Origin of the sequence: Blastococcus atacamensis, from assembly GCF_002938425.1 — a bacterium.
Lineage (GTDB): Bacteria > Actinomycetota > Actinomycetes > Mycobacteriales > Geodermatophilaceae > Blastococcus > Blastococcus atacamensis.
Window position 1 is genome coordinate 1 of record NZ_POQU01000017.1, and the last position, 53,626, is coordinate 53,626.

51 protein-coding genes are annotated in these 53,626 nt (G+C 72.9%); 30 read left to right on the forward strand and 21 right to left on the reverse strand.

Annotated elements, in window-relative coordinates:
• Positions 1–99: 99 nt before the first annotated feature.
• Together C5508_RS06525 and C5508_RS06530 are read left to right on the forward strand one after the other, a co-directional pair.
• A complete protein-coding gene (locus tag C5508_RS06525) occupies positions 100–1,548 on the forward strand; it encodes a CCA tRNA nucleotidyltransferase (RefSeq protein WP_104524143.1) in 1,449 nt (482 codons plus the stop codon).
• Positions 1,527–2,573, forward strand: a complete 1,047-nt coding sequence (locus C5508_RS06530) for a matrixin family metalloprotease (protein WP_232796963.1) — start codon at positions 1,527–1,529, stop codon at positions 2,571–2,573. The genes C5508_RS06525 and C5508_RS06530 overlap by 22 nt, the downstream gene beginning before the upstream one ends.
• A 30-nt stretch (positions 2,574–2,603) precedes the next feature.
• Here C5508_RS06530 and C5508_RS06535 read toward each other — a convergent pair whose 3' ends face one another.
• On the reverse strand, positions 2,604–3,875 hold the full coding sequence (locus C5508_RS06535) for an MFS transporter (protein ID WP_104524144.1): 1,272 nt from the start codon (positions 3,873–3,875) through the stop codon (positions 2,604–2,606).
• Between the two features lie 90 nt (positions 3,876–3,965).
• Between C5508_RS06535 and C5508_RS06540 the strand changes: the two genes are divergently transcribed.
• A complete protein-coding gene (locus C5508_RS06540; protein ID WP_104524145.1) occupies positions 3,966–4,628 on the forward strand; it encodes a YqgE/AlgH family protein in 663 nt (220 codons plus the stop codon).
• 155 nt (positions 4,629–4,783) lie between these two features.
• On the opposite strand, the gene C5508_RS06545 is transcribed toward C5508_RS06540, so the two are convergent.
• The 3 genes from C5508_RS06545 to C5508_RS06555 all read right to left on the reverse strand — a co-directional run bounded on the left by C5508_RS06545 (position 4,784) and on the right by C5508_RS06555 (position 7,488).
• Entirely contained in the window at positions 4,784–5,545 is a 762-nt protein-coding gene (locus C5508_RS06545) for a hypothetical protein (protein ID WP_104524146.1), read from the reverse strand.
• A 108-nt stretch (positions 5,546–5,653) separates the two neighbouring features.
• A complete protein-coding gene (locus tag C5508_RS06550) occupies positions 5,654–6,730 on the reverse strand; it encodes an inositol-3-phosphate synthase (RefSeq protein WP_104524147.1) in 1,077 nt (358 codons plus the stop codon).
• Positions 6,731–6,828: 98 nt separating this feature from the next.
• The gene (locus tag C5508_RS06555; protein ID WP_104524148.1) at positions 6,829–7,488 is read right to left on the reverse strand and encodes a PadR family transcriptional regulator; all 660 of its coding nucleotides are present in this window, start codon (positions 7,486–7,488) and stop codon (positions 6,829–6,831) included.
• A gap of 157 nt (positions 7,489–7,645) precedes the next feature.
• On the opposite strand from C5508_RS06555, the gene C5508_RS06560 reads away from it, so the two are divergent.
• From C5508_RS06560 to C5508_RS06575, 3 genes are all read left to right on the forward strand, one after another.
• Positions 7,646–8,062 carry a DUF5318 family protein gene (locus tag C5508_RS06560; protein ID WP_198597928.1) on the forward strand — a complete coding sequence of 139 codons (417 nt, stop codon included), beginning with the start codon at positions 7,646–7,648 and terminating at the stop codon, positions 8,060–8,062.
• Between the two features lie 139 nt (positions 8,063–8,201).
• Positions 8,202–10,721, forward strand: coding sequence for a transglycosylase domain-containing protein (locus C5508_RS06565; protein ID WP_232796964.1), 2,520 nt, complete (start codon positions 8,202–8,204; stop codon positions 10,719–10,721).
• A 31-nt stretch (positions 10,722–10,752) separates the two neighbouring features.
• Positions 10,753–12,255, forward strand: coding sequence for a glycosyltransferase family 87 protein (locus C5508_RS06575; RefSeq protein ID WP_198597929.1), 1,503 nt, complete (start codon positions 10,753–10,755; stop codon positions 12,253–12,255).
• On the opposite strand, the gene C5508_RS06580 is transcribed toward C5508_RS06575, so the two are convergent.
• A complete protein-coding gene (locus C5508_RS06580) occupies positions 12,235–13,047 on the reverse strand; it encodes a deoxyribonuclease IV (protein WP_104524151.1) in 813 nt (270 codons plus the stop codon). The genes C5508_RS06575 and C5508_RS06580 overlap by 21 nt on opposite strands.
• Positions 13,048–13,217: 170 nt before the next feature.
• On the opposite strand from C5508_RS06580, the gene C5508_RS06585 reads away from it, so the two are divergent.
• The 8 genes from C5508_RS06585 to C5508_RS06615 all read left to right on the forward strand — a co-directional run bounded on the left by C5508_RS06585 (position 13,218) and on the right by C5508_RS06615 (position 19,956).
• Positions 13,218–14,195 carry a hypothetical protein gene (locus tag C5508_RS06585; RefSeq protein WP_104524152.1) on the forward strand — a complete coding sequence of 326 codons (978 nt, stop codon included), beginning with the start codon at positions 13,218–13,220 and terminating at the stop codon, positions 14,193–14,195.
• 252 nt (positions 14,196–14,447) lie between these two features.
• Positions 14,448–14,735 carry a 30S ribosomal protein S6 gene (gene rpsF, locus C5508_RS06590; protein WP_104524186.1) on the forward strand — a complete coding sequence of 96 codons (288 nt, stop codon included), beginning with the start codon at positions 14,448–14,450 and terminating at the stop codon, positions 14,733–14,735.
• 2 nt (positions 14,736–14,737) lie between these two features.
• On the forward strand, positions 14,738–15,229 hold the full coding sequence (locus tag C5508_RS06595) for a single-stranded DNA-binding protein (RefSeq protein ID WP_104524153.1): 492 nt from the start codon (positions 14,738–14,740) through the stop codon (positions 15,227–15,229).
• A 101-nt stretch (positions 15,230–15,330) separates the two neighbouring features.
• Positions 15,331–15,567 (forward strand): 30S ribosomal protein S18, encoded by a 237-nt coding sequence (gene rpsR, locus C5508_RS06600; RefSeq protein WP_014378671.1) that lies wholly within the window; start codon positions 15,331–15,333, stop codon positions 15,565–15,567.
• A gap of 2 nt (positions 15,568–15,569) precedes the next feature.
• A complete protein-coding gene (gene rplI, locus C5508_RS06605) occupies positions 15,570–16,025 on the forward strand; it encodes a 50S ribosomal protein L9 (protein WP_269801767.1) in 456 nt (151 codons plus the stop codon).
• 558 nt (positions 16,026–16,583) lie between these two features.
• Positions 16,584–17,954, forward strand: a complete 1,371-nt coding sequence (gene dnaB / locus C5508_RS06610; RefSeq protein ID WP_104524154.1) for a replicative DNA helicase — start codon at positions 16,584–16,586, stop codon at positions 17,952–17,954.
• An 80-nt stretch (positions 17,955–18,034) separates the two neighbouring features.
• Positions 18,035–18,514 carry a hypothetical protein gene (locus tag C5508_RS19465; protein WP_157944012.1) on the forward strand — a complete coding sequence of 160 codons (480 nt, stop codon included), beginning with the start codon at positions 18,035–18,037 and terminating at the stop codon, positions 18,512–18,514.
• On the forward strand, positions 18,511–19,956 hold the full coding sequence (locus tag C5508_RS06615) for an SGNH/GDSL hydrolase family protein (protein WP_157944013.1): 1,446 nt from the start codon (positions 18,511–18,513) through the stop codon (positions 19,954–19,956). The genes C5508_RS19465 and C5508_RS06615 overlap by 4 nt, the downstream gene beginning before the upstream one ends.
• 520 nt (positions 19,957–20,476) lie before the next feature.
• On the opposite strand, the gene C5508_RS06625 is transcribed toward C5508_RS06615, so the two are convergent.
• Both C5508_RS06625 and C5508_RS06630 read right to left on the reverse strand, forming a co-directional pair.
• The gene (locus tag C5508_RS06625; protein WP_104524157.1) at positions 20,477–21,676 is read right to left on the reverse strand and encodes a fatty acid desaturase family protein; all 1,200 of its coding nucleotides are present in this window, start codon (positions 21,674–21,676) and stop codon (positions 20,477–20,479) included.
• A 26-nt stretch (positions 21,677–21,702) separates the two neighbouring features.
• On the reverse strand, positions 21,703–22,815 hold the full coding sequence (locus C5508_RS06630; RefSeq protein WP_104524158.1) for a ferredoxin reductase: 1,113 nt from the start codon (positions 22,813–22,815) through the stop codon (positions 21,703–21,705).
• 94 nt (positions 22,816–22,909) lie between these two features.
• Between C5508_RS06630 and C5508_RS06635 the strand changes: the two genes are divergently transcribed.
• Both C5508_RS06635 and C5508_RS06640 read left to right on the forward strand, forming a co-directional pair.
• Positions 22,910–24,154 carry a PucR family transcriptional regulator gene (locus tag C5508_RS06635; protein WP_104524159.1) on the forward strand — a complete coding sequence of 415 codons (1,245 nt, stop codon included), beginning with the start codon at positions 22,910–22,912 and terminating at the stop codon, positions 24,152–24,154.
• The gene (locus C5508_RS06640; RefSeq protein WP_104524160.1) at positions 24,151–25,041 is read left to right on the forward strand and encodes a hypothetical protein; all 891 of its coding nucleotides are present in this window, start codon (positions 24,151–24,153) and stop codon (positions 25,039–25,041) included. The genes C5508_RS06635 and C5508_RS06640 overlap by 4 nt, the downstream gene beginning before the upstream one ends.
• 4 nt (positions 25,042–25,045) lie before the next feature.
• Here C5508_RS06640 and C5508_RS06645 read toward each other — a convergent pair whose 3' ends face one another.
• Both C5508_RS06645 and C5508_RS06650 read right to left on the reverse strand, forming a co-directional pair.
• Complete coding sequence (locus tag C5508_RS06645) at positions 25,046–25,639, reverse strand: class I SAM-dependent methyltransferase (RefSeq protein WP_104524161.1); 594 nt, start codon at positions 25,637–25,639, stop codon at positions 25,046–25,048.
• An 84-nt stretch (positions 25,640–25,723) separates the two neighbouring features.
• Positions 25,724–27,076: a DNA polymerase IV gene (locus C5508_RS06650; protein ID WP_104524162.1), complete on the reverse strand. Its 1,353-nt coding sequence runs from the start codon at positions 27,074–27,076 to the stop codon at positions 25,724–25,726.
• A gap of 187 nt (positions 27,077–27,263) precedes the next feature.
• Here C5508_RS06650 and C5508_RS06655 point away from each other — a divergent pair, with 187 nt between their 5' ends.
• Positions 27,264–27,758: a hypothetical protein gene (locus C5508_RS06655; protein ID WP_157944014.1), complete on the forward strand. Its 495-nt coding sequence runs from the start codon at positions 27,264–27,266 to the stop codon at positions 27,756–27,758.
• Positions 27,759–27,771: 13 nt separating this feature from the next.
• Here C5508_RS06655 and glpK read toward each other — a convergent pair whose 3' ends face one another.
• Positions 27,772–29,292, reverse strand: coding sequence for a glycerol kinase GlpK (gene glpK, locus C5508_RS06660; protein WP_104524164.1), 1,521 nt, complete (start codon positions 29,290–29,292; stop codon positions 27,772–27,774).
• 25 nt (positions 29,293–29,317) lie between these two features.
• Positions 29,318–30,058, reverse strand: coding sequence for an MIP/aquaporin family protein (locus C5508_RS06665; protein WP_232796965.1), 741 nt, complete (start codon positions 30,056–30,058; stop codon positions 29,318–29,320).
• Between the two features lie 197 nt (positions 30,059–30,255).
• Here C5508_RS06665 and C5508_RS06670 point away from each other — a divergent pair, with 197 nt between their 5' ends.
• Positions 30,256–31,986 (forward strand): glycerol-3-phosphate dehydrogenase/oxidase, encoded by a 1,731-nt coding sequence (locus tag C5508_RS06670; RefSeq protein WP_104524165.1) that lies wholly within the window; start codon positions 30,256–30,258, stop codon positions 31,984–31,986.
• Between the two features lie 18 nt (positions 31,987–32,004).
• Here C5508_RS06670 and C5508_RS06675 read toward each other — a convergent pair whose 3' ends face one another.
• Entirely contained in the window at positions 32,005–33,723 is a 1,719-nt protein-coding gene (locus C5508_RS06675) for a DEAD/DEAH box helicase (protein ID WP_104524166.1), read from the reverse strand.
• A 71-nt stretch (positions 33,724–33,794) separates the two neighbouring features.
• Here C5508_RS06675 and C5508_RS06680 point away from each other — a divergent pair, with 71 nt between their 5' ends.
• On the forward strand, positions 33,795–34,643 hold the full coding sequence (locus C5508_RS06680; RefSeq protein WP_104524167.1) for an alpha/beta fold hydrolase: 849 nt from the start codon (positions 33,795–33,797) through the stop codon (positions 34,641–34,643).
• Complete coding sequence (locus tag C5508_RS06685) at positions 34,640–34,975, forward strand: YnfA family protein (RefSeq protein WP_104524168.1); 336 nt, start codon at positions 34,640–34,642, stop codon at positions 34,973–34,975. Before C5508_RS06680 ends, C5508_RS06685 begins: the two co-directional genes overlap by 4 nt.
• Positions 34,976–35,408: 433 nt before the next feature.
• Here the strand turns inward: C5508_RS06685 and C5508_RS06695 are convergent, their stop codons facing one another.
• Positions 35,409–36,623, reverse strand: a complete 1,215-nt coding sequence (locus tag C5508_RS06695; RefSeq protein WP_157944015.1) for an HNH endonuclease signature motif containing protein — start codon at positions 36,621–36,623, stop codon at positions 35,409–35,411.
• 546 nt (positions 36,624–37,169) lie between these two features.
• Between C5508_RS06695 and C5508_RS06705 the strand changes: the two genes are divergently transcribed.
• The 3 genes from C5508_RS06705 (at position 37,170) to C5508_RS06715 (ending at position 38,956) form a co-directional block, all read left to right on the forward strand.
• On the forward strand, positions 37,170–37,610 hold the full coding sequence (locus C5508_RS06705) for a DUF4190 domain-containing protein (protein WP_104524170.1): 441 nt from the start codon (positions 37,170–37,172) through the stop codon (positions 37,608–37,610).
• A gap of 93 nt (positions 37,611–37,703) precedes the next feature.
• Positions 37,704–38,486, forward strand: a complete 783-nt coding sequence (locus C5508_RS06710; RefSeq protein ID WP_104524171.1) for an AraC family transcriptional regulator — start codon at positions 37,704–37,706, stop codon at positions 38,484–38,486.
• Between the two features lie 62 nt (positions 38,487–38,548).
• Positions 38,549–38,956: a VOC family protein gene (locus C5508_RS06715; RefSeq protein WP_104524172.1), complete on the forward strand. Its 408-nt coding sequence runs from the start codon at positions 38,549–38,551 to the stop codon at positions 38,954–38,956.
• 15 nt (positions 38,957–38,971) lie between these two features.
• Here the strand turns inward: C5508_RS06715 and C5508_RS06720 are convergent, their stop codons facing one another.
• Positions 38,972–39,691: a glutamine amidotransferase-related protein gene (locus tag C5508_RS06720; RefSeq protein WP_157944016.1), complete on the reverse strand. Its 720-nt coding sequence runs from the start codon at positions 39,689–39,691 to the stop codon at positions 38,972–38,974.
• A 196-nt stretch (positions 39,692–39,887) separates the two neighbouring features.
• Here C5508_RS06720 and asnB point away from each other — a divergent pair, with 196 nt between their 5' ends.
• Complete coding sequence (gene asnB / locus C5508_RS06725) at positions 39,888–41,366, forward strand: asparagine synthase (glutamine-hydrolyzing) (protein WP_198597930.1); 1,479 nt, start codon at positions 39,888–39,890, stop codon at positions 41,364–41,366.
• A 78-nt stretch (positions 41,367–41,444) separates the two neighbouring features.
• Here the strand turns inward: asnB and C5508_RS06730 are convergent, their stop codons facing one another.
• From C5508_RS06730 to C5508_RS06745, 4 genes are read right to left on the reverse strand one after another with little or no spacing between them, the layout of a single operon-like run.
• On the reverse strand, positions 41,445–42,422 hold the full coding sequence (locus C5508_RS06730) for a glycine betaine ABC transporter substrate-binding protein (protein WP_104524175.1): 978 nt from the start codon (positions 42,420–42,422) through the stop codon (positions 41,445–41,447).
• Between the two features lie 47 nt (positions 42,423–42,469).
• Positions 42,470–43,261, reverse strand: a complete 792-nt coding sequence (locus tag C5508_RS06735; RefSeq protein WP_104524176.1) for an ABC transporter permease — start codon at positions 43,259–43,261, stop codon at positions 42,470–42,472.
• The gene (locus C5508_RS06740; RefSeq protein WP_198597931.1) at positions 43,258–44,436 is read right to left on the reverse strand and encodes a betaine/proline/choline family ABC transporter ATP-binding protein; all 1,179 of its coding nucleotides are present in this window, start codon (positions 44,434–44,436) and stop codon (positions 43,258–43,260) included. Before C5508_RS06740 ends, C5508_RS06735 begins: the two co-directional genes overlap by 4 nt.
• 26 nt (positions 44,437–44,462) lie before the next feature.
• Complete coding sequence (locus C5508_RS06745; protein WP_232796966.1) at positions 44,463–45,131, reverse strand: ABC transporter permease; 669 nt, start codon at positions 45,129–45,131, stop codon at positions 44,463–44,465.
• Positions 45,132–45,306: 175 nt separating this feature from the next.
• On the opposite strand from C5508_RS06745, the gene pgm reads away from it, so the two are divergent.
• The 3 genes from pgm to C5508_RS06760 all read left to right on the forward strand — a co-directional run bounded on the left by pgm (position 45,307) and on the right by C5508_RS06760 (position 49,421).
• Positions 45,307–46,941, forward strand: a complete 1,635-nt coding sequence (gene pgm, locus C5508_RS06750) for a phosphoglucomutase (alpha-D-glucose-1,6-bisphosphate-dependent) (RefSeq protein ID WP_104524178.1) — start codon at positions 45,307–45,309, stop codon at positions 46,939–46,941.
• Positions 46,942–47,010: 69 nt separating this feature from the next.
• The gene (locus tag C5508_RS06755; protein ID WP_104524179.1) at positions 47,011–47,646 is read left to right on the forward strand and encodes a hypothetical protein; all 636 of its coding nucleotides are present in this window, start codon (positions 47,011–47,013) and stop codon (positions 47,644–47,646) included.
• 215 nt (positions 47,647–47,861) lie between these two features.
• On the forward strand, positions 47,862–49,421 hold the full coding sequence (locus C5508_RS06760; protein WP_157944017.1) for a glycoside hydrolase family 6 protein: 1,560 nt from the start codon (positions 47,862–47,864) through the stop codon (positions 49,419–49,421).
• A gap of 111 nt (positions 49,422–49,532) precedes the next feature.
• Here C5508_RS06760 and C5508_RS06765 read toward each other — a convergent pair whose 3' ends face one another.
• A complete protein-coding gene (locus tag C5508_RS06765) occupies positions 49,533–50,435 on the reverse strand; it encodes a GGDEF domain-containing protein (protein ID WP_104524180.1) in 903 nt (300 codons plus the stop codon).
• A gap of 146 nt (positions 50,436–50,581) precedes the next feature.
• Between C5508_RS06765 and C5508_RS06770 the strand changes: the two genes are divergently transcribed.
• From C5508_RS06770 to C5508_RS06780, 3 genes are all read left to right on the forward strand, one after another.
• Positions 50,582–51,520, forward strand: a complete 939-nt coding sequence (locus C5508_RS06770; RefSeq protein WP_104524181.1) for a hydroxymethylglutaryl-CoA lyase — start codon at positions 50,582–50,584, stop codon at positions 51,518–51,520.
• A complete protein-coding gene (locus tag C5508_RS06775) occupies positions 51,517–52,023 on the forward strand; it encodes a flavin reductase family protein (protein ID WP_104524182.1) in 507 nt (168 codons plus the stop codon). Before C5508_RS06770 ends, C5508_RS06775 begins: the two co-directional genes overlap by 4 nt.
• 79 nt (positions 52,024–52,102) lie before the next feature.
• The gene (locus C5508_RS06780) at positions 52,103–52,783 is read left to right on the forward strand and encodes a hypothetical protein (RefSeq protein WP_104524183.1); all 681 of its coding nucleotides are present in this window, start codon (positions 52,103–52,105) and stop codon (positions 52,781–52,783) included.
• Positions 52,784–52,795: 12 nt separating this feature from the next.
• On the opposite strand, the gene C5508_RS06785 is transcribed toward C5508_RS06780, so the two are convergent.
• Together C5508_RS06785 and C5508_RS06790 are read right to left on the reverse strand one after the other, a co-directional pair.
• Positions 52,796–53,230 carry a hypothetical protein gene (locus tag C5508_RS06785; protein WP_104524184.1) on the reverse strand — a complete coding sequence of 145 codons (435 nt, stop codon included), beginning with the start codon at positions 53,228–53,230 and terminating at the stop codon, positions 52,796–52,798.
• Positions 53,223–53,546 (reverse strand): hypothetical protein, encoded by a 324-nt coding sequence (locus C5508_RS06790; protein ID WP_232796967.1) that lies wholly within the window; start codon positions 53,544–53,546, stop codon positions 53,223–53,225. The genes C5508_RS06785 and C5508_RS06790 overlap by 8 nt, the downstream gene beginning before the upstream one ends.
• Positions 53,547–53,626 lie beyond the last annotated feature (80 nt).

Consider the following 53,626-nt stretch of genomic DNA (forward strand, 5'->3'; position numbering starts at 1 on the left):
GCGGGGGACAGGGGGCGGCGGGGTCTTTCGCCGGTTCCGCGCGCACTAGTCTGGCTCGTCGTGTCCGCGCAGTCGTCGAGTCGTCCTGAGCCCGAGCCCGTGCCCGCGGCCGTCCAGGAGACCGTCCGCCGGCTCGTGGAGCTCTCCCCGGTCCTGACCGAGCTGGGCGAGCGCTTCGCCGCTGCCGGCTTCGAGGTGCACCTGGTCGGCGGGTCCGTGCGTGACGCCCTGCTGTCCGCCGGTGCCGGCGCGATCCGCGTCCCCGGCGACCTCGACGTCACCACCGACGCCCGCCCCGAGCAGGTCCTCACCCTGCTCCGGGGGTGGGCTCGTTCCACGTGGAACACCGGCATCGCCTTCGGCACCGTCGGCGCGGACATCGGCGGTGAGCGCGTCGAGATCACCACGTTCCGCGCGGACCGGTACGACCGCGAGTCCCGCAACCCCGAGGTGGCGTGGGGCGACTCGCTCCTCGACGACCTGGTACGCCGGGACTTCACGGTCAACGCGATGGCCGTCAGCCTCGGGCCCGACCGGACGGTGACCGATCCCTTCGGCGGGCTCGGGGACCTGCTCGCACGGCGGCTGCGAACCCCCGGCACGGCCGAGGAGTCCTTCGCCGACGACCCGCTGCGCATGCTGCGTGCCGTCCGGTTCGTGGCGCAGCTCGGCCTCACGCCGGCCGAGGAGGTCGTCACGGCGATGACCTCGCTGGCCGGGCAGCTGGCCCGCATCACCCCGGAGCGGGTGCAGACCGAGCTCTCGAAGACCCTGCTGCAGGACTCGCCGCGCGCCGCGCTGGAGCTGTTCGTCTCCACCGGCCTGGCCGACGTCGTCCTCCCCGAGCTCTCCGCCCTCCGCATGGAGATCGACGAGCACCACCAGCACAAGGACGTCTACACGCACTCGCTGACCGTCCTCGACCAGGCCATCGAGCTCGAGAAGGCCGACCCCGACAGCGGCTCCCCCGACCTCGTGCTGCGCCTGGCCGCGCTGCTGCACGACATCGGCAAGCCGGCCACCCGCCGGCACGAGCCCCGTGGCCGGGTGTCCTTCCACCACCACGAGGTCGTCGGGGCCAAGCTGGTGCGCAAGCGGCTGCAGGCGCTCAAGTACTCCAAGGAGGTCGTCGAGGCCGTGGCCCGGCTGACCTTCCTCCACCTGCGGTTCCACGGCTACGGCAAGGGCGAGTGGACCGACTCCGCCGTCCGCCGCTACGTCACCGACGCCGGGGACCTGCTCCCCCGCCTGCACAAGCTGGTGCGCTCGGACTCCACGACCCGCAACAAGCGTCGGGCGGCGGCACTGGCGGCCACCTACGACTCGCTCGAGGAGCGGATCGCGGTGCTGGCCGACCAGGAAGACCTCGCCCGTGTCCGCCCCGACCTCGATGGCAACGCGATCATGGAGATCCTCGGGGTGGGGCCGGGTCCCGAGGTCGGCGCCGCGTGGCGCTTCCTCAAGGACCTGCGCCTGGAGCGCGGGCCGCTGGACCCGGAGGACGCCGAGGCCGCGCTGCGCGCCTGGTGGGCGGAGCGCTCGGCCTGACCGAGGGATCCGGCGACGGCCGGCTCCAGAAGCCGGGTGCCGATGCCGAGATACCTGTCGTGCACCCGCAGGCCCCCGACGACCGCGGCCCCTCCCTGCCCGCGTCCCCGTCCGGGCGCGTGCCCCAGTGGGTGGTGCAGGAGGCCGCCGGCGGGGGCCCGGCCCCCGAGCCGTGGCGCGGCGCCACCCCGCCGCCTCCGCGCCGGCGCCGGTGGGGCGTGTGGAGCGGACTGCTGGTCACCGCCGCCGTGGCCGGTGCCGTCACGCTGGTCGACCCGTCGGAGCTGCCGTGGGGGCAGCGGCTGCCCCAGGCCTCCCCCGGGCCCCCGGCGACGTCGTCGCCGGCCCGGCCCACCGACCGGCCGAGCCCGAGCGGGCTGTCGGTCCCCCTGGGTCCTCCTCCGCTCCCGCCCCCGGTCCGGGGTACGCACGGTTTCACGACGTTCCAGGACGACGGCGTGACCCCCGTGGCCTACGACCCGTGCCGCACCGTCCACTACGTCCTCCGCCCCGACGCCGCGCCTCCTGGCGGGGAGCAGCTGGTGCACGACGCGCTGCTGCGCGTCTCGGAGGTCACCGGCCTGGTCTTCACCTTCGACGGCTACACCGACGAGCCCCTCACTCCCGAGCGGGCGGTCTACCAGCCCGATCGCTACGGCGACCAGTGGGCGCCGGTGCTGATCGGCTGGCAGACCGAGGGAGAGAACCCCGCCCTGGCCGGTGACGTCGTGGGCGAGGCCGGCAGCGTCGCGGTCTCGCTCGGCGACGGGCCGCGGGTGTTCGTCAGCGGCACGGTCAGCCTGGACTCGGTGCAGTTGCCGGAGATCCTCGGGGAGCGCGACGGTCCGGCCGTCGTCCGGGGCATCGTGCTGCACGAGCTCGGCCACCTGGTGGGCCTGGCGCACGTCGACGACGACGGCGAGCTGATGTACCCGGAGGCCCGGCGGTCCGTCACGGACTTCGCCCCGGGCGACCTCACCGGCCTGGCCACCCTGGGCGCCGGGCCCTGCGTGCCCGAGCTCTGAGCCCTCCGACGTCCGTGAGGCCGGGGCCGCTCAGCGCCGGGCCATGCGGGTGTGCAGCACCGCCGTGAGCACGTAGCCCGCGCCCACCACCGCCAGCAGCGGCGGCGAGACGCCGGAACCCGGCAGGACGAAGGCGGCCGCGACCAGGGCCGCGACGTAACCGACGTTGACCACCGTGTCGTACACGGAGAACACCCGGCCCCGGTGGTCGTCGTCGATGCGCTCCTGCAGCGTCGCGTCGACGCAGATCTTCACGCCCTGGCTCATGAACCCGAGCAGGAACCCGGCAGCCACCGCCGCTCCGGGCTGCAGCAGCAGACCCAGGCCCAGCTGGGCCAGGCCACCGGCCACGAGCAGCAGTGCGGTCCAGCGCCGGGTGCCGATCCGGGCGACTCCCGCCGGGGTCACGCCGGCCGCGAGGAGGGTGCCGGCGGCGCCGGCCGTGACCACCTGGCCCAGGCCGGTCAGGCCGCCGGGGAAGAGCCCCGTGCCGGCCGAGAACGTGGAGCGGTGCAGCAGCAGGGCCATCAGCGTCAGGACGCCGAACAGGCAGCGGTGCAGCCCGATGGCCGTGAGGGCCGCGCGGGCAGGCCGGTCCCGCCACGCGTGCCGGGCGCCCGACGCCATCCCGGCGAGCACCTGGCCGGCCGTCAGCAGAGCCGTCCGGGCCGTGGAGTCCGGGCCCAGGGAGGCGCGGTCGAAGCCGGACACCACCGCGGCCGAGGCGAGGTAGGGCAGGGCGGCGACCAGCGCCAGGACGGCGTAGCCCGCATCCGCCGAACCCGTGACCGGGAGCAGCACCAGGGCCACGCCGCCACCGGCCACGGTGGCGACGGACCCCGCCGTCGTCGACAGCGCATTGGCCCTGACGAGCGAGGGGACGTCGGTCGTGTGCGGCAGGCCCGCCGACAGCGCCGCGAGGACGAACCGGTTGACCGAGAAGACCGCCAGTCCCGCCGCGTAGAACGCCGGGCCCTGGACGCCGGTCAGGATCAGCGCGGCCACGGCGGCCACCAGGCCCGCACGGAGGAGGTTCGCCCGGACCAGGACCTGCCGGCGGCTCCAGCGGTCCAGCCAGACCCCCGCGAACGGCCCGACGACGGAGTAGGGCAGGAGCAGCACGGCGAAACCGGCGGCCACCCCGACCGGGTCGGTGGCCCGCTGCGGGTTGAAGAGGATGGTGCCCGCGAGAGCGGCCTGGAAGACGCCGTCGCCGAACTGCGCGAGCAGCCGGGTGCCCAGGAGTCGGCGGAAGTCGGGGCGGGTGAGCAGGCCGCGCAGCGTCGTCCCCGTCGTGGCCACGCGGCCAGACTAAGGAGGGCCGGTCCTCCCGCCGTCGTGCCGCGAGCGCGGCCCGCACCCGGAGCGGTCCGGTGGGGCACACTGGGGAAGATGTCCCCGGTGCCCGCGTCGCCCGATCCCGAGTCCGGTCCGCCCAGCCGGCCCGTGACCGGCCGTCGCCGCGCGCCGGCGGTCCCGGCCCTGTCCATCGGGTGCCTCGACGACGTGAGCGCGGGCAGCCTCCTGGTGGCGATGCCGTCGCTGCAGGACCCCACGTTCGCCGGCACGGTCGTCTACGTCCTGGACCACTCCGACACCGGGACGCTGGGCGTGGTCCTCGGGCGTCCCAGCCAGGTGGAGATCCGCGACGTGCTACCCGGCTGGTGCGACCTGGCTGTGGCGCCGGGGGTCTTCCACGTGGGCGGACCGTGCGAGACCGACACCGCGCTGTGCCTGGCCACCGCCGGTGCGCCGGACCCCGAGGCGGGGCTGCGGCCGGTGGCCGGTGACGTGCACCTGGTCGACCTGGACGGGGACCCCGCCGCGCTGGCCGGCCGGCTCACCGGTCTGCGGGTCTTCGCCGGCTACGCGGGCTGGTCCCCGGGTCAGCTCGCAGGGGAGATCGCCGAGGGTGCGTGGGCCTGCGTCCCGAGCCGCCCGGGTGACGTGCTCGGCGACCTGTCCGGGCCGCAGCTGTGGCGCGAGGTCCTGGGCCGTCAGACCGGCCGGCTCGCGGTGCTCTCCACGGCGCCGGCGGATCCCGCCGCCAACTGAGCGGTCGGCGCGCCGCGCGAAGAGCTGCGCGTCGGCGCACGGTCTGGTAGAAAAGATGTCGGGAAGGGCGGTCTGGGGAAGAGACCGCCCTTCCCACTTTTCTGCCCTCAGCCGGGTTCGGCGGCGAGCGCGCGAACGGACAGCGGGATCCCTGTTCAGAGGCCGAAGGCCGCCGCCACCCGCGGGTGGTCCGCCGTGGCCGCCGTCTCCTCCTCAGCGGGCAGTGCCACCCGCCGGGTTCCGTGGTCGGCCAGCGTGAGCGTGACGTCCAGGCCGCTGTCCGGAAGCGTGGCGCGGTACTGCACCAGCGTCCGGTCCCCCGCGTCGACCGCGACGGTCCGCCCCTCGCGCAGCCGGTAGACGACGGTCGGACGCCCGTCGATCGGCTCCTCGGCGTGCCACCGGTACGGCCCGTCGAGGAACAGCGCCGGGTCGTCCGCCTCCGGTTGGGCCAGGTTGAGCAGCATCTCGACCAGGACGTCGAGCAGCTCCGGGTCCTCGGGATCGGCCGGCAGCGCCCGCCGCAGGTAGGCCGCGTCCGGCGCGCCGTCGGCGGCCAGCGCCTCGGGCAGACCGGGGACGTCGCCGGACCACAGCTCGTCGCGGTCGAAGAAGAGGGTGCGGGCGTCGTGCTCCTCGTCGTCGACGACGGTCACCGCCTGCGCCCGGCCGATCCCGCGGCGGAAGTCGACCTCGCCGGTGAGCTCGAGCAGCGCGTCGTCGCCGACGGGCACCGTCACGACGAAGTCCGCGCCGCCCTCCTCGTGGTTGCGGTGCAGCAGCTCGGCCAGGATCCGTGCCTCGTCCTCGGTGACCGGCTCACCGGGCGAGCGCTCGTCGGTGGAGCAGCCGGCCAGGGCGAGGGCTGCGAGCGCGGCCGCGCACGCGCGAGGGGCGAGCGGGCGGCGGACGGGCATGGCGGAAGCGTAGGGAGCGCGGGCCCTCATCCCCGGGAGGAACGCGCAGGGCCCGCATCTCGCGAGGAGATGCGGGCCCAGGTGACGCGCTGCCTCCGGACGGGGTCCTTACGCGATGTCGCCGCGGATGAACGCCTCGACGGCGTCGCGGGCCTCGCTGTCGCTGTACTGGACCGGCGGGCTCTTCATGAAGTACGACGACGCCGAGAGGATCGGGCCGCCGATCCCGCGGTCCTTGGCGATCTTTGCGGCACGCACGGCGTCGATGATGATGCCGGCCGAGTTCGGGGAGTCCCAGACCTCGAGCTTGTACTCGAGGCTCAGCGGGACGTCACCGAAGGCGCGGCCCTCGAGGCGGACGTAGGCCCACTTGCGGTCCGAGAGCCACGGCACGTGGTCCGACGGGCCGATGTGCACGTTGTCCTTGCCCATGTCCCGGTCGACCTGGCTGGTGACCGCCTGGGTCTTGGAGATCTTCTTGGACTCCAGGCGCTCGCGCTCGAGCATGTTCTTGAAGTCCATGTTGCCGCCGACGTTGAGCTGCATCGTGCGGTCCAGTTGCACGCCGCGGTCCTCGAAGAGCTTGGCGAGCACCCGGTGGGTGATGGTGGCTCCGACCTGGCTCTTGATGTCGTCACCGACGATCGGCACACCCGCGGCGGTGAACTTGTCCGCCCACTCCTTGGTGCCGGCGATGAAGACGGGCAGGGCGTTGACGAACGCGACACCGGCGTCCAGAGCGGCCTGGGCGTAGAACTCGGCAGCCTGCTGGGAGCCGACCGGCAGGTAGCAGACCAGGACGTCGGCGCCGGACTCGCGCAGCGCGGTGACGACGTCGACCGGAGAATCGTCGGACTCCTCGATCGTCTCGCGGTAGTACTTGCCCAGACCGTCGAGCGTCGTGCCGCGCTGCACGTTCACACCCAGCGGCGGGACGTCGCAGATCGTGATGGTGTTGTTCTCGCTGGCCACGATGGCCTCGGAGAGATCACGACCGACCTTCTTGGCGTCCACGTCGAACGCGGCGACGAACTCGATGTCGGAGACGTGGTACTCGCCGAACCGGACGTGCATCAGGCCGGGAACGGACGCCGTCTCATCGGCGTCCCGGTAGTAGTGGACGCCCTGAACGAGCGAGGCGGCGCAGTTACCGACACCGACGATGGCGACCTTGACTGACCCCATGACTCTCCTTCTCTCCCTGGACCGTTGGTCCGGTGTACGTGAACCGCGAGCGGTCCGGTGATGGCGAACGGCCGGGCCGGGGGGCCCTGCCGCCTGGTTCAGGTGGTGCCGGGCGGCTCCGACGCCGGTTCCTGCGAACCTCCGTCGACCTCCCCGCGCGCAGTCGGGGGCTCCGTCGCCTCACGCCGCTCTGTCGAGGGCTCCGTCGCCTCACGGCGCTCGCTGTCGATCAGCTCCGAGAGCCAGCGGACCTCGCGATCCACCGAGTCCAGGCCGTGCCGCTGGAGTTCGAGCGTGTAGCGGTCGAGTCGTTCGCGGGTGCGGCTCAGCGAGGCACGCAGGCCCTCCCGCTGCCGCTCGACGGTGCGACGACGGCCCTCGAGGATCCGCAGCCGGACGTCGCGGGCCGTGTGCCGGAAGAACGCCAGGCGGACGCCGAAGGACCCGCCGTCGTCGTAGGCCTCCGGGCCGGTCTCGCAGACGAGCTCGTGGAAGCGCTCCTTGCCCTCCGCGGTGATCGTGTAGACGACCTTTCCGCGGCGGCCGGTGAGCGGCGGGGCGTCGGCCGGCAGGAGGGCACGCGGCGTGGGCTCGTCGGTGGTGATCAGCCCGGCCGCCTGCATCCGCCGCAGGGCGGGGTAGAGCGAGCCGTAGGAGATGCTGCGCAGCCCGCCGAGGACGGCGGCGAGCTGCTTGCGCAGTTCGTAACCGTGCATCGGCGACTGGTGCAGCAGACCGAGGATGGCGAACTCGAGCATGTCGCCCCTCCGTCCCTCTCCTGTCGATGTATCGCCACGATACATCGCGGGGAGCGCCTGCTGCGCGGCGGTACGGTGGGGACGGGTGTGCTCGGCGCGACGCATGTCGCCGCGGGAGAGACACCATCCACGGCGTGCCGTGCGTACATTGGCGGCCGTGCCCGGACGTCGATCCGTCGTGGACTACTCGCTGCAGCGGCGAGCCGTCCTCGCCGACGTGCACGCCGGGCGCACCGGTCTGTTCGAGGTCTGCGACGCCAGCCCGTACCTCTCGCGGGCGGCGAAGTACCACGGACAGCAGACCGACGAAGCCTGCCCGGTGTGCCGCCGGGACCGTCTGACCCTGGTCAACTACGTGTACGGCGACCACCTCGGCCCCGTGGCCGGCCAGGCCAAGACGGAGGTCGAGCTCGCCCGTATGGACACGGCGCAGGACGAGTTCTCCGTGTACCAGGTCGAGGTGTGCCGCAGCTGCGGATGGAACCACCTGAACTGCTCGTACGTCCTCGGTGCCGAGCCGGAGCCTGGGCGCCAGCCCCGGCGGGGCCGCCGCCGGGCGGCCACGGAGAAGTAACCGGTCGGTCGGTCCACGGCCCGCGAGCGCGGGCAGGGACCGGCGGCCTGGCGGGTCCGACCCGCTCCCACAGCTGAAGACGCTCCACAGCGTCCGGGCAGGTGCCCGGCGCCCATGACAGCCAGGAAGGGGTGTGCTCGTGCCCAGCCACGACGAGACCTCGCCCGTCGCACCGCGGTCCGGCTCCGTCCGCCGGCCGCCGGCCACGCGTACCCGCAGCACCGGAGGCGGGGGCGGCGCCGCCGGCCGCCCGCGTCCCCCGGCCGGCGGTCGTGGCCGTCCGCCGGTCCCCCCGCGCGGGGGGACGACGGCGTCGCGCGGGGGCACGACGGCCTCCCGTGGTGGCACGACCGCGGCCCGCGCCGGTGCCCCCGGCCGTCCGCCGGCCCGTCCGGCGACCAAGGGCAAGGCCACTCGCACCAAGAAGCAACGCCGCAAGCGCCGGCTGAAGGTCGCCGCCGGCGTCATGGGCGGCATGCTCGCGCTGCTCTGCGTGTTCGTCGGCGTCGTCTACGCCACCACCGAGGTGCCGAGTCCCGACTCGGTCTCCACCAAGCAGACGACGATCATGTACTACTCCGACGGCACGACGGAGATGGCGCGGCTCGGGGACGAGAACCGCACGAACGTGCCGCTGGACCAGATCTCGGAGTCGGCGCAGCGCGCCGTGCTCGCGGCGGAGAACCGCAGCTTCTACTCCGACCCGGGCATCTCCTTCACCGGCATCGTGCGCGCCGCCTGGAACAACGTCAGTGGTGGCTCCACCCAGGGTGGCTCGACGATCACCCAGCAGTACGTGAAGAACGCCTTCCTGACCTCGGACCAGACGTTCAGCCGGAAGTTCCAGGAGCTCTTCCTGGCGATCAAGCTGGACAACAACTTCTCGAAGGAGCAGATCCTCGAGAACTATCTCAACACCATCTACTACGGCCGGGGCGCCTACGGCATCGAGGCGGCGGCGAACACCTACTTCGGTGTGCCCGCCGCGCAGCTGACCGCGCAGCAGGGCGCCGTGCTCGCCGTCCTGGTGCGCAGCCCCTCGGCCTACGACCCGGAGGCCAACCCCGAGGGTGCGCAGGACCGCTGGGGCCTGGTGCTCGACGCGATGGTCGAGGAGGGCTGGCTGACCGACGGCGAGCGCGAGGCCTCGGTCTACCCGCCGGTCGCCCCCAAGGGCGGTTCCACGCTGGGCATGCCCGAGGGGCCGGAGGGCCACATCGTCAAGGAGGTCCGGGCCGAGCTCGAGGCGCGTGGGTATGACGAGCAGCAGATCAACGCCGGTGGCCTGCGGGTCACCACCACGATCAGCAAGCCGGCGCAGGACGCGGCGGTCGCGGCGGTGGATGCGGTCATGACCCCGGAGCAGCCGCAGAACCTGCGGCAGGCGCTGGTCGCCATCGACCCGCGCACCGGCGGCGTCGTTGCGTACCACGGTGGCCGGGACGGTGTGGGCACCGACTACGCACAGGCCCAGCGGCAGCCGGGCTCCTCGGTGAAGCCCTACGTGCTGGCGACCGCACTGGGGCAGGGCATCGGCATCCAGTCCCGGCGCGACGGCAGCGACGACCAGGAGTTCCCCGACCGGCCGGGCAAGCCGGTGGTCAACTCCGGCGGCGCCAGCTGCGCGGCCTGCACCCTGACCGAGGCGATCACCCGGTCGCTGAACACCACGTACTACGGCCTCGCCTACGAGGTGGGCCCGGAGAACGTGCGGGAGACCATCCTCGCCGCGACCGGGCTGCCCGAGCAGTGGCAGGGCGGTGCCCTCGCGGAGGGTCGCACCTTGGCCAGCGAGTCCGGTGCCACCGGCTCCTCCATCGGCATCGGCGAGTACGAGATGCGCCCGATCGACCAGGCGCAGGGCTTCGCCACCCTGGCCGCCGGTGGCGTCTACCGTCCGGCGCACTTCGTCACCAAGGTGACCGACAGCAGTGGCACGGTCCTCCTGGAGAACGCCGGTGAGCCCGGTGAGCAGGCGCTGCCCGCCGACGTGGCGAACGACGTCACGGTGGCCACGAAAGGCGTCGCGTCCTACTCGAAGCGGGCGCTCGAGGGCGGCCGCGAGGTGGCCAGCAAGACCGGTACCCAGGGCCTCAACCGGACGGACAACTCCGACGCCTGGATGGTCGGCTACACGCCGTCCCTCTCCGCTGCGGTGTGGGTGGGTACCGACTACCGCGAGCCCATCAAGGACGCCTCCGGACGGATCATCTACGGCGCGGGCCTGCCCGGTGCCATCTGGCAGCGTTTCATGAACGCCGCGCTGGCCGGAACGCCCAAGGAGAAGCTGCCGGACAAGGCGCTGATCACCGGCGACTCGGGCAAGGGCGTGGCCGCGCCGACGACCGAGGCCCCGGCCCGGGTCACCCAGGACGCGCCGGTGGCCACCACCCGGGCACCCGCGCCGACCACGGCACCCACGCCGACCCCGACGCCCAGCCCGCCCGCGGGGTCCGGCACCGGGACCGGTGGAGGTGGTCCTGGGACCGGCGATGACGGCACCGGGACAGGCGGCGATGGCACCGGCGGCGACGGCACGGGCGGTGACGGAACCGGCGGTGACGGTGACGCGCCCGGCGGCGGCGGCGCGGACGGCGGTCAGCCGGCACCCGGTCAGCCGGCACCCGGTCAGCCGGTCTTCCCGCCGCGCCCCAACTGATCACCGCGGGGCCATCCCGCACACTGCACGCATGAGCACCGCACCCACGGGCCCGTCCGCCACCGCGGACGGGCCCGTGGCCGTTCCACGTGGAACGAGACTCCCCGACGGGCCGGACCGGGTGGTGCCGACCTGGACCGACCCTGTCGCCCGGCAGGCCAGCGAAGCAGTGGGCGGGCCGTGGGGCCGGTTCGCGGTGACCGGCCGGGCACTGTTCTGGACGCCGCTGCGCGTCTGCCTGCTGTTCGCCACGTTGGCGCTCGCCGTCGCCTGGGTCAAGCAGGCGCCGTGCGCCGACGGCGACTGGACGGGGAGCGTCCAGTACACGCACTTCTGCTACTCCGACACCATCCCGCTGTTCGGGCTGCACGGCCTCGACGACGGCGCCCTCCCCTACCTGGACAGCGACGTCGAGTACCCGGTGCTCACCGGCGGCTTCATGGCCACGGCCGCGGCGCTCGCCGGCCTCTACGACCGGGCGGCCGGCGCCTCGTCGCTGCTCCCCTCGGTGCCGGTGGTGCAGAGCTACTACGTCGTCACCTGCCTCCTGCTCACCGTCTGCGCCCTCGCCGTCGTCCGGGCGGTGCTGGCGTTGGCCGGCCGGCGGCCCTGGGACGCGGCGATGATCGGGCTGTCCCCGCTGCTGGTGGTGCACGCGTTCACCAACTGGGACCTGTTCGCGGTGGCCCTGGCGACCCTGGGGATGTGGGCCTGGGCGCGCGACCGCCCCGTGCTGGCCGGCGTCCTGCTCGGCCTCGGCGTGGCGGCCAAGCTCTATCCGGCCTTCCTGCTGGGCGCGCTCTTCCTTCTCTGCCTCCGGTCGGGACTGCTGCGCGTCTGGCTGCGCACCACGGTGGCCGCGGTCGGCGTCTGGGTGGCGGTGAACGCCCCCGTCGCCTGGCTGGCGCCGGAGAACTGGGGCCGCTTCTTCCGGCTCAACAGCGTCCGCCCGGCCGATCCTGACTCGCTCTGGTACCTGGCGCTGCACCTCACCGACGACCGGATCCTCGACGGCCCGCTGGCCGAGGGACAGACCCCGGTGGCGCTCAACGCGCTGGTCGCCGTGGCACTGCTCGCCGGCGTGGCCGCGGTGGGGTGGCTGACCCTCTCGGCGCCGGTCCGCCCCCGGGTCGCCCAGATCGCGTTCCTCCTGGTGGCCGTCTTCCTGCTCACCAACAAGGTCTGGAGCCCGCAGTACTCGCTGTGGCTGCTTCCGCTGGCCGTGCTGGCGCGTCCGGGCTGGCGGTCGCTGCTGCTGTGGCAGGCGACCGAGGCGCTGCTGTGGGTGCCCCGGCTGCTCTGGTACCTGGGCCCGGACAGCCGCGGGGTGGACGTCGAGTGGTTCCACCTCGCGGTGGTGCTGCGCGACCTCGCCGTCGTCGTGCTCATGGCGCTGGTCGTGCGCGACGCGCTCGATCCCGACCGGGACGCCGTGCGCACCAGCTGGCCGGGCGTCGACGACCCGGCCGGCGGGCCGCTGCAGCACGCCCCCGACACCTACGTGCTGCGCAGTTCAGCCCAGCGCGTCCCGTAGCAGGGCGATCTCGGCGGCGTGGCTCGCGGCGTCGCCCGGTGTCTCCAGGACCACGGGGCAGTCGGCGGCCCGCGCGACCTCCACGAGCAGCTCGGCCGGGATCTCGCCGTCGGTGATCGGGGCGTGCCGGTCGCGGCTGGAACCGGCCGGGTCCCGGCTGTTGTTCAGGTGCACCAGGTCGATCCGCCCGGTGATCGCCCGGACGTCGGCCACGACGGTGGACAGGTCCCAGCCCGCGGCCCACGCGTGACAGGTGTCGAGGACGAACCCCGCGCCGAACTCGCCGACGCCGTCCCAGAGCCGGGCCAGCGCGTCCAGGTCGCGGGCCATGGCGTTCCCGCCGCCCGCGGTGTTCTCGATCAGCACGGGGACCGGGAAGCCGCCCTCGTCCGCCTGCCGGGAGAAGGTCTTGCGCCAGTTGTCCACGCCGGTCGCCGGATCGTCCGCGGCGAGGACGTGGCCGCCGTGCACCACCAGCCCGCGCGCTCCCACGGCGGCGGCGGCCTCGGCGTGCGTGCCGAGCAGCTTGCGGCTGGGGATCCGGATGCGGTTGTTCGTCGTGGCCACGTTGAGCACGTAGGGGGCGTGCACGACCACCACCAGCCCCGAGGCCCGCAGGTCCTCGGCGTCCGGGCGAGGCTTCGGCGCCGTCCATCCCTGCGGATCGGCGAGGAAGACCTGGACGCCGTCGGAGTCCATCTCCGCCGCGCGGGCCAGCGGCCCACCGGTGTCGAGCTCACCGTCGTCGGTGAGACCGGCGCCCACGTGTACGCCGATCGGGTGCCAACCCATGCGTGCTCCTGATTTACTCGACCACTTCGAGGTTTACCCGTATCGCTTGCGTCACATCATCGTTGAGTGCGTGACGGGGGTTACTCACCGGTAGTGGTGTGACGTCGACGTGGAGGTAGCAGAACATGGCAACGGGTCGCATCCGTCGCACAGCCCGGAGAGGCATCGCTGTGGCGGTCCTCGCCTGGATCGGCGTCGTCACCGCGTCCGTGACCTCGGCGCCGGTCGCGCAGGCGGCCCCCACCGCCACCGTGCCGATCCGGGACCTGACGCAACTGGTCGTGTCGGTCGACGAGGGCGGCACGGTCACCTTCGTCAACGAGATCCAGGACAAGACGGTGAAGGTCGGCGGCGGCGGTCTGCTCCCCTCGCTGGTCGACGTCACCGCCAAGACCGACGTCACGCTCACGCTGCCGTCCGGCCAGAAGCCCCTGGCGCCGGGCGCGAGCGTCGCCGAGAGGTTCGACCGCAGCTGCGTCGCCGGCTGCTGGCTGACCTTCACCTACCGCTACGAGAGCCGCGCGGCCCTCACCCAGCCGCTGCTTGACGCCACCGCCAGGCTGCTGCCCCCGCTCCCCCGGCCGCAGCCGCTGGTGGTCAACACGATCCTGCCGCTGCCGAACCTGCCCGGCGTGAACCTCCCGCAGTTGCCGGCCGTCCAGCTGCCCGAGCTGCCGCAGGTCGAGGTCCCCGTGGACCCGGGCCAGGACCCGGAGACCCGGCCCACGGATGACCCAGCCCCCGACGTGACGCCGGGTGCGAAGAAGTCCACGGGTGAGCAGTACCAGTACCCGATGGCCGGCTCCGTGCCGATGTCGGCCGGCACCCGGAACGCGGTCGCGGCGTTCGATCCCGAGCGGTTCTTCGTCGCCGGCACCGGCTCGGGCGCGGGTGACCGCTCCGGCGCCGGCTCGGTCGCCGGCTCCGGCGGCATGGCCGGTTCCTACGACGGCGCCTCGGTCCCGGTCTTCGGCCAGCTGGCCGGCCTGGACGGCGACGCCCTGGACGAGGGGAACGCCGAGACCGCCAGTGCGTCGACGGACCAGCCGGTGGCCCTCCCCGCGGCGGCACTGGCGGCGGTGGTCGCACTGGCCGCCGTCACCGCGGCGCTGGTCCGCACCCACCAGGCGTCCCGCGAGACGCGCTGAGGACGGTCCCCACTCCCCGCACGCGCAGGGCCCCGGAAACGGGGCTGACCGTGGCCGTCGTCCCCTCCGGGGGCGGCGGCCGCGGTCGTTCCCGGCCCCTGTGGACGGCGGGGGAGGGCCGGAGCGCGGTCGCTGGTAGCCTGGACCTGCGCGTTCCGTCTCTCGTGGGAGCCTCGGGGCGCGCGACGCATGTACGACCCTCCTGCTGCAGATCTCCTGCAGCCGCTGAGACCAGAGGAGGTGGGGTTCTCCGTGCGCAATTACGAACTGATGGTCATCCTCGACCCCGATCTCGAGGAGCGCACCATCGCTCCCTCGCTCGACCGGTTCCTGACCGTGGTCACCAACTCCGGTGGCACCGTCAAGACCGAGATCTGGGGCCGCCGTCGGATGGCCTACGAGATCAAGAAGCAGGTCGAGGGCATCTACGCCATCATCGACATCCAGGCCGAGCCCGCCGCCGTCCAGGAGCTGGACCGCCAGCTGAACCTGAACGAGTCGGTGCTCCGCACGAAGCTGATGCGGCCCGAGGTCCACTGACCATGGCCGGCGAAACCGTCATCACCGTGATCGGCAACCTCACCGCCGATCCGGAGCTGCGCTTCACGCCGTCGGGTGCTGCCGTCGCCAACTTCACGGTGGCCTCGACGCCCCGCACCTTCGACCGTCAGTCGCAGGAGTGGAAGGACGGCGAGGCGCTGTTCCTCCGCTGCAACGTGTGGCGTCAGGCCGCGGAGAACGTGGCCGAGTCGCTCACCCGCGGCTCCCGCGTGATCGTCAGCGGTCGCCTCAAGCAGCGCTCCTTCGACACGAAGGAGGGCGAGAAGCGCACCGTCATCGAGCTCGAGGTCGACGAGATCGGCCCCTCGCTCCGCTACGCCACCGCGAAGGTCACCAAGGCCTCCCGCGGTGAGGGTGGCGGCGGCGGCTTCGGTGGCGGTGGCGGCGGCTTCGGTGGCGGCGGTGGCGGCGGCGGCGGTGCGAGCGACCCCTGGTCGACGCCGGCCGGCCCGTCCGACGAGCCTCCTTTCTGACGAAGGACCCCCTCGCTCCCCACGCCTCGCTCCGCTCGGTGTTGGCCCCTGCGAGGGGGCCGTTCCATCCCCTTACTTTCTGACTCTCTCTGGAGAACCAGGTGCCCAAGCCTCCTGTTCGCAAGCCCAAGAAGAAGGTCTGCCAGTTCTGCAAGGACAAGGCGACCTACGTCGACTACAAGGACACGACCCTGCTGCGGAAGTTCATCTCCGACCGCGGCAAGATCCGTGCCCGCCGCGTCAGCGGCAACTGCAGCCAGCACCAGCGTGACGTCGCCACGGCCGTGAAGAACAGCCGTGAGATGGCGCTGCTGCCCTACACCTCCACGGCGCGCTGATCATGAGCACCATGAAGCTGATCCTCACGCAGGAGGTCACCGGTCTCGGGTCCTCCGGCGACTCCGTCGAGGTCAAGGGCGGCTACGGCCGCAACTACCTCCTGCCCCGCGGGCTGGCCATCGTGGCCACCCGGGGTGCCGAGAAGCAGGTCGAGTCCCTCCGCCGGGCGCGGGCGACCCGCGACGTGCGGTCTCTCGAGGAGGCGCAGGCCGTGGCCGGCCGTCTCACCGGGCTGACCGTCCGCGTGCCGGCTCGCGCCGGTGACGGCGGCCGCCTGTTCGGCCGGGTCACCACCGCCGACGTCGCCGCCGCGGTCACCGCGGCCGGAGGCCCGGAGCTCGACCGTCGCCGGATCGAGCTGCCCAGCAGCATCAAGACCACGGGCCAGCACACCGTCACCGTGCGGGTGCACCCCGAGGTCACCTCTCAGCTGACCGTCGAGGTCGTCGCCGGCTGATGCCGGCGAGCCGCTGAGCGGCTCTGCACCGCCCGCGAGGGGCGTCGGACCACCGTCCGGCGCCCCTCGCGGCGTTCCCGACCGCCACGGGCCCGTGGGGGGTCGTGCGGGGGCCTCACGTCGCAGGTCGGCGGCCCGCCGCCGGGCGCGCCTGGGCGGCCGGAGACGGCTGGCGCGCCCGTGTGACTCGTGGTGCGCCGCACGAAAAAAACTGGGGTCCGATTTCCCGTCCACACCCCCGGGACGGCGTCCTCGCAGCTCAGGGCCGCGGTCCGGCTCGGTCGCCGCCCTGTGTCCCCCGACTTCTCCACATGTCGACACGCGTCCGTCCACCGACTTGTCCACAAGTTGTGCAGATCGGCGTGCACAGCGGTGGTGGACCGGGCCGCCCGCCTTCCCTAACGTCCTCTGCACGCCACCCGGACACGGGACTGTCAGTCCCCTGCGGTAGGCAGAGACCGAACAGGTGTTCGGTCCGGTGCAGTCCACCGAGCTCGCGTACTTCCCCTGCGCGCAGTGGTGTCGTGGGCGCGCCCGCAAGGAGATGGAGGTACCCCCGTGGCGGTGGCCGACGAGTTCAGCCGTCCGTCGGTGACGGCGCCGGCGTACGACCGGCAGCCGCCGCAGGACGTCGCGGCCGAGCAGTCGGTGCTGGGCGGCATGCTGCTGAGCAAGGACGCGATCGCCGACGTGGTCGAGGTCCTGCACGGCAACGACTTCTACCGGCCGGCACACCAGGTGATCTTCGACTGCATCATCGACCTCTACGGCCGTGGCGAGCCCGCCGACGCGATCACCGTCGCCGCTGAGCTCAACCGCACCGACCAGCTGTCGAAGATGGGTGGCGCCGTCTACCTGCACACCCTGATCGCCTCCACGCCGACCGCCGCCAACGCCGGGTACTACGCCGCGATCGTCGCCGAGCAGGCGGTGCTGCGCCGGCTGGTGGAGGCCGGCACCCGCGTGGTCCAGCTCGGCTACGGCGCGGCCGGCGGCAAGGGCGACGTCGACGACATCGTCGACCGCGCCCAGCAGGAGATCTACGACGTCACCGAGAAGCGCATGAGCGAGGACTACTCCCGCCTCGAGGACGTCCTGCAGCCCACGATGGACGAGCTGGACGCGATCGCCTCCCGGGGTGGCACCGCCCGGGGCGTGCCCACCGGCATCCGCGACCTCGACGAGCTCACCAACGGCCTGCAGGCCGGCCAGATGGTCGTCATCGCGGCGCGACCCGGTGTGGGCAAGTCGACCCTCGGACTGGACATCGCGAGGTCGGCGACGGTGAAGCACGGCATGCCGGCCTGCATCTTCTCGCTCGAGATGAGCAAGCACGAGATCACGATGCGTCTGCTGTCGGCCGAGGCGAAGGTACCGCTGCACCACATGCGCGCCGGCACCCTGTCCGACGAGGACTGGGCGAAGCTGGCCCGCCGCATGGGGGAGGTGGCCGACGCGCCGCTCTACATCGACGACTCGCCCAACATGACGATGATGGAGATCCGGGCCAAGGCTCGGCGGCTCAAGCAGCGCAACGACCTCAAGCTCATCGTCATCGACTACCTCCAGCTGATGACCTCGGGCAAGAAGGTCGAGAGCCGCCAGCAGGAGGTCTCGGAGTTCTCCCGTGCGCTCAAGCTGCTGGCAAAGGAGCTCGAGGTTCCGGTCATCGCCATGTCGCAGCTGAACCGAGGTTCGGAGCAGCGTCAGGACAAGAAGCCGATGCTGTCGGATCTTCGCGAGTCGGGCTCGATCGAGCAGGACGCCGACATGGTCATGATGATCCACCGCGAGGACATGTACGAGAAGGAGTCCCCGCGAGCGGGCGAGGCCGACATCATGCTGGTCAAGCACCGCAACGGCCCCACTGCCAACGTCACGGTCGCCTTCCAGGGCCACTACAGCCGCTTCGTGGACATGGCGAACTGACCAGTCGGAAACGCGACCCCTGGCGCGGCGCGGGGCGGGACTGGTAGTCCTGTCCCGACGCCGAACGGATCGGGGGGACCGTGGCCGGTCGAGCGCAGGGTGCCCGGTGGCGCTGGATCCTGGCGGCGCTGGTCGTCGTCGGCGTCGGGGCCGGCGCCTACTGGCACCTGTCCCGCGATGCGCTCGCCGACCCCGCTACGGTCGAACTCCCGCCGCAGGCCGCCGAGCCTCCGGCCGTTCGCGAGTACTTCGCCGGTCCGGGGGCGCCGCTGCTGGCGCTGCTCGACCAGAGCAGCGCCCTGCCGGCCGAGACGACCGCTGAGGTCTGCGGCCGGATCGCCCAGGACCTCGACGCGATCGGCCCGCCGGACGCGCTCCTGGCCGCCGCTGGGGCGGTGCCCGATCTTGCGGTCAGGGACGCGACCGTCAACCACCTCGACGCCGTCGCGGGCTACCTCGAGGACTGCGGGACGACGCAACCGATGGCGCGGCACGCCGAACAGGCGAAGTTCACGTCCACGGTGCTCAGCCGGTTGCTCGTCCGCGCGGGTGCCCGGTGAGACCGTCTGGCACCGGCGGCGGACGGCGGGTCGGCGCGCTGCTGCACGAGCTCGGCGCCCCGGTCCTGGCGCTGGTGACCATCGCGGCCGGACTGGTTGCCGGCGCACATGCCGCGAGCGCTGAGGTGCCCGACGGTCCGGTGTCCTGGCTGGCCGCCGGCGACTCGTACTCGTCTGGGGAGGGTATCCGCGGGACGGGCATGGACGGCGATCCGCGTACCTGCGCACGGTCGGACCTCGCCTACGGCCCCAAGGCCGCCGGCATCCTGACGAGCCAGCGGGGATGGGTCATCGGGCCGCTGTCCTTCCCGGCGTGCAGCGGGGCCACCCTGGACGAGTTCTACAACCCCGGCGCCGGCCAGCACGAGGCACAGTGGCAGCAGGCTCTGGCTGCCGCGCCACGCGGCGGGCGGTTCGACGTGGTGACGCTGTCCTTCGGTGGCAACGACGTCGGGTTCGCCGATCTGCTCACCGGCTGCATGGCCAGCTGGGGGAAGGGCTTGAGCTGGACCGGCATGGTCGCGCGCGGTCGGTCCTGCGACGTCGACTCGGCCGACCTCGAGGCACGCATCGACGGCCTCGTCGCGGGGAGGTCGACGGTGCATCCCGGCGTGACCTACGGCGAGGGCACGCACCTGACGCTGGCCGGTTTCTACGAGCAGGTCGTCCGGGAGAACGTGTCAGCCGACGGCGTCCTGGTCGTCGTCGGCTACCCGCAGCTGTTCGCCGACACCGGGGACTGGGGTGACTGGCGAGGGCGCTCCTGCCATCTGATCGACCGCGGCGATGCCGACCTGCTCAACGCCGCGGGCGACCGCCTGGACGAGGCCCTGCGCACGGCCGTGGCGGACGCCAACGCCGCACTGGGGGATGACCGCGTGCGGTTCGTCGACCGCGGCGACCTGTTCGCCGGCCACGAACTCTGCTCCGGCTCGATCGAGTACCTGAACGGCATCACGGTGACCGAGCGCCTCATGCACTCGTTCCACCCGAACGACATCGGCCACCAGATCACCGCGGAGCAGGTCGCGGGCGAGGTGGAGGCCCACCTGGGCTCCGTCGCCGCGTCACCTACCACCGCGCCGCCGACCACCGCGCCACCGACCACCACCGTTCCGACACCCTCAGCGGCGCCGAGGACGTCCGCGACGCCCATCGACGACGGCACCTCGGACTTCAGCATCGGCGACCGCTTCGTGTCGGCCTGCGTCGTCGCCTGGCCGACGGCACCCACGTACACCAGCGACTCGATCATCATGACGATGGATTGTCGAGCGGCACCCGAGCAGTTCACCTTCACGCAGGTGACCCTCGGCGACCCGGAACTGCCGATCACACCCGGTACCGGCGTCGTGCAGGTCGACGGGGTGATCGTCGACTATGCCCAGTCCACCTACGGCTTCCGGACCCTGGTCGTCGAGGCGGACAGCGTCACCTGGTGACGCGACGGTTTCTGCTCGCCCGCGTTTCACGGGAAACGGCGACCGGTTGGCTTTTTCAGCCAATTGGTTGGGCGCCACATCACTTTCAGCTAGGAACAACACTCCCTCAGTCATCGGAACCCCCGTGCCCTCTCGCTCATGGCGCCGGACGACCGCGTCGGTCGTCGGCACCCTGGCCGTGACGTTCGCCGTCTCGGCCACCGCGACACCAGCCCTGGCGAAGCCCGCCAAGGCCGACCCGATCTCTGCCTTCCCCTCCGACAGGCTGACCATCCCCGACCGGGGCCAACTGACCGGCCGGCGGGGGCAGGCGCAGGTTGCTGCCTTCCCGGGCCGCAACCAGGTGCTCGACCCCTGGACGGCGACGGCGCGGTCTGGGAGGTGCCGATTCGCGACGGGTCGATGCTGCTCCAGCTGAACTTCGAGGAGCCCGCGCTGCTCCCGTAGCGGCACAGCGCCGCTGAACGACGAGGGGCCCGGAACCTGTGCGGTTCCGGGCCCCTCTGCGTTCAGTCCGAGATCAGGCGGCGGCCTTCGACTGCAGCGCTCGGCGGACCTTGGGTCCGCCCGTGGTCATCTTGTAGAGCTTGGCCAGCTGCGCCGGGGCGTTCTTCGGCGTCGTCTCCGCGAGCCAGCCGTTGGGCAGGGAGAGCCGGATGACCTTGTGCCACGCGCTCGCGACCTGCTTGACCAGCGGGGCGGAGTGGTAGGTGAGCTCGTAGCGGTCGAAGATCTCCTTCACCCGCGGGGCGATCTCGGCGTACCGGTTGCTCGGGATGTCGGGGAACAGGTGGTGCTCCACCTGGTGCGACAGGTTGCCGGTCATGATGTGCATGGCCTTGCTGCCGGAGATGTTGGCCGAGCCGAGCATCTGGCGGACGTACCACTCACCACGGGTCTCGCCGTCGATCGAGGTCTTCTCGAAGGTCTCGACGCCCTCGGGGAAGTGGCCGCACATGATGACCGAGTGCGACCACAGGTTGCGCACCACGTTGGCGGTGAAGTTGGCGACCAGCGTGGGCATGAACGACGGGCCCGACAGCAGCGGGTGGACGACGTAGTCCTTGGCGGCCTGGTTGCGGATCTTCTTCAGCACCTGCTTGACGCCGGCCCGGAACTTCGGGTCGTTGCGGCGCTTCTTGGAGGCCAGGTTCTTGCCGAGCTCCAGGTCGTAGGCGGCGATGCCGTACTCGAAGAAGCAGGCGTTGATGAAGTTCCAGAGCGGCTGCGCCAGGTACATCGGGTGCCACTTCTGGTCCTCGTCGACGCGCATGATGCCGTAGCCGAGGTCGTTGTCCTTGCCGATCACGTTCGTGTACGTGTGGTGCAGCTCGTTGTGCGAGTGCTTCCACTGCTCGGCCGGGCTGGCCATGTCCCACTCCCACGTCGTGGAGTGGATCTTCGGGTCGCGCATCCAGTCCCACTGGCCGTGGAGGATGTTGTGCCCGATCTCCATGTTCTCGAGGATCTTGGCGACCGAGAGCCCCACGGTGCCCAGCACGAAGGCCGGCGGGAACTTGGAGAACAGCAGGACGGCGCGGCTGCCCAGCTCGAGCTTGCGCTGCACGTCGATGACGGTGCGGATGTACTTGGCGTCGTTCTCGCCGAGGTTGTCGCGCACCTCCTGGCGGATGGTGTCCAGCTCCTTGCCGATGAGCTCGATGTCCTCGGCGGTGAGGTGGGCGATGGGGTTCTCGGGCTTCTTCTGGATGACGGTCATGTCAGGGCTCCTGGGGCTCGAGGGGGTCAGTGGTCGATGGAGCAGGCGCCGGCCGGGGCGCTGATGCAGGTCTGGACGAGGACGCCGTCGCCGACGTCGTCGGCGGAGGTGATCTCGCCGTTGCGGAGGTCGCGGACCGCGCCCTCGCGCAGGGGGAGCACGCAGCCGTAGCAGATGCCCATGCGGCAGCCGCTCGGCATGAGCACGCCCGCCTCCTCGGCGGCGTCGAGGATCGGCGTGGTGCCCTCGACCTCGACGGTCGTGCCGTTCTTCTCGAAGGTCACCGTGCCGCCCTCGCCGGCGCCGGCGAGCACGCGGGGACGGAAGCGCTCGGTGTAGAGCTGGTCGGCGATGCCGACGGACGCCCAGTGCTCCTCCAGGGCCTCGAGCATGCCGACCGGGCCGCAGGCCCAGGTGGCGCGCTCGTGCAGGTCGGGCACCAGCTCGGCGATCGAGCGGGCGTCGAGCAGCCCGGCGGTGTCGGTGTGCTGCTCGATCAGGGTGATGTGGCCCTCGGCGGCCATCTGCCGCAGCTCGGAACCGAAGACGACGTCGTCGGCCGTGGGGGCCGAGTGCACGAGCACCGTGTCGGTGAGCTGGTGGGCGTGGTTGCGCAGGATGCCCATGACCGGCGTGATGCCGGAGCCGGCGGTCACGAAGAGCGACTTGGCGGGGGTCTCTTCCGGCAGGCAGAACTCACCGGTGGCCTGGTCCAGCTGAATGATCGTGCCCGGCTGCACCCGGTGCACCAGGTGGTTGCTCACCTTTCCGTCAGGGATGGCCTTCACCGTGATGGTGAAGCAGCCGTCCGCGCGGTCGAGCACCGAGGTGATCGAGTAGGCGCGCCACTGGCGGACGCCGTCGATGTCGATGCCGATGCGGACGTACTGCCCGGGGACGTGCGGCAGCCAGTCGCGGCCGGGGCGGATCACGATCGACGCAGCGTCCCGGGTCTCGCGGTGAACGGCCTCGATCCGACCGCGCAGGGCGGCGCCGGACCGCAGTGGGTCGAACAGGTCGAGGTAGTCGACGGGGAGCAGCGGGGTGGTGACCAGCTCGGCGATCTTCAGCACCCGGTCGCGCAGCGCAGTCCGCGCCGGCATGCGGGGCGCGGCGGGGCGCGGAGTCGTCGCTGTCATGCATATAGCTTTCCCAGTCCCGCAGCCAAATACCTGTGCCTTCGACGTGAATCGAGGGGTAGGTTCTGTTCCCGGCGAACAAAGGAGCGGGGGAATGCGGGCACAGGGGTTTCCCGACGCGGTGGCCGATGCCATGCGCGAGGAGCTGCCGCGGGTCGCGGAGCGGGCAGTCGAGGCGATCATCGTCGCGGTGCCCGGCTATGCCGACGCCTTCCAGGGCCCGATGGGCCGCAAGATCTCCAACGCCGTCGAGCTGACGCTGCGCGGCTTCCTGCAGCTCGCCGCCGCGGGGGGCACTGCCGACGCGGGCACCCCCGGTGGACCGGTCGTCGAGGCGGCGTACGCGCTGGGGCGCGGAGAGGCGCGCAGCGGGCGCTCGATGGACGCGCTGCTCGCGGCCTACCGGGTGGGGGCGCGCGTCGCCTGGCGCGACATGAGCGCGACAGCGGTGGCAGCGGGTCTCGGCCCGGAGTCCACGGCCCGGTTCGCCGAACTGGTCTTCGCCTACATCGACCGGCTGTCGGCGGCCAGCGTCGCCGGCCACGCCGACGAGCTCGCCTCCAGCGGCCGGGCGAGGGAGCGTCAGCTCGAACGGCTGGCCCGCGGGCTCCTACTGGGCGGCCCGCACGCCGAGCTCGTCGAGGCCGCCCAGCGCGCGGACTGGACGCCGCCGCGCACCCTGACCGTCGTCGTCCTCCCGGCGGCGCGGACGCAGGGCGCGCTCGTCTCCCTGGACCCGCGCACGCTGCGGTCCACCGAGGAGATGCCGGAGGTCGGCGCCGCCGACGAGCTGACCGTCCTGCTGGTCCCGGACGCCGACGGGGCGGCGCGGCCGGCGCTGCTGCGCTCGCTGGAGGGCCGCGAGGCCGTGGTGGGGCCCGCCCGCCCGTGGTCGGAGGCCGAGACCTCCTACGCGCGGGTGCTGCGCGCGCTCAGGCTCGGGATGCGGCCCGCCGACCGGGCGCCGCTGGACACCGACGCCTGCCTGGCCGAGCTGGTGGTGCGGGCCGACGCCGAGGCGCTGGCCGATCTGCGGGCCCGCGTCCTGGCCCCGCTCGACGAGCTCGCCGACACCGCGCGGGAGAAGCTCACCGAGACCCTGCGCTCCTGGCTGCTGCACCACGGCCGGCGCGACCAGGTGGCGGCCGAGCTGTTCGTGCACCCGCAGACCGTGCGCTACCGGATGACGCAGCTCCGGCAGCTCTACGGGGACCGGCTGGAGGACGCGGCCGCGGTCCTGGAACTGACCATCGCCCTCGGGGTGCCTGACCGCCCGCCGGTCACCGGGGCCGATGGCGCAGGAACGGCGTCAGCGGGCCCGGGCAGGGTGTCGGCATGACCGTCGACGTCGCTGCGGCCGCCGAGTTCCTGGCGAGCTCCGCTCGCGTGCTGGACCGCCGCCGCTTCGAGTTGCTGTTCGGCGGGGGTGAGCCGGCGCCGGTGCTGGCCGCGTTGGACGGCTACCGGAACACCGACGGCGGCTACGGCTGGGGCCTGGAGCCCGATCTGCGCTCGGTCACCAGCCAGCCCGCGGGCGCGCTGCACGCGCTCGAGGCGCTCGTCGGCACCGGTGCCGCCGGGGCGGACCGGGCGCTGGCGGTCTGCGACTGGCTGGCGACGGTGACGCTGCTCGACGGCGGCCTGCCGTTCGCGCTGCCGGTGCCCGACCCGGCGGCCTGCGCGCCGTTCTGGGCGGATGCGGACCCCACGCGGTCCTCCCTCCAGATCACCGCCGTGGTGGCCGCGACGGCGCACCTCGTGGCGGCGGCCGTGCCCGCGGTGGCGGACCACCGGTGGCTGCGGCAGGCCACGGCCCACTGCCTGGACGCGATCGCCGAGCTGCCGGCCGACGTCCACGCGATGGAGCTGGCGTTCGCGGTCCGGTTCCTGGACGCCGCCGCGCCGGCCTGGCCGCGGGTGGTTCCGGCGCTCGTGGACCGCCTTCGAGCGCACGTGCCGGCCGACGGACTGCTGCACGTGGCCGGTGGGGCGCCCGACGAGTACATGCGGCCCCTGGACTTCAGCCCTCTGCCGGGCGGACCGGCCCGGACCCTGTTCCCGCCCGAGGTGGTCGACCGCGAGCTCGACCGGCTCGAGGCGGGGCAGCAGGACGACGGAGGGTGGAGCGTGGATTTCGTCAGTTACTCGGCGGCGGCCACGCTGGAGTGGCGGGGACACAGCACGGTGGAGGCGCTCGCGCTGCTGCGCGCCAACTCCCGGATCTGAGGCGTCAGACAGGGCGGAGCACGGCGACGAGGAAGTCCGACTCGGGGGTGAACGGCCGCAGGTCCCACGTGGACAGCAGCAGGTCCGGTGCCCACCCGGCGGACCGGGCGTCGTCGAGGAACTCGTCGAAGTCGTAGCCGCGCCCGGCGCCGAACCCGATCGCGGCACGCCCCTCCTCCGAGACGTGCGCCCGCAGGCGCGCCAGCACGGTGCGCCGGGTCGAGGGCGCCAGGAACGCCATCACGTTGCCTGCGCTGACGATCGCGTCGAACGGCTCACCGTCCAGATCCAGCTCCGCCAGGTCACCGACCAGCCAGCGCGGGCCCGGATGGTCCTCCTCCGCTGCGGCGATCAGTACCGGATCGACGTCGACCCCGACGACCTCGTGCCCGACGGAGGCCAGCCAGCCGCCGACCCGGCCGGGTCCGCAGCCGGCGTCGAGGACGCGGGAGCCGCGGGCCAGCATCGCGTCGACCAGCCGGGCCTCGCCCACCAGGTCCACCCCCTGCGCGGCGAGATCCCGGAACCGCTGGACGTAGGCCCGCGAGTGGTCGGGGTCCTCCTGGGTCAGCCGCGTCCACGCGCTGGGTTCGGTCATGCGGCCATTCTCGACGACACGGGGACGACCTAGCGGGTGGGTCCGTCGTCCCTCAGCCCCACCAGGAGCGTTCCGCTGTTCCGGTCATCCCTCGGGCCTCCAGTCGGGCGGGTCGGCCGGCTGCAGCGCCGGGTCGTCAGCGGACAGCGTGCGCACCGGGCCCGGCGGCGTCCGGGGGCCCTCGAACCGCACCGTCACCCGGCCCAGGCCGCGTCCCCACACCCAGCCGGGTCCGAGCTCCTCGTGCCGCACGTCCTGCCCCGGCCACCAGCGCTTCTCCACCGGCAGCGCCGGAGCCTCCTCGGGGACCGCCGCCTCGGGCTCCGGTTCCGGCCCGGTCCCGTCGTCGACCTCGACGTGCCCCTCGGCGAAGAGGTCGCCCTGGGCGTAGACCGACAGCCCCGATACGCCGACGCCGAGGAGTCGGAGCCCACCCCCGGTGCCGGCCTCGGCGAGCAGCCGGCGGGCGGTGGAAGCGATCAGGCGGGAGTCGTCGGTCGGCTGCGGGAGCGTCTGCGAGCGGGTCAGGGTCGTGAAGTCGTAGCGGCGCAGCTTCAACGTCACCGTCCGGCCGGAGATGGCGCCCTTCCGGAGCCGCTCCCCCACGCGGGTGGCCATCGAGTCGATCTCCCGGTTCAGGACGGCGACGTCGGTGAGGTCGCGCTCGAAGGTCTCCTCGTGCGAGACGGACTTGACGTCCCGGTCGGGGACGACGGCGCGGTCGTCGTCGGCGCGGGCGAGCGCGTGCAGCCCGGCGCCGTGCGCTCGGCCGACGAGCGCGACGAGGTCGGTCAGCGAGCGGGCGGCCAGGTCGCCCACCGTCTTGACCCCCACCTGGTGCAGCCGTTCGGCGGTGGCCGGGCCGACGCCGCCCAGCCGGGTGACCGGCAGCGGGTGCAGGACCTCCAGCTCCCGGCCCGGCGCGACCACGACCAGGCCGTCGGGCTTCTGCAGGTCCGAGCCGATCTTGGCCATGAGTTTGGAGCTGCCGATGCCCACCGAACCGGTGACGCCGCCGGTCGCCTCCGCGATCCGCTCCTTGAGGTCCCGGGCCAGTGCGGAGACGCCGTCCAGCGACAGGTCGAGGCCGTCGGCCGCCGCGAGGTCGACGTAGGCCTCGTCGATCGACACCGGCTCCACCAACGGGGACACCTCGCGCAGCAGCCCCATGACGACGTCGGAGGTGCGCCGGTAGGCGGCGAACCGGCCGCCCAGGAACGCCGTTCCGGACGGGCACCGCCGCCGGGCCTCCGCCGTCGACATGGCCGAGCGGGCGCCGTACGCGCGCGCCTCGTAGGACGCCGTGGCGACGACGCCGCGTCCTCCGACCCCGCCGACGACCACCGGCCGCCCCCGGAGCGACGGTTTGTCGCGTTGTTCCACAGCCGCGAAGAACGCATCGAGATCGAGGTGCAGGATGCTCGGGATTCCCCTCACGACCAGCGCCTCACCCCGCCATTGTCCGTGCCGCCACCGATCCCGGGGAGGATCCCCGTGCTCCGCGAGCTGCAGCCCGGCACCGCTCCGGTCCCGGGACGCGACGTTCCCATGCGATCGGCAGGCTCCGGAACCGGCCTCCGGTCCGTGCCCCCCGCCGGCCCGGCGGACCGACGTAGGAGGACTCGTGCGCCGTCAGCAGTCACCGGTGACCGTCCGCGTCCCCGGGCGGAACGTCGGCGAGGCGGTGGCCCGGCTGACGACGGTCGCGGACCGCGAGCGCGCCCGCCGCCCACGCAGGCCCGGCGACCTGCGCATCCGGGTGCGCCCCGACGGCCGGGTCCGGATCGGGCGGCTCTCCGGCAGCTCGCTGTCCTACCCGACGCTGCGCGGCGGCCTGGAACCGGCGCCCAGGGGTGGCGTGCAGCTCACGGGCACGGTCCGCGAGGACGGCGCCGGCCTCCTCGTCATCGGCGGAGAGGTCCTGGTCGGGGTGGTCGGGCTGGTCCTGATCCTCGCCGGGGTGTCGTCCGGCGAGCCGGGGGGTGTGGTCGCCGGCGGCTTCTCCCTCGTGCTGGGCGTCGTCGTGGCATGGGTTCTGCACCGGCTGCGGCGCGGCTTCGGAACGGAGGCCGACGAGTTCGTCGGGGTGCTGGAGCGGGCGCTCGGGCGCAGGGGATGAGGAGCCGGCGGGCTCAGCTGACGTCGTCGTCCACCCAGTCCAGGCTCTTGGTGACCGCCTTCTGCCAGTTCCGGTAGGTGCGCTCGCGCTCCTCGTCGGCCATCGCCGGCTCCCAGCGCTTGTCCTCCGCCCACTTGGCGGTCAGCTCGTCCAGGCCGCTCCAGAAGCCGACCGCCAGGCCCGCGGCGTAGGCGGCGCCCAGCGCCGTGGTCTCGGCGATCCTCGGCCGGATGACCGGGACGTCGAGCAGGTCGGCCTGGAACTGCATGAGCAGCTCGTTCCCCACCATGCCGCCGTCGACCCGCAGCTCGGTGAGGTCGACCCCGGAGTCGGCGTTCATCGCGTCGAGGACCTCGCGGGTCTGGAAGGCGGTTGCCTCCAGCACCGCGCGGGCCAGGTGGCCGCGGTTGACGAACCGGGTGAGGCCGACGACGGCGCCACGGGCGTCGGAGCGCCAGTGCGGGGCGAAGAGGCCGGAGAACGCCGGGACGAAGTAGGCGCCGCCGTTGTCGTCGACCTCGCGGGCCAGGTCCTCGATCTCGGGGGCGCTGGAGATCATCTTCAGGTTGTCCCGCACCCACTGGACCAGCGAGCCGGTGACCGCGATCGAGCCCTCCAGCGCGTAGACCGGCTTGGCGTCGCCCAGCTGGTAGCAGAGGGTGGTGAGCAGGCCGTTCTCCGACGGCACCGCCTCCTCGCCGGTGTTGAGCAGCATGAAGTTGCCGGTGCCGTAGGTGTTCTTGGCCATGCCGCGCTCGAAGCAGACCTGGCCGAAGGTGGCCGCCTGCTGGTCGCCGAGGGAGCCGGAGATCGGCACGCCGGCGAGGAACCCGGACGTGCGGCCGGTCCCGTACTCCTCGGAGTTCGAGCGGATCTCCGGCAGCATGGAGACCGGGATGCCCATCTCGTCGGCAATGGCCTCGTCCCAGGCGAGCGTCCGGTAGTCCATGAGCATCGTGCGCGAGGCGTTGGAGACGTCGGTGAGGTGCTGGCCGCCGTCGCGACCGCCGGTCATGTTCCACATGAGCCAGGAGTCGATGGTCCCCATCAGTAGCTCGCCATTCTCGGCGCGCTTCCGGGCGCCCTCGACGTTGTCGAGGATCCAGCGGACCTTGGGGCCGGCGAAGTAGGTCGCCAGCGGGAGGCCGACCTTGTCCTTGTAGCGGTCCGCGCCGCCGCCCAGGGCGCCGAGCTCCTCGATGATCTTCGTGGTGCGGGTGTCCTGCCAGACGATCGCGTTGTGGACCGGTTCGCCGGTCCGCCGGTCCCAGACCACCGTGGTCTCGCGCTGGTTGGTGATCCCGACGGCGACGATGTCGGAGACGCCGGCATCGCTGCGGGCGATGGCCTGCGCGACCACCTCGCGGGTGTTGCGCCAGATCTCCATCGCGTCGTGCTCGACCCAGCCGGCGCGCGGGAAGATCTGCTGGTGCTCCTTCTGGCCGACGGAGACGACGTTGCCGTCGTGGTCGAAGAGCATGCAGCGGGTGCTGGTCGTGCCCTGGTCGATCGCGGCGACGTACTGGTCTGCCATGGGTCTTCTCCTCGGGAACGGGACGTCAGATGGGGACGTGCGAGAACAGGCCGGCGAGGACGGCGCCCACCAGCGGGCCGACGACGGGGACCCAGGAGTAGTCCCAGTTGCTGCTGCCCTTGCCGCGGATGGGGAGCACGGCATGCGCGAGGCGCGGACCCAGGTCGCGCGCGGGGTTGATGGCGTAGCCCGTCGGGCCACCCAGCGAGACACCGATGCCCACGACCAGCAGCGCCACCGCCAGCGGGCCCACCTCGGTGGGCGTGTCCCCGAAGCGCAGCACGACGTAGACCAGGACGAACGTGCCCAGCACCTCGGTGACCACGTTGTCGGGGATGCTGCGGATCGCGGCGTTGGTGGAGAAGGTGCCCAGCGCGGCGCCGGGCTCGTTGTCCGGGTCGTCGTAGTGCCGGCGATACGCGGCCCAGGCGCCGACGGCGCCGGCGAAGGCGCCGAGCAGCTGGGCGAGCACGTAGACGGCGGTCGAGGCCCAGGTGACGGGCACGCCCGGGGCGTACTCGTCCGCACCGCTGGCCCACAGGCCGGCGGTGATCGCCGGGTTGATGTGCGCCCCCGAGCTGGCCGCGGCGTACACGGCGGCGAAGACGGCCAGACCCCAGCCGAAGGCGATCGTGATGATGCCGCCACCGTTGCCATAGGTCTTGGACAGGGTCACGTTGGCGACCACGCCCACGCCCAGCAGGATGAGGAAGAAGGTGCCGACGACCTCGCTGCCGAAGACGGTCCACAGGCCGACGGACTCCACGCGGCGCCTCCTCCCCGTCGGTGGTGCGGCTCCCGGGCGGGCCCTCGGGGGATCGAGGTCGGCCAGGCCCGTGTGACCGTAAGCACGACCTGTGACCCGCTGCAACGGGATCGGTGGCGGTGCCCGCAGCCGACGCCACGGCCTGTCGCGGGAGCCCGTCGCCGCCTACCGTGGGCGGCGATCGCCGGAGGTGTTCGATGTCCTCAGTTCCCGTGCTCGGTCCGCAGCAGCGAGCCCAGGCGTGGGCGGAGTTGGCCGAGGGCCGGTACGAGGTCCTCGTCGTCGGGGGCGGGGTCACCGGCGCCGGGGTGGCCCTGGACGCCGCGACCCGTGGCCTGCGCACCGCGCTGGTCGAGGCCCGGGACTTCGCCAGCGGCACGTCGTCCCGCTCGTCCAAGCTCTTCCACGGCGGCCTGCGGTACCTGGAGCAGTTCGACTTCGGCCTCGTCCGCGAGGCCCTGCACGAGCGAGACCTGAACGTCACCCGCCTGGCGCCGCACCTGGTCAAGCCGGTGCCGTTCCTCTATCCCCTGACCCACCGGGTGTGGGAGCGGCCCTACGTCACGGCCGGCCTGGCCCTCTACGACGGGCTGGCCCGCGTCGGCGCCCTGTCCACGCCGATGCCGCCGCAGCGGCACCTCACGCGCACCGGGGCGCGCAAGCTGTTCCCCGCGCTCCGACCGGAGGCCCTCGTCGGCGCGGTGCGGTACTACGACGCCCAGGCCGACGACGCCCGGCACACCCTCGGGGTGGTCCTGACCGCGGCCCGCTACGGCGCCACGGTCCTGAACTCGGCCGAGGTGGTCTCGTTCGTGCACGCCGGCGGGCGGGTCGTCGGCGCCCGGGTCCGCGACGTCGAGACCGGCCAGGAGGTGGAGGTCCGCAGCGAGGTCGTCGTCAACGCCACCGGGGTGTGGACCGACGACGTCCAGACGTTGGTGGGCGGGCGTGGCCGCTTCCACGTGCGCGCCAGCAAGGGCGTGCACGTGGTCGTGCCCCGTGACCGGATCAACGGCGAGGTCGGCCTCATCCTGCGCACCGAGACGTCGGTGCTGTTCGTCATCCCGTGGGGAAGCCACTGGATCGTCGGGACGACGGACACCGACTGGAACCTGGACAAGGCCCACCCGGCGGCCAGCCGCGCGGACATCGACTACATCCTCGGACGCGTCAACGAGGTGCTCACCGTGCCGCTCTCGCACGACGACATCACCGGGGTCTACGCGGGGCTGCGACCGTTGCTCTCCGGCGAGAGCGAGTCGACCAGTCAGCTCTCCCGCGAGCACGCCGTCGCCCGCCCCATGCCGGGCGTCATCGCCGTCGCGGGTGGCAAGTACACGACGTACCGGCCGATGGCCGCCGACGCCGTGGACGCCGTCGTGCAGGACGTCACCCGGCGGGTGCCGCCCAGCGTCACCGAGAACGTGCCGCTGGTCGGCGCGGAGGGCTACGCCGCGATGGTGAACCGGCTCGACGTCCTGGCCGAGCGGTGGGCGATCCCCCGCTTCCGCGCCGAGCACCTGCTCAACCGGTACGGCTCGCTGGCGCCGGAGGTGCTGGCCCTCGCCGACGAGGACCGCGACCTGCTGCTACCGGTACCCGGCGCCGAGCAGTACCTCATGGTGGAGATGGTCTGGGGCGCCGGGCACGAGGGAGCGCTGCACCTGGACGACCTGCTCGCCCGGCGCACCCGCATCTCCATCGAGACCCCGCACCGCGGGGTGGAGTCCGCCGACGCAGTGGCGCGGGCGGTGGCCGGGGTGCTGGGCTGGGACGCCGAGCGCGTCGCCAACGAAGTGGCCAGCTACATCGCACGCGTGGAGGCCGAGCGGGCCTCGCAGGCGGCATCCGACGACCGGGAGGCCGACGCGGTGCGGGTCGCCGCGCCCGACACCCGGGCGGTCGCCGTGGGACGGGCGCTGCGCTGACGCCGGCGCCCGCCCCGGTCAGCCCTCCGTGAGCGCCGCTGCGGGGAGCCAGTCGGCGTCGAGCAGCTCGGCGATCTCCCGGAGCGAGGCGGTGTCCGCGCCGGCGGTGGAGCCGCTCACGGCCAGCCGCTCCACCATCACCTTCGCCACCTGCTCCTCCACCGTGTCCGCCGCATAGGCGATCCGCCAGGGCGAGCTCTTCCCGTCGCGGTGCGTGCGCCCGGTGACCTGCCGCGCCTGGATGCCGGAGAACCGCGGTTGGTGGAACAACCCGACCCGCGGCATCTCCGAGGCGGTCGACCCGTCGGGCAGCAGCTCGCCCGCGTGCAGGCTGATCGACGCCGTCACCGTGAACACGCACACCATCGCCTCGCCCCGCTGGAAGCGCAGCCGCTCGGCCTCGACGTCGAACCGGTCGCGGCCGAAGATGGCGGCGACCGGGATCTTCGCGTCCAGCAGCGCCTCGCGGATCGGGTCCGCCGCCGTCTCGACGAACTCGACCGAGACGGCCACCTGGCGCTCCGCCTCGACCTGCGCCTTGATCCAGTCGACGGTGGCCTGCACCCGGATCAGCCCGGCCTTCTGGCGGAACCGCAGCAGCGCCGCGCGGCCCTTCGCGCTCTGCCGGGCCCGGCGCGCCAGCTGCATCTCGGCGCGGAACTGCGACCACTCCGCCTCGTAGGCCGCCCGCTCCGCGGGAGTGAGCAGGACCGGCGTCCCGGTCACCGACACCGGCCCCCACGGCGCGGGGCGGTGCAGCGTCGCCGGCGGATCGGCGTCGGCCAACCAGGACTGCAGCCGTGCCAGGTCCGACCGTCGCTCGTCGGGATCCTCGCTCCACTGCCATCCGTAGCGGCCACGTTCCACGTGGAACCGATGCCGCTCCAGCGCCTTGGGGAGGTCGGCCCACTCCTTGATCGACTCGCCCTGGCGGGCGGCGAACTCCGGTGCCAGGTACGGCAGCTCCAGCGGGGTGTGCGCGGGGGTCGCGGTCGCCGCCAGCACGTACGGGGTGTCCTTGACCCGGGCGGCCCCGGAGACGGCCTTCCAGTGCTTCCACCGCTGCGTGGTCGTGTGCCGCACCATGTGCGCCTCGTCGGCCACGACGACGTCGAAGCGGAGCTTGGCGACCTTGCCGAGCCGGTCCCAGGTCGTCACGCACCAGCGCAGCCCGCCGTCGCCGAAGCCCGCGATCGAGCGAGACCAGTGCGGGATGGTGATCGCCGCGGGCCGGTCGGCGATGACCAGCACCGTGCGCACCGGCCGCTGGGCGGCGATCTCGTGGACCGCCAGGATGGCGGTGCCGGTCTTGCCCACTCCGGGGTCATCACCGAGCAGGAACACCCGGCCCCCGGCAGCCGCGTGCGCGGCCACGACCGCCGCGCCGGTCTCCTGCGGCTCGCGCGGCACCAGCGCGGGGGGAACCGGCAGCGGGCGCGGCGTCTCGTTCAGCTCGTCCTCGAGGAACCGCTCCAGGCTGTAGGCGGGCGGGTCGTACGGGGCCAGCTCGGGCGGCAGGGACCGGCCGACCCAGACGGTCGCCTGCAGGCCCGGGTGCCAGACCGCACCCGGCGCCGGAGCCCGGAACGGCACGGCCAGCACCCATACCCGCTCCCCGGGCCCGGCCTCGGGGAGTTCTGGCGCCGGCTTCTTCGCCGATGCCCTGCGGGGTGCGGCCTTGCGGGTGCGGGTGGCGGTCGTGCTGCGGCTGCTCGTGCTGCGCCGTCGTCCTGGCATGCGTCGGTTCTCCCCCTCGTCCCCGGCACGGTAGGCCGCGGGACCGACAACCCGTCTGATGGAATCGCCGGGTGACCGACGGTGGCAACGACGAACGCCTCGCGGCGCGCACCCTGGGCGAGGCGGGGCCGCGCGTCGTCTTCGTGCACGGGCTGTTCGGCCAGGGCAAGAACTGGACGACGATCGCCAAGGGTCTGTCCGAGGGGCACAGGGTGACGCTGCTCGACCTGCCCAACCACGGCCACTCCCCCTGGACCGAGCGCGTCGACTACCTCGACATGGCCGAACTCGTGGCCGCGGAGCTCGCGTCGTTCGACGAGCCGGTCACCCTCGTCGGGCACTCGATGGGTGGCAAGGTCGCCATGCAGCTGGCCCTGCGCCGGCCGGAGCTGCTCCGCGGACTGGTCGTGGTCGACATCGCCCCGGTGGAGTACCCGTTGCAGGGCGGGCGGACCGACGACGCCGACGAGGAGGCCTCCCCCTTCGAGGAGTTCATCGCCGCCATGCGGGCGGTGGACCTGGACTCGCTGAAGACCCGGGACGAGGCCGACGCGGCGCTGCGGGCCGCCGTCCCGAGCCGGATGGTGCGCAGTTTCCTGCTGCAGAGCCTGGTCCGCGAGGACGTCGGCGGGGAGCAGACCTGGGGCTGGCGGCTGAACCTGGAGCTGCTGGCCCGCGACCTCGGGGAGCTGCGCCGGTTCCCCGATCCGCCGCCCGGCGCCACGTACGACGGTCCGGTGCTCTGGATCGCCGGCGCGAACAGCCACTACGTGCTGCCCGGGGACCGCGAGCGGATGGACGAGCTCTTCCCGATGACCCGGCTGGTGCGGGTGAAGAACGCCGGGCACTGGGTGCACTCGGAGCAGCCGGAGATCTTCCTGGAGACGCTGCGTCGCTTCCTGGTCCAGGTCGAGCAGTGACGGTCCTCCGGTCGCTGGCGCTCTTCGCGCTGGCGGCGCTGGCCGAGATCGGCGGCGCCTGGCTGGTCTGGCAGGGCGTGCGCGAGCACCGCGGCTGGGCCTGGATCGGCGGCGGCGTGATTGCGCTCGGGCTCTACGGGTTCGTCGCGACGCTGCAGCCGGACGCCAACTTCGGCCGGATCCTGGCCGCGTACGGCGGGGTCTTCGTCGCGGGCTCCCTGGCGTGGGGCATGGTCGTCGACGGCTTCCGCCCCGACCGGTGGGACGTCACGGGTGCGCTCGTGTGCCTGGTCGGCGTCGCGCTGATCATGTACGCCCCGCGGGGGGCCTGAGCTCCATCCCGCCTGGGAACGGACACACCGGACCCGCCCGTCCGGGGTGCCGCACTGGTTGCGAAACGCATCAGCTCCTGTCGTTCGCGGAACCATGACGAATACGGGGGGAACGCCCGAGCTGGCGGCCGAGCAGCGGGCGCGCGTGCTGACCGATCGACAGCTGCGCGCCGCTGGCTGGGAGGTCCAGGACCGGGCCAGGGCCAACCTGAGCTTTTCCGGCGTCGCGGTCCGCGAAGCGGTGATGGCGCCGGGCCACGGGCGTGCGGACTACCTGCTGTACGTCGACAAGCGCGCCGTCGGGGTCATCGAGGCGAAGCCCGAGGGGACGACGCTGTCCGGCGTCGAATGGCAATCGGCGCGTGACGCTGCACCAGCTGGACGAGGACTTCTTCGAGTGCCTTTGACGACGCGGCGGCGGAGCCGCGCCGGCTCAGGGGCCGGCGCGGCTGAGGACTTCCGTTCCGTCCGGGCGGTAGGTGCGCCAGCGGCCGGTGCCGGGATTCCGGCGGATCGTGAAGCCACCTTCGTGACAGCCCGTGTGGTGGCGCTCGCAGAGAAGCGCGCCGTTGTCGCAGCTCGTCGGGCCGCCGTGCGCCCAGTGCACGACATGGTGGAAATCGCACCACTCGGGCGGGGCATCGCATCCGGCGAAGACGCAGTGATCGTCTCGGATCTCGGTGGCCCGACGGATTCCTGCCGTGGACGTGCGCTGCTCCCGACCCACGTCGAGCGGCAACCCGCTGGGGCCGGTGAGGATCCGGGCGACCCCGGCGTCGCAGGCCAGCCGGCGCGCCGTCTCCGGGTTGATCGGCCCGGCCCATCCCAGCGAGCCACCCGAGAAGCCCGGCGCACCACGCTCGGCGCAGAGGGCCATCAGATCGATGGTGACCCGGACGTGCGGGCGCTCACCACGAACTGTCGGCAGTCCACCGGCGTCCAGCGCACCGCGGGCCAGCGCGACCAGCGCATCGCCCTGGCGCTCGGCGTGGGAGCGGGCGTCCCCGGCCGGGCGGTCGCCGTTCATGAGTGCGACCAGCGCGGTGTGCAGGTACTCGCCGCCCACCGCGTCGAATTCGCCGCGCACGTGCACCCGGCCGTCCAGCCCCGATGCCATGGTGAACCGGCGTCGGGTGTCGGCGGCGTCGTCCAGCGTGCCGTCGGGGTCCACGCCGGCCACCCACTGCGCGACACCGCGGGCCGTCTCGTTCGGGGCCGTCGCCCGAGCCAGGTCAGCCAGGATGCCGTCGGTCAGGCCGAGGTCGATCCCGGCGTCGGCCGCCTTGGCCAGCCGCCCTGGCGTCATGGCCCTCGTGATCACGCGTGCGTGGGCTGCGCTGATCTCGCCGCTGGCGAAGGCCGCCGCGGTCTCCGGGAGCTGCTCGAGGCGACGGCCGGTCGACACCGTCGCCGTCGCCTGCTCGGGAGCCATGCGGCAGCTCCCGCGGAGCCAAGCCTTCATCGATACGGCGCCGTCACGCCGGTAGGCCTCGCGACGGTCAGCGGCACGGACGGCGGAGGTCAGGGCCGCCGCGACCCGGTTGGCGGTGACCGACAGGTCGCCGACGAGGTCGAGCAGCGCATCCTCCGACAGGTCGCCGAACGCGATGCCGGTCAGCTCGTCGAGGGCTGAACGCAACTCGGACACGAACCGCACCCCCTCTGACCGGACTTCGCCGATGCCCCCACAGTAGGCAGGGGGTACGACAGAAATCGCAGGTCAGCGGGGTGATCAACCGACGTCACGCTCGAGCAGAACCCACTGCGGCGCAGCCACCTCGACGAGTTCGTCGAGTCCTTCCGGCCCGGCCGTCCGCGGACGGAACGGGTCGAGAGCGAGCGCTTCCGCTGCTTCTCCTACGAGGAGATCGTCGCTCGGGACAAAGCCAACCTCGGCATCACCTGGCTGAAGGATCCTCGCTGGAGGATCTCGATGACTTGCCGGCGCCCGAGGTCATCGCTCGCGAGGTCGTCGACGACCTGACCGCGGCCTCGCCGAGTTCGAAGCCGTGGCCGCGGCTCTCGAGAGGGCCGGCGGGGCGGCTCCGGCCTAGCAGGACTTCTCGTGCGGTCTGCCCCGTCGGGGTGGGCGAGGCAGCGCGCCTCGTCCACATCACGGCTGCCTGCCGTCAGGATGTGGAAACTTCCGGGAGTCGACGGTCCCGGCGGACGCGCAGCCAGCAGGAGTGAGTAGATGACACACCCCGGTCCGCACAAGCCCGGTCCCGGCGACGCGTACGGCACCCCCGGCCAGCCCGGGTGGGAGAAAGACCAGCCGGCCTACGGCGGCGGCTACCCGCCGGCGGGTGGATACCAGGGTCCGCCGATCCCGCCCGCAGGCGGCTATCCGCCCGCCTACGGCCAGCCGTACGGCCAGCCGTACGGCGGCTACCCGTACCCGCCCCAGCGCACGAACGGCATGGCCGTCGCCTCCATGGTGCTGGGCATCCTCTGGCTGTACTGGATCGGCAGCATCCTGGCGCTCGTCTTCGGCTACGTCGCGAAGCGGCAGATCGCGGAGCGCGGCGACTCGGGGAGCGGCATGGCGACGGCCGGCATCGTCCTGGGCTGGATCGGCATCGGCTTCCTGGGCTTCGGCATTCTCTTCGGCCTCGCGTCGGCCACCGGCTACTGATTCGGCGGCAGGATCGGCAGGCTGATTGACGACTGCGGGGTGGGCCCGACCTGACCTCGTGACAGCGGACGGCTAACCCGCCATCCTGCGGGCATGCGGCAGGAATCGGTGGTGCACAGCCCGCATCCCGCGCTGCGCCCGTACGTCGCCGCGGCTGTGGGCTACCGGCACGAGGGGTTCCCGCCCGGCGAGCACCTGGGCCTGCCCTCTCCCTGGCTGACGCTGGTCCTCACGCTGGACGAGCCCCTCGTCATGGCCGCGCATGCCGACCCCCGCCAGGCACCCGGCAGCTTCGACGCCCTGGGCGGCCTGCACACGCGCCCTGCGCGGATCGTCCACCCCGGCCGGCAGGCCGGCGTCCAGCTCTCCCTCACCCCGGCCGGCGCGCGGGCGCTCCTCGGCGTTCCCGCCGGCACGCTGGCGTCGCTCGACTGCCCGCTCGAGGACCTCCTCGGCCGGCGCGGACGCGAGATGGTCGAGCGGATGCGGGCCGCTCCGGATTGGCCGGCCCGGTTCGCCGCGCTGGAGGCCGTGCTGCTGCTCGAGCTCCACGACGACGAGCCGGTCCCCGAAGTGGCCGAGGCCTGGCGGCTGACGACGTCGGCCGGCGGGCGGCTGCCCGTCGCCGAGGTGGCGGCACGGGTGGGCTGGTCGGTGCGTCACCTGGAACAGCGCTTCCGGAGCGAGACGGGGCTGCGTCCCAAGGAGGCGGCGCGGGTCGTCCGGTTCGACCGCGCCCGTCGGAACCTGGCCGCGCGGGCGACCACCGGCCGTCGGATCGACCTCGCCGGGCTCGCCGCGGACGGCGGCTTCACCGACCAGGCGCACCTGACCCGCGAGTGGCGCGCCTTCTCGGGTCTCTCCCCCACCCGGTGACTGGCCGCGGAGTTCGGATTCGTCCAAGACACCGCCGCCCTGAGCACGGCACTCTCCAGGTCATGACGACTCCTCCGCCCTCGGTCTCGCCCGCCTTCCGCGCAACCGACGCCCCCGCCCTCATCCGGTTCCTCATCGACGCCTTCGGATTCGAGGAGACCGCCGTCTACGGCGAGGGCGACCGGGTCGACCACGCGCAGCTGGACTGGCCCGAGGGCGGCGGGGTGATGCTCGCCTCCCTGAAGGAGGACCCCGACGACGCGTGGCCCGCCGTGCCCGGCACCGCCGCCTGCTACGTCGTCACCGCCGATCCCCAGGCGGTGCACGACCGTGCCGTGGCGGCCGGGGCCGAGATCGTCCGCGAACTCGCAGGCACCGACGACGGCTCGCGCGAGTTCTCCGCGCGCGACGTCGAGGGCAACGTCTGGTCCTTCGGGACCTACCCGGGCGAGCCGCGCCGGCCGGGGTGACGGCGCGGGGCCAGGTCAACCGGCCGCGGGGAGCAGGTCCTCCGCCATACCGAGCCGGTGCGCCGCCGTCTCCCGCAGGAGGACCGTCATCGCCCGGTCGGGATCGACCGCGTGCCCCGGCGCCCAGGCCGGAGGCGCGGCGTGTGTCCGCCGGAACGCCGCGGCGGCGCGACGGCCCTCGGCGGCGGACAGCTCCGGATGGAACTGCACCCCGACGACCCGGGCCCCGAGCGCGAACCCCTGGACGGTGGTCACCGGGTTGCTCCACAGGTGCCGGACGCCAGCGGAGGCGAGGAACCGATCGGGCACCTCGGCCACGTGTGCGGTGGCCACCACGACCTCCGGCGCCGTCGGCGACTCCGGCCTCAGCACCGTCCGCCCGGCCTCACCTCCGCCGCGGGCCGGCCGGGGCAGGAGCCCGGTCGCCACGGCGGCGATCATCTGGGCGCCCAAACAGATGCCCAGGACCGAACAGCGGTCCGCCTCGGCGGTGGTCAGGGCGGCCGCCACCGCGGACAGCCGCCCGGTCATGGCGGAGGATCCGGACGCGACCGGTTCCAGGCCGCCGCCGAAGACGTGCAGGACGTCCGGGCGGCCGTAGTGCTCCGTCCCGTCGTCGCCCCAGGGGACGACGGTGATGTTCCATCCCAGCCGACCGAGGCGGGAGGCGACCGGAGTCCCCCACGACACCCCCGGCCATGCGTCCCCGCTGCCCTGCCAGACCACTGCGTCCACGAGCGCTCCCGCGTTCTCGGGGCACCCCCACGTCGGTGCCCGAGGAAGGATGGCGGGCGCGCGACCGCGACGGGGGTCGACACGGTTTCGGGCAGGTCACGTATCGGCCTCACCCGCCCCGGCGGGCCGCTCCCCCGGCGCGCGCCTACGGTCGTCAGGCAGAGCCAGTACGGGACCGGCCCGGGAGGAGATCGACGTGTGCGGCATCGCCGGTGGATGGGGGGCCGCGACGATCGACGACGTCGAGGCCATGACCCGGGCGCTCGCGCACCGTGGCCCGGACGACGCGGGCGTGCACGTGTCCGGCGACTTCGTTCTCGGCCACCGGCGCCTGTCGATCGTCGACCTGGAGCGGGGCGCCCAGCCGATCGTCGACGGATCCGGCCCGGACGAGGTCGTGGTCGTCGTCAACGGGGAGATCTACAACGCAGCCGGGCTGCGGGCGGAGCTCGGCGACGATCGGCGCTGGCAGACCGGGTCCGACAGCGAGGTCGTCCTGCGACTGCTCGATGATCGCGGCGACCGCCCGGAGGCCGACCTGGAAGCGGCCGCCCGCCTGCGCGGCATGTACGCCTTCGCGGTCCAGCGCAGCGGAGAGCTCGTCCTCGGCCGGGACCCGGTCGGCATCAAGCCGCTGTACCTGGGCCGGCTCGGGCCGGCGACCGTCTTCGCCTCGGAGGTGAAGGCCTTTCCGCCGGGCACCCGGGACGTCACCCCGCTGCCGCCGGGAACGCTCTGGTCCTCCCGCGCAGGTGTCACGCGGTTCGACGCGCTGCCCGCGCCCGCTGCGGAATTCCGTCCCACCGGCGAGCACGTACAGGCGGTGCGGGAGGCGCTGGAACGGTCGGTGGAGCGGCACCTCATGGCAGACGTCCCGGTGGGGGCCTTCCTCTCCGGCGGCCTGGACTCGAGTGCCATCTGCGCGCTGGTGGCCCGGCGGCTGCCCGGTCTGCACACCTTCGCGGTCGGCCTGGCCGGCAGTCCCGACCTCGCCGCCGCCCGCCAGGTGGCCGACCACCTCGGCACGGTCCACCACGAGCGGGTGATCGAGCCCGCCGAGATCGCGGAGGCGCTGCCCGGCATCGTCTGGGCGCTGGAGTCCACCGATCCGGACCTGGTGCGCAGCGCCGTTCCCACCTGGTTCGTCGCGGAGCTCGCCGCCCGGCACGTCAAGGTGGTGCTCACCGGCGAGGGAGCCGACGAGCTGTTCGCCGGCTACCGCTACCACGCCGACGTCCCGAAGCACCTGCTGCACGACGAGCTGCGCCGCTCGCTGGGCGAGATGCACCACATCAACCTGCAGCGGGTCGACCGCATGACGATGGCGCACAGCCTCGAGGCCCGGGTGCCCTTCCTCGACCTGGACTTCATCGACGCGGCCCTGCGGGTCCCGGTGGAGCTCAAGCTGCCCGACGGCGGGCCGGAGAAGTGGGTGCTGCGCGAGGCGGTCGCCGATCTGCTGCCGCCGGAGATCGTCTGGCGCACGAAGTCGCAGTTCGACGAGGGGACCGGCGTGGGGGACCTGGTCGACCGGGCGCTGGCAGAGCACTGGGGGCACGCCGGGGACTCGCCGCTGGAGGCCGTGCTGGCCAGCGTCGCGCCGCCGGACATGGTCGCCCACGTCGCAGCCGTCGCCGGCCGGTGGAACGCCGGCCGGCTCGGCGAGGTGGCCTGAGGCGAAGGCGCAGCGGGGGCGGTCACACAGGGGGGCCCGGGCCGGAGCCCGGGCCCCGCTGTCGCGCGAGAGGACGGATCAGTCGATGAAGCCGTTGTCCCGCAGGAACTGCTGCGCGACGTCGGCGTACTCCTCGCCGTCGTTGTCGACCTGGGAGTTCAGCTCGGTGATGACCTCGTCGGTGAGCAGCTCGCTGATCTCCGCCATGAGGTCGGCGATCTCGGGGTTCTCGTCGAGCACCTCCTGCCGCAGGGTCAGCGCCCCGTTGTAGGGCACGAAGAAGTCGCGGTCGTCCTCCAGGACGACCAGGTCGTTGGAGACGATCCGGGCGTCGGTGGAGAAGACCTCGCCGAACGCGCAGCTGTCGCCGACCTGCGTGTAGATGAGGCCCAGGTCGAGCTCGACGACCTCGGAGAACTCGAAGCCGTAGGCCGTCTGCAGGCCGGGCAGGCCGTCGTCCCGGTTCAGGAACTCACTCGCCGCGCAGATCGAGCCCTGGTCGGGGTTGGCGGCGACGAACTCGGCGACGTCGCTGGTCGTCTCCAGGCCCTCCTGCTCGGCGAGCTCCGCGGAGGTGGCGATCCGGTAGGTGTCCTCGAACGGCGCGGGCTCCAGCCAGGCGACGCCGTTCTCGGCGTCGGCCTCGGACACGGCGGCGAACAGGTCCTCGGGCAGGTCCTCGGTGGTGTTGCCGAGGATGTTCACCCAGCCGGTGCCCGAGTACTCCCAGTACATGTCGATGTCGCCGGACTCGAGGGCCGCCCGCACCGTGTCGGTGCCGGTGAGCCCCGTCTGGTCGGCGGCGTCGGCCCCTGCTGCCTGCAGCGCCGCGATGGTGATCTGGCCGAGGATGACCGACTCGGTGAACTCCTTGGACCCGACGGTGACCGAGGTCCCGGAGAAGTCGTAGTCCTCCGCGATCGACCCGCCGCCGGCGCTGTCGCCCGATCCTCCGGAACCGCCGGCGTCGCTCAGGTCGGTGTCGCCGCCACAGGCCGTGGCCAGCATCGCGGTCATCCCCAGGATCGCTGCGGTGGACCATGTCCTCGTCGTCATCGTGTTCCTCTCGGTGGGTGGACGGCCGGAATGGCGGCCGGGCAGGATCAGAGTCCCTTGGGCTTGAGGACGTCCTCGGCGATGCCCGCGAGGTGGTCCACCAGGAGTGCGAGGACCGCCGTCAGCACGGCACCGGTCAGCGAGACCAGGAATCGGTTGGTGGAGAAGCCGGCCACGATCAGCGTGCCCAGGCCACCGCCGTTGATGTAGGCGGCCAGGGTGGCGGTGCCGACGTTGATCACCAGCGCCGTCCGGATGCCGGCGAGGATGACCGGGACCGCCAGGGGGAGCTCCAGCCTGCGAAGCACCTGCCGGCCGGACAGGCCCATGCCCTTGCCCGCCTCGAGGACGGCCGGGTCCACACCTTCCAGCCCGACCATGGTGTTGCGCAGGACCGGCAGCACGGCGTAGGCCACGAGGCCGACGACCGCCGCCCAGAAGCCGAGGAAGAAGAAGGCCACCGCCAGCAGTGCGAGCAGCCCGATGGTCGGCACGGCCTGGCCGATGTTGGCGACGGTGAGGAGCAGGCCCCGGTACCGCCGGGTGAACGGACGGGTCAGCAGGATCCCCAGCGGCACCGCCAGCGCCACGACCAGCACGGTCGAGACCGCGGTGAGGGCGACGTGCCGCGCGGCGGTCTCGCCGATCGTCTCGGCGGTGAGGCTGCGGGCCTCGATGCTGTCCAGCTCCTGCGAGCCGACGTAGAGCCAGAGCGCCAGGAGCACCAGCGCGAGGACCACCGGCAACGCCAGCCGGCCGATCCAGGGCCACCACCGGCCGCCGCGGGCAGGATCGGTTCCCGGCGGCCGGACGGTGGCCCAGTCGGTGGACGCCGTCATGACCAGCGGCTCCCGGCGGCGTCCGACGCCTCGTCGAGACCCCGGCGCGCGGTGCGCTGGTCGTCGCTGCGCATGGTGCGGATCGCCTCGGTGATCCGGTCGATGTCCACGACGCCCTGGTAGACGCCGTTCCCGTCCACCACAGTGGCCACGCTGTAGCGAGCGGTGATGAGCTCGTTCAGGGCGTCGCTGAGCGTGGCGTGCGGCTCGACGATCGCCTCCGGGTGCATCCCGATCTGGTCCAGCCGGCGACCGTCGGCGCGCTGGAGGTCGGTGGCGCCCACCCAGCGGCGGGGCCGACCCTGCGCGTCCAGCACCAGGACGGCGCTCCCCGGGGCCGAGCGCAGCACGCGGAGGGCCTCCTCCGGCGACGTCCCCTCGGGCACCGTCGGCCAGTGGCTCAGCTCGATGTCGCGGACCCGGCTGAGGTTGAGCCGCTTCAGCGAGGCGCCGGAGCCGATGAAGTCGCGGACGAAGTCGTTCGCCGGATGGGTGAGGATCGTCTCCGGGGTGTCGTACTGCACGACCTCCGAACCCTCCCGGAGGATCGCGATGCGGTCGCCCATCTTGATCGCCTCGTCGATGTCGTGCGTGACGAAGACGATCGTCTTGCGGACCTGGGCCTGCAGTCGGAGGAACTCGTTCTGCAGCCGGTCGCGGGTGATCGGGTCGATCGCTCCGAACGGCTCGTCCATCAGCATGACGTCGGGGTCGGCCGACAGCGCCCGGGCCACGCCCACGCGCTGCCGCTGGCCACCGGACAGCTCCTTCGGATAGCGGCCCCGGTACTCCGCGGGATCCATCCGCACCGTGGTCAGCAGCTCGTCCACCCGGGCGGCGACGCGCTGGGCGTCCCAGCCGAGGAGCTTGGGGACGGTCGCGATGTTCTCGGCGATCGTCATGTGCGGGAAGAGCCCGATCTGCTGGATGACGTAGCCGATACGGCGGCGCAGCTGGTCGGGGTCGGCATGGGTGACGTCCTCCCCGTCGAGCAGGATCCGCCCGGACGTCGGCTCGATGATCCGGTTGATCATCTTCATCGTCGTCGTCTTCCCGCAGCCCGAGGGGCCGACGAGGATGACGATCTCCCCTTCGGGGATGTCCAGGGTGAGGGCGTCCACGGCCGGGCGCTGCTGCCCGGGGAACGTCTTGGTGAGTTCTTCCAGCCGGATCATGGGACGGTCGGCCGGCCCTGTTTCGGTCATCGAAGGCCCTTCGAGGTGGTCAGCTTGCCCAGCAGCGTGAAGGCGGCGTCGAACACGACCGCCACCACCACCACACCCAGGGTTCCGGCGAGGACGAGGTTCACCGCGACCGGGGACCCGACGCGCGCCAGCCCGGTGAAGATGAGCTCCCCGTAGCCGGGGCCGTTGACGATCGCGCCGATCGCGGCGATGCCGACCAGGACCACGGTGCTCACCCGGATGCCGGTGAGCACGACGGGCCAGGCCAGCGGCAGTTCGATCCGCAGCAGGCGCTGCCTGCGGGACAGGCCCATGCCCAGGGCCGACTCGACGATCGCGGGATCGACCTGCAGCAGGCCGGTGATGGTGTTGCGGACCACCGGGAGCAGGCCGTACATGGTCAAGGCGATGACCACGGGCGCCGTTCCGAGGCCGACGATCCCCAGGAGCAGGACGAAGAGCGCGAACGACGGGATGGTCAGGAACGCACCGGTCACTGCGATCACCGCGCTGCGCGCCGTGGGGCTGCGGTAGCTGAGGACGCCGAGCAGGACGCCGAGCGCGGCCGAGATCGTCACCGACAGGGCGACGAGCGCGGCATGCTCGATGCCCAGTTGCAGCACGTCGTCACGCCGTTGCCACGCGAAATCCACGAAGTCCAGGTCGTCGTTCCTCTCCGGTTGCACAGCGATACCGGCGCGGTTGCGGCTGTGGTCGTGGTCGACCCTTCCGAGGTCCGGACATCTTGGCAATGCGGGAGTAGACCATTCGGGGGTTATCGGGATCGAATCGTTGTGTACGGCAACGCTCGCCGGGCGCGCCAGGTCGCGCCCGGCACCCACCCCAGGACAAGATCAGCCCATGACCGACCCCCGTGCGGGCCGCCCCGCCCAGCCCAGCGACCTGATCGACGTCGCCTCGCTGGTCACGGCCTATTACACGCGCGAGCCCGATCCGGCGGATCCGGCGCAGCAGGTCGCCTTCGGGACCAGCGGGCATCGCGGGTCGGCGTTCGACGCGGCGTTCAACGAGGCGCACATCCTGGCCACCACCCAGGCCATCTGCGAGTACCGGGCGGCCCAGGGCTACGACGGCCCGCTGTTCCTCGGCCGGGACACCCACGCCCTCAGCGAGCCGGCGTGGGCCAGCGCCCTGGAGGTGCTGGCCGCCAACGACGTTCCCGTCCTGGTCGACGTCGCCGACCGCTACACCCCCACGCCCGCGATCAGCCACGCCATCCTGCGGGCCAACCGGGGCCGCGCCACGGGCCTCGCCGACGGCATCGTCGTGACCCCGTCGCACAACCCGCCCCGCGACGGCGGCTTCAAGTACAACCCGCCGTCCGGCGGCCCGGCCGACACCGACGCCACCACGGTCATCGCCGATCGTGCCAACGAGCTGCTGCGTGCGGGCCTCGACGGGGTCCGCCGCATCCCCTTTCCCCGGGCCCGCGGTCAGGCGCAGGCGCACGACTTCCTCGGCGACTACGTCGACGACCTGCCGAACGTGCTCGACCTCGACGCCGTCCGCGACGCCGGGGTGCGCATCGGCGCCGACCCCCTCGGCGGTGCCAGCGTCGACTACTGGGGCGCGATCGCCGAGCGCCACCGCCTGGACCTCACCGTCGTCAATCCGCTGGTCGACCCCACGTGGCGGTTCATGACGCTGGACTGGGACGGCAAGATCCGGATGGACTGCTCGTCGCCGTCGGCGATGGCCTCGCTCATCGCGGAGCGTGCCGGATACGCGATCGCCACGGGCAACGACGCCGACGCCGACCGGCACGGCATCGTCACCCCCGACGGCGGGCTGATGAACCCCAACCACTTCCTCGCCGTCGCCATCTCCTACCTGTTCAGCCACCGGCCGGAATGGGCTGCGGACACTGCCGTCGGCAAGACGCTGGTCTCCTCCTCGCTGATCGACCGGGTCGTCGCCGGTCTGGGCCGGCGGCTGGTGGAGGTGCCGGTCGGCTTCAAGTGGTTCGTGCCCGGCCTGCTCGACGGGTCCGTCGGCTTCGGCGGTGAGGAGTCCGCGGGGGCTTCGTTCCTGCGCCGGGACGGCGGCGTGTGGACGACGGACAAGGACGGCATCCTGCTGGCCCTGCTGGCGGCGGAGATCCAGGGCGTGACGGGCCGGTCCCCCTCGCAGCTGCACGCGGACCTCACCGCGCAGCACGGCGAGTCGACCTACGCGCGCATCGACGCCCCCGCCACCCGGGAGCAGAAGGCGGCGCTGGGCAAGCTGTCGCCGGAGGCGGTCGCCGCGACCGAGCTCGCCGGCGAGCCGATCATCGCCAAGCTGACCCGCGCCCCCGGAAACGACGCGGCCATCGGCGGGCTCAAGGTGGTCACGGAGAACGCCTGGTTCGCCGCCCGTCCGTCGGGGACCGAGGACGTCTACAAGATCTACGCCGAGTCCTTCTCCGGTCCCGAGCACCTGGCCCGGGTCCAGGAGGAGGCGCGTGCGGTGGTCACGGCGGCCCTCGGCGGGTGATCTGCCCGCACGGGTGACACGGGCCGTGCCTGCCTGGGTCCGGGTGCCGGCGCCGGGCAGACTCGCGGCATGACCGACGGTTCGGAGTGGGGCCCGGCGCCGCTGTCGGACGGTGGCGCTCAGCAGGGCCACGGGTACGCCCCGCAGCCGCAGTACGGCCAGCCTCCATACGGTCAGCCGCAGTACTGGCCGCCGCAGAGTGCCCCGGCCCCGTACGGCCAGGCCGCCTACGGCCAGCCCCCGTACGGGCAGCCCTATCCGCCGCAGCCGTACGCCCAGGTCCCGTGGCAGGCCCTCGCCTGGCCGCACGGCACCGGCCGTCCCGGAACGGCCACCGCCGCCGCGGTGCTGGGGTTCGTCACCGGCGGGCTGACCGCGATCGGATCGTTCGTCATGCTCCTGGCCACGCTCACCGGTGACGAGGACCCCGCGACGATGGTGCTGTCGATCGGCCTCCCGTGCGCCGTCGGGCTCGTCGTCGGCGGTGTGCGGCTGCTGCAGCGCCGATCCGCGGCCACGCTCTTCTGGTCGGCGGTGGCCGCCCTCGTGGTGCTCGCGCTGACCCTCGGGATCGCCGTGACCGGCATGGAGGGCGATGACAGGTTCGGTGTGATCGCGTTCGTCCTCTTCGCCTGCGTGCTGCCCGCCGTCACGGCTGTCTTCGCCCGGGTGCGCACGGTCACCAGCTGGGCCGACTCCTTCTAGGCCCGGCTCCGGCGCCGGATTCGCCGGCGGCGTCCCGATGTGGGCGACGGTCGTTCACCGCGTCGCCCACTCGTTTCCTGTCCCGATTCGCGGGAGGCCTTGACAGCCGCCCGATCGGCACGGATGGTGAGAGCGCTCCCACGGTGGTCTGCGTCACAGCAGGTCTCGGGAGCGGCGACGACCGAACATCCAGCCACTGCGCGGAAGGACAAGAGATGACTGCTGCCTCGAAGACGAGGCGCGTCGCGGCGACGGTGGCGGCAGCCACCCTCTCGCTCGCCGGCGTCATGGCGGGGCAGGTCGCCCACGCCGCCAACGACGTGCTGGACCCCAGCACCGAACTCTTCGCCAATCCGGAGAGCACCACGCTGGAGGCCGCGCAGGGCCTCACCGGCCAGGCGCGCGCCGACGCGCAGCTGCTCGGGAGCTTCCCGTCGGCCGACTGGTTCACCAAGGGCACCCCGCTCGAGGTCGAGGCTGCCGTCGCGGAGGTGGTCGCGTCGGCCGACGCCACCGACGAGGTGCCCGTGCTCGTGGCCTACAACGTCCCGTTCCGGGACTGCGCCCAGTACTCGGCCGGTGGCGCCACGAGCGTCGAGGAGTACAAGGGCTGGATCGACGGCTTCGCCGCCGGCATCGGCACCAGCGACGCCACGGTCATCCTGGAGCCCGACGGCCTCGGCATCATCCCGCACTACACCACGCTCGATGGCAACACCGAGTGGTGCCAGCCCGAGGAGCTGGACGCCGATACGGCCGCCGCGGAGCGGTTCGAGATGCTCAACTACGCCGTCGACGCGCTGGCCGCGCTGCCCAACACGGCGACCTACCTCGACGGCACGCACAGCGGATGGCTCGGCGTCGGCGAGATCACCGACCGGCTGATCAAGGCCGGCGTCGAGGACGCCGACGGCTTCTTCCTCAACGCGTCGAACTACGTCGCCACCGAGCGGCTGCAGAAGTACGGCACCTGGATCTCCGACTGCATCCACCTGTCGCAGGGCAGCAGGTGGGAGCCGAGCTGGTGCGCCAGCCAGTACTACCCGGCGAACCCCAGCGACCTCTCGACCTGGGGTCAGAGCGACGCCGCCTACGACAAGGCGTACGCGGACACGAGCATGACGCGGAACCCGGCCGAGCAGGCGCACTTCGTGATCGACACCAGCCGCAACGGCCAGGGCAGCTGGACCCCGCCGGCGGGCTTCCTCAACCCGCTGGACTGGTGCAACCCGCCGGGACGCGGCGCCGGCCTCACGCCGACCACCGACACCGGCAACGCGCTGATCGACGCCTACCTGTGGATCAAGGTCCCCGGCGAGTCCGACGGGTCCTGCTACCGCGGCTCCTCGGCACCGCACCCGGGCGACCAGACGGCGGACCCGGCCGCGGGCCAGTGGTTCCCGGAGCAGGCCCGTGAGCTGATCGCGCTGGCCAACCCGCCGATCGCCGCTCCGACGTGCCACGTCTCCTACACCGTCCACGGCTCGTGGCGGGAGGGGTTCAACACCCAGATCTGGATCAAGAACACCGGCACCGAGCCCGTGAACGGCTGGGAGCTGGAGTGGGCCTTCCACGAGAAGGAGACCATCCAGAACCTGTGGAGCGGCTCGGCCACCCAGCAGGGTGCCTACGTCGAGGTCGACAACCTCTCGTGGAACCGGACGATCAAGCCGGGGCAGCAGATCACGCTCGGCTTCATCGGCGAGACGAACGGCTCGCCGGTCACCGAGCCCTGGCTGTTCACCCTGAACGGCGCGGGCTGCACCTCCGACTGACCGACCATCCCTGAACCGCGGACGGCGGGGCCCGAGGAGGGCCCCGCCGTTCTGCACGTCCGGCGCCGGGCGCGGCCCCGAGGCTCCGCTACCCGCGGACCGGGGTCCGGGTCAGCGGCGGGCGTCCGGGCGCCGGCGCGCCTTGTCGGCGTACATGTCGTCGTCGGCCGCGCGGACGAGGCGCTCGTAGACCTCGTCCGGGGCCTCGCCGCCGCGGGCGGTGCCGATCCCGATGCTGATGCCGACCGGCACGCGGGCGCCCTCGAGCTCCAGCGGCTCGGTGACCGTGGTCCGCAGCCGGTCGGCCAGTGCCTCGGCGTCGGCCTTCTGGGTGTTCTCGCAGACGATGCTGAACTCGTCGCCGCCCAGCCGGGCCGCGGTGTCGCTGGCCCGCAGCACCGACCGGAGCCGGTCGGCGAAGGACACGAGCACCAGGTCGCCCATGGGATGGCCCAGCTCGTCGTTGATCGCCTTGAAACCGTCGAGGTCGATGACCAGCACGCAGGTCGGGGTGTTCTCCCGGTGCCCGCGGTCGAGGGCGTGCCGCAGCCGGTCGTGGAACAGCAGCCGGTTCGGCAGCCCGGTGAGGGGGTCGTGCAGCGAGCGGTGGACCAGCTGCGCCTCCAGCGCCTTCCGCTCGGTGATGTCCTCGATGATGAGCACCAGGTGGGCCGCCTGGCCGTCCTCGGTCTCCGGCACCCACGACGCGGTGATCTGCACCGGCACGTGCGAGCCGTCGGGCCGCGTCAGCTGCGTCTGGTGCCGCATGGGGCGGTCGCGCTCAGCGGCGAGCGTCACGTGGGCCTCGCGGGCCGCTCCGACGGCGTCCGGGTGCACGAGGTCCAGGACGGAGCGACCGCGCAGCTCTTCCGCGGTCAGGCCCACCATGGACGACAGCGCCGGGTTGGCGTCGACGAGGAGTCCCGCCGGCGTCGTCAGGGCGATGCCCATCGGCGCGTTGGCGAAAGCGCTCCGCCGATCCGCCGGGGGCAGCGCGTCCACCACCTCGATCACTGCGCACCTCCCATGCTGTGACCATCTTGCGCGACGTCCCTGACGATCTGCTCCCCGGACCGGCCGCTCCCGTTCCGAGACGCCTGATCGGGCGAACCACCGGGGGTGCAGGATGCTGGTACCCGCCACGCACCGAGGAGACGCAGATGAACGAGTTCGACCTGGTGCTGCCGACCACGGTCGACGTCCGCGAGGTCGGCATGCGGGACGGGCTGCAGCTGGAGGCGCCCGTGCCCCTGGCCGGCAAGCTGGCGATGCTGGAGGCCCTGGTCGCCACCGGCGTCCGCCGCATCGAGGCGACGTCGTTCGTGTCCCCCAGGGCAGTGCCCGCGCTCGCCGACGCCGACCAGGTCGCCGCGGAGCTGGCGCGCTGGCCGGAGGTGCACTGGTCGGCGCTGGTCGCCAACGCCCGCGGCGCGGTCCGGGCGGTGGACGCCGGCGTCGCCGACCTCGAGTACGTCGTCTCGGCGTCCGACGGGCACAGCCGGGCCAACGCCGGGCGCAGCACCGCCGAGGCGGTCGGCGCCGTCGCGGAGGTCGCCGCCCTGGCGCACGGGGCCGGCGGCTCGCTCGAGGTCGTCATCGCCACCGCATGGGACTGCCCCTTCGACGGCCGCACCCCGATCTCGCGCACGGTCGACGTCGCCCGGGCCGCGGTCACCGCCGGCGCCGACCAGCTCTGCCTCGGGGACACCATCGGGACGACGACGCCGTTACGCGTGGTGACCCTCGTGGACGCGGTCCGCCGGGCCTGTCCGGGCGTGCCCGTGGGCGTGCACTTCCACGACACCCGCGGCACCGGGCAGGCCAACGCGCTGGCCGCCGTCCAGGCCGGGGTCACCCAGCTCGACGCCTCCGTCGGCGGGCTCGGCGGCTGCCCGTTCGCGCCCGGCGCCAGCGGCAACATCGCCACCGAGGAGCTGGTCTACATGCTCGAGGAGTCCGGGGTGCGCACCGGCATCGACCTCGACGCCGTGCTGGCCGCAGCCCGGGTGACCGAGCAGCAGGTGGGCCGCGAGCTGCCGAGCTCGCTGTACCGCGCGGGTGGCCGCTCGGTGCCCCGGGTGACGGAGACGCGCGCATGACCGCCGAGGAGGCGCCGCGGATCGTCGACCCGCGGCTCATGCGGGACGTGCTGGGCCACTTCGCCTCCGGGGTCACCGTCCTGACCGCCCAGACCCCCGACGGGCCGATCGGCTTCACCTGCCAGTCCTTCAGCTCCCTGTCGCTGGACCCGCCGCTGGTCGCCTTCGCTCCGGCACGCACCTCCCGCACGTGGCCCCGGCTGCGCGACATCGGCCGGTTCTGCGTCAACGTCCTCGCCGAGGAGCAGGACGACGTCTCGCAGAACTTCGCCCGGTCCGGCGCGGACAAGTTCGCCGGCGTCCCCTGGACCCCCAGCCCGCACGGCTCGCCCGTGCTGGACGGCGTCATCGCCTGGATCGACGGCGAGCTGTGGGCCGAGTACGACGGCGGCGACCACACCATCGTGGTGGCCCGCGTCCTGGACCTGGGCGCGTCGGCCGAGCGTCGGCCGCTGCTGTTCCACCGCGGCGCCTACGGCCTGCTGCATCTGCGCGAGGGGTGACCGGACGGTTCCCCGCGCGCCCTCCGGGGCACCGAGTGTGCGGGCACGCCCGCCGTGCCCGGATGCGAGGAGGCATCTGATGGGACTGCTGGACCGGATCTTCGGCCGTCGGCGCCGAGCGGAGGAGCGCTACGTCGACCAGGGCTACGACGGGGGATACGACCACGGCGCCCCGACCGCCCGGCAGCCCCGCTCGGCCGACGAGCAGGCCCTCGAGCGGTACCGCTACCTGCTGCGCACCGCCCCGCCGGAGAAGATCGAGGAGGCGCACGCCGAAGCGTTCGAGCAGCTCACCCCCGAGCAGCGGCACCAGGTCCTCAGCCAGCTGGGCGAGGCCGGTGAGCGTCCGCTGGGCGACGACCCGCGCTCTCTCGCCCGGGCGGCGACCCGGGCGGAGATGCGGCAGCCGGGCATCCTCGAGCGGGCATTCGGACCGGGTGCCGGCCGCCACGGCCCCGGCTACGGCGGCGGCATGGGGATGGGCAGCATGATCGGCGGCAGCATGCTCGGCACGATCGGCGGCCTCGTCGTGGGCACCGCCGTCGCCGACGCGCTGTTCGACACCGGCCTGGGTGACGGCGGCCTGTTCGGCGGTGGCGATGAAGAGGCCTACGCGGAGGGCTACCAGGACGGCGCCGGAGCCGACGGCGGTGACTACGGCGGCGACCCGGGAGGCGACTTCGCCGGTGGTGCGGACAACGGCTGGGGCGGTGACGGCGGCGACTTCGGTGGCGGGGACTTCGGCGGCGGGGACTTCTGACCCGCCGGCCGGTCAGCCCGGGCGCCCCGCCCGGTCGTCGACCCGCCGGCGGAGCAGCAGCAGGCCGAGCACCGGGAGCAGCAGCGGCACGTAGCCGTACCCGCGCCCGTAGCCCGACCACACGGTCTCGTCGGGGAAGGCGGCCGGATCGGCCAGCGACAGCGTCCCGACGACGAGCACGCCGACCAGCTCCACGGTGATGGCCGCCAGGGCCGTGCGGCGTCCGGTCCGGCCGCCGCGGACCAGGCCCGCGGTGGCCACGACGTAGACGATGGCGGCCAGTGCGGACAGCAGGTAGGCCACCGGCGCCTCGGAGAACCGGGTGCTCAGCTGCACCCCGGCGCGCGCGCCGGCGGCGAGCGCGAAGAGCGCGTAGAGGACGACGAGCACGCGGGTCGGGCCGCCGGAGCTCTCCGCGGCCGGGCCAAGCGCGGAACGGTCAGGCACCGGTGGCCTCCCAGATCTGCAGCAGCCGCCAGATCATGACGCCGATGGCCGCAGCGGCGACGGCCAGCACCGTTCCGGCCCATCTCGTGCGCTCGGTGCGGGCCCAGAGGACGCCGGCCACCGGGATGAGCAGCGCGCCGACCAGGTAGCCGAGGAAGGTCGGGGTGTCCGTGGGGGTGTCCCCGCCCGCCATGGCCACCCCGGCCACGACCGCCTGGACCACGAGCAGGCCCTCGAGCAGTCCGGCGCCGGCCAGGTGCACCAGGCCGATCTGCCGCCGGGCGACCGTCGAGGCGAGCCCCAGCAGCGCGAGCACCCCCGCGACGACTGTCTCTTATACACACATGACCCTGCCGACGAAGAGGAACGTGAAAAACCAGGTGGCCGCGGGCTCAA

Coding starts and splice junctions, on each gene's coding strand:
- C5508_RS06540 (WP_104524145.1), top strand. CDS start 3,966: ATGTCCCCGGTGCCCGCGTCGCCCGATCCCGAGTCCGGTCCGCCCAGC.
- C5508_RS06545 (WP_104524146.1), bottom strand. CDS start 5,545: ATGCCCGTCCGCCGCCCGCTCGCCCCTCGCGCGTGCGCGGCCGCGCTC.
- C5508_RS06550 (WP_104524147.1), bottom strand. CDS start 6,730: ATGGGGTCAGTCAAGGTCGCCATCGTCGGTGTCGGTAACTGCGCCGCC.
- C5508_RS06555 (WP_104524148.1), bottom strand. CDS start 7,488: ATGCTCGAGTTCGCCATCCTCGGTCTGCTGCACCAGTCGCCGATGCAC.
- C5508_RS06575 (WP_198597929.1), top strand. CDS start 10,753: ATGAGCACCGCACCCACGGGCCCGTCCGCCACCGCGGACGGGCCCGTG.
- C5508_RS06580 (WP_104524151.1), bottom strand. CDS start 13,047: ATGGGTTGGCACCCGATCGGCGTACACGTGGGCGCCGGTCTCACCGAC.
- C5508_RS06595 (WP_104524153.1), top strand. CDS start 14,738: ATGGCCGGCGAAACCGTCATCACCGTGATCGGCAACCTCACCGCCGAT.
- rplI (WP_269801767.1), top strand. CDS start 15,570: ATGAGCACCATGAAGCTGATCCTCACGCAGGAGGTCACCGGTCTCGGG.
- C5508_RS06625 (WP_104524157.1), bottom strand. CDS start 21,676: ATGACCGTCATCCAGAAGAAGCCCGAGAACCCCATCGCCCACCTCACC.
- C5508_RS06630 (WP_104524158.1), bottom strand. CDS start 22,815: ATGACAGCGACGACTCCGCGCCCCGCCGCGCCCCGCATGCCGGCGCGG.
- C5508_RS06635 (WP_104524159.1), top strand. CDS start 22,910: ATGCGGGCACAGGGGTTTCCCGACGCGGTGGCCGATGCCATGCGCGAG.
- C5508_RS06640 (WP_104524160.1), top strand. CDS start 24,151: ATGACCGTCGACGTCGCTGCGGCCGCCGAGTTCCTGGCGAGCTCCGCT.
- C5508_RS06645 (WP_104524161.1), bottom strand. CDS start 25,639: ATGACCGAACCCAGCGCGTGGACGCGGCTGACCCAGGAGGACCCCGAC.
- glpK (WP_104524164.1), bottom strand. CDS start 29,292: ATGGCAGACCAGTACGTCGCCGCGATCGACCAGGGCACGACCAGCACC.
- C5508_RS06670 (WP_104524165.1), top strand. CDS start 30,256: ATGTCCTCAGTTCCCGTGCTCGGTCCGCAGCAGCGAGCCCAGGCGTGG.
- C5508_RS06675 (WP_104524166.1), bottom strand. CDS start 33,723: ATGCCAGGACGACGGCGCAGCACGAGCAGCCGCAGCACGACCGCCACC.
- C5508_RS06705 (WP_104524170.1), top strand. CDS start 37,170: ATGACACACCCCGGTCCGCACAAGCCCGGTCCCGGCGACGCGTACGGC.
- C5508_RS06710 (WP_104524171.1), top strand. CDS start 37,704: ATGCGGCAGGAATCGGTGGTGCACAGCCCGCATCCCGCGCTGCGCCCG.
- C5508_RS06715 (WP_104524172.1), top strand. CDS start 38,549: ATGACGACTCCTCCGCCCTCGGTCTCGCCCGCCTTCCGCGCAACCGAC.
- C5508_RS06730 (WP_104524175.1), bottom strand. CDS start 42,422: ATGACGACGAGGACATGGTCCACCGCAGCGATCCTGGGGATGACCGCG.
- C5508_RS06735 (WP_104524176.1), bottom strand. CDS start 43,261: ATGACGGCGTCCACCGACTGGGCCACCGTCCGGCCGCCGGGAACCGAT.
- C5508_RS06740 (WP_198597931.1), bottom strand. CDS start 44,436: ATGATCCGGCTGGAAGAACTCACCAAGACGTTCCCCGGGCAGCAGCGC.
- pgm (WP_104524178.1), top strand. CDS start 45,307: ATGACCGACCCCCGTGCGGGCCGCCCCGCCCAGCCCAGCGACCTGATC.
- C5508_RS06755 (WP_104524179.1), top strand. CDS start 47,011: ATGACCGACGGTTCGGAGTGGGGCCCGGCGCCGCTGTCGGACGGTGGC.
- C5508_RS06760 (WP_157944017.1), top strand. CDS start 47,862: ATGACTGCTGCCTCGAAGACGAGGCGCGTCGCGGCGACGGTGGCGGCA.
- C5508_RS06770 (WP_104524181.1), top strand. CDS start 50,582: ATGAACGAGTTCGACCTGGTGCTGCCGACCACGGTCGACGTCCGCGAG.
- C5508_RS06775 (WP_104524182.1), top strand. CDS start 51,517: ATGACCGCCGAGGAGGCGCCGCGGATCGTCGACCCGCGGCTCATGCGG.
- C5508_RS06780 (WP_104524183.1), top strand. CDS start 52,103: ATGGGACTGCTGGACCGGATCTTCGGCCGTCGGCGCCGAGCGGAGGAG.